General features: G+C 72.6%; 41 protein-coding genes and 1 pseudogene. 16 read left to right on the forward strand and 26 right to left on the reverse strand.

Annotated elements, in window-relative coordinates:
- Positions 1 to 123 precede the first annotated feature (123 nt).
- The 9 genes from ACZ6O2_RS29145 (at position 124) to ACZ6O2_RS29185 (ending at position 12,793) form a co-directional block, all read left to right on the forward strand.
- Positions 124 to 1,332, forward strand: coding sequence for a cytochrome P450 (locus ACZ6O2_RS29145; protein WP_350710709.1), 1,209 nt, complete (start codon positions 124 to 126; stop codon positions 1,330 to 1,332).
- A 41-nt stretch (positions 1,333 to 1,373) separates the two neighbouring features.
- Positions 1,374 to 2,636 (forward strand): NAD(P)/FAD-dependent oxidoreductase, encoded by a 1,263-nt coding sequence (locus tag ACZ6O2_RS29150; protein ID WP_466025084.1) that lies wholly within the window; start codon positions 1,374 to 1,376, stop codon positions 2,634 to 2,636.
- 49 nt (positions 2,637 to 2,685) lie between these two features.
- Positions 2,686 to 3,720 carry a ketoacyl-ACP synthase III family protein gene (locus ACZ6O2_RS29155; RefSeq protein ID WP_466025085.1) on the forward strand — a complete coding sequence of 345 codons (1,035 nt, stop codon included), beginning with the start codon at positions 2,686 to 2,688 and terminating at the stop codon, positions 3,718 to 3,720.
- 49 nt (positions 3,721 to 3,769) lie between these two features.
- Complete coding sequence (locus ACZ6O2_RS29160) at positions 3,770 to 7,585, forward strand: type I polyketide synthase (RefSeq protein ID WP_466025086.1); 3,816 nt, start codon at positions 3,770 to 3,772, stop codon at positions 7,583 to 7,585.
- A 30-nt stretch (positions 7,586 to 7,615) separates the two neighbouring features.
- A complete protein-coding gene (locus ACZ6O2_RS29165) occupies positions 7,616 to 8,686 on the forward strand; it encodes a methyltransferase (protein WP_466025087.1) in 1,071 nt (356 codons plus the stop codon).
- Between the two features lie 4 nt (positions 8,687 to 8,690).
- A complete protein-coding gene (locus tag ACZ6O2_RS29170; RefSeq protein ID WP_466025088.1) occupies positions 8,691 to 9,641 on the forward strand; it encodes a formylglycine-generating enzyme family protein in 951 nt (316 codons plus the stop codon).
- A gap of 2 nt (positions 9,642 to 9,643) precedes the next feature.
- Complete coding sequence (locus ACZ6O2_RS29175; RefSeq protein ID WP_350677252.1) at positions 9,644 to 9,910, forward strand: MoaD/ThiS family protein; 267 nt, start codon at positions 9,644 to 9,646, stop codon at positions 9,908 to 9,910.
- Between the two features lie 85 nt (positions 9,911 to 9,995).
- Positions 9,996 to 11,429, forward strand: a complete 1,434-nt coding sequence (locus ACZ6O2_RS29180) for an NDP-hexose 2,3-dehydratase family protein (RefSeq protein ID WP_466025089.1) — start codon at positions 9,996 to 9,998, stop codon at positions 11,427 to 11,429.
- On the forward strand, positions 11,426 to 12,793 hold the full coding sequence (locus ACZ6O2_RS29185; RefSeq protein ID WP_466025090.1) for a cytochrome P450: 1,368 nt from the start codon (positions 11,426 to 11,428) through the stop codon (positions 12,791 to 12,793). The genes ACZ6O2_RS29180 and ACZ6O2_RS29185 overlap by 4 nt, the downstream gene beginning before the upstream one ends.
- A gap of 40 nt (positions 12,794 to 12,833) precedes the next feature.
- Here the strand turns inward: ACZ6O2_RS29185 and ACZ6O2_RS29190 are convergent, their stop codons facing one another.
- The 5 genes from ACZ6O2_RS29190 to ACZ6O2_RS29210 form a co-directional block, all read right to left on the reverse strand.
- Positions 12,834 to 13,406, reverse strand: coding sequence for an SRPBCC family protein (locus ACZ6O2_RS29190; protein ID WP_466025091.1), 573 nt, complete (start codon positions 13,404 to 13,406; stop codon positions 12,834 to 12,836).
- 461 nt (positions 13,407 to 13,867) lie between these two features.
- Entirely contained in the window at positions 13,868 to 14,428 is a 561-nt protein-coding gene (locus tag ACZ6O2_RS29195; protein WP_466025092.1) for a copper resistance protein CopC, read from the reverse strand.
- A gap of 10 nt (positions 14,429 to 14,438) precedes the next feature.
- On the reverse strand, positions 14,439 to 14,996 hold the full coding sequence (locus tag ACZ6O2_RS29200; RefSeq protein ID WP_466025093.1) for a hypothetical protein: 558 nt from the start codon (positions 14,994 to 14,996) through the stop codon (positions 14,439 to 14,441).
- A gap of 181 nt (positions 14,997 to 15,177) precedes the next feature.
- Positions 15,178 to 16,236 (reverse strand): IS110 family RNA-guided transposase, encoded by a 1,059-nt coding sequence (locus tag ACZ6O2_RS29205; RefSeq protein WP_466025094.1) that lies wholly within the window; start codon positions 16,234 to 16,236, stop codon positions 15,178 to 15,180.
- Positions 16,237 to 16,488: 252 nt separating this feature from the next.
- The gene (locus ACZ6O2_RS29210) at positions 16,489 to 16,719 is read right to left on the reverse strand and encodes a hypothetical protein (RefSeq protein WP_466025116.1); all 231 of its coding nucleotides are present in this window, start codon (positions 16,717 to 16,719) and stop codon (positions 16,489 to 16,491) included.
- Between ACZ6O2_RS29210 and ACZ6O2_RS29215 the strand changes: the two are divergent.
- Positions 16,658 to 16,804 (forward strand): annotated as a pseudogene (locus ACZ6O2_RS29215) (LuxR C-terminal-related transcriptional regulator); the annotation flags it as partial. The gene ACZ6O2_RS29210 and the pseudogene ACZ6O2_RS29215 sit on opposite strands and share 62 nt — an antisense overlap.
- On the opposite strand, the gene ACZ6O2_RS29220 reads toward ACZ6O2_RS29215, so the two are convergent.
- The 5 genes from ACZ6O2_RS29220 to ACZ6O2_RS29240 all read right to left on the reverse strand — a co-directional run bounded on the left by ACZ6O2_RS29220 (position 16,797) and on the right by ACZ6O2_RS29240 (position 22,610).
- Positions 16,797 to 18,299, reverse strand: coding sequence for a B12-binding domain-containing radical SAM protein (locus ACZ6O2_RS29220; protein WP_466025095.1), 1,503 nt, complete (start codon positions 18,297 to 18,299; stop codon positions 16,797 to 16,799). The pseudogene ACZ6O2_RS29215 and the gene ACZ6O2_RS29220 overlap by 8 nt on opposite strands.
- 84 nt (positions 18,300 to 18,383) lie before the next feature.
- On the reverse strand, positions 18,384 to 19,589 hold the full coding sequence (locus ACZ6O2_RS29225) for a macrolide family glycosyltransferase (RefSeq protein ID WP_466025096.1): 1,206 nt from the start codon (positions 19,587 to 19,589) through the stop codon (positions 18,384 to 18,386).
- A gap of 333 nt (positions 19,590 to 19,922) precedes the next feature.
- Positions 19,923 to 20,789 (reverse strand): class II fructose-bisphosphate aldolase, encoded by an 867-nt coding sequence (locus tag ACZ6O2_RS29230; protein WP_466025097.1) that lies wholly within the window; start codon positions 20,787 to 20,789, stop codon positions 19,923 to 19,925.
- Positions 20,767 to 21,714 carry a 1-phosphofructokinase family hexose kinase gene (locus ACZ6O2_RS29235; RefSeq protein WP_466025098.1) on the reverse strand — a complete coding sequence of 316 codons (948 nt, stop codon included), beginning with the start codon at positions 21,712 to 21,714 and terminating at the stop codon, positions 20,767 to 20,769. Before ACZ6O2_RS29235 ends, ACZ6O2_RS29230 begins: the two co-directional genes overlap by 23 nt.
- Positions 21,711 to 22,610 (reverse strand): SIS domain-containing protein, encoded by a 900-nt coding sequence (locus ACZ6O2_RS29240; RefSeq protein WP_466025099.1) that lies wholly within the window; start codon positions 22,608 to 22,610, stop codon positions 21,711 to 21,713. The genes ACZ6O2_RS29235 and ACZ6O2_RS29240 overlap by 4 nt, the downstream gene beginning before the upstream one ends.
- Before the next feature lie 153 nt (positions 22,611 to 22,763).
- Here ACZ6O2_RS29240 and ACZ6O2_RS29245 point away from each other — a divergent pair, with 153 nt between their 5' ends.
- Positions 22,764 to 23,549: a DeoR/GlpR family DNA-binding transcription regulator gene (locus ACZ6O2_RS29245; RefSeq protein WP_350710676.1), complete on the forward strand. Its 786-nt coding sequence runs from the start codon at positions 22,764 to 22,766 to the stop codon at positions 23,547 to 23,549.
- 157 nt (positions 23,550 to 23,706) lie between these two features.
- Here ACZ6O2_RS29245 and ACZ6O2_RS29250 read toward each other — a convergent pair whose 3' ends face one another.
- Positions 23,707 to 24,699 (reverse strand): helix-turn-helix domain-containing protein, encoded by a 993-nt coding sequence (locus ACZ6O2_RS29250; RefSeq protein WP_350710674.1) that lies wholly within the window; start codon positions 24,697 to 24,699, stop codon positions 23,707 to 23,709.
- A gap of 65 nt (positions 24,700 to 24,764) precedes the next feature.
- Between ACZ6O2_RS29250 and ACZ6O2_RS29255 the strand changes: the two genes are divergently transcribed.
- Together ACZ6O2_RS29255 and ACZ6O2_RS29260 are read left to right on the forward strand one after the other, a co-directional pair.
- Positions 24,765 to 25,982, forward strand: a complete 1,218-nt coding sequence (locus tag ACZ6O2_RS29255; RefSeq protein WP_466025100.1) for an MFS transporter — start codon at positions 24,765 to 24,767, stop codon at positions 25,980 to 25,982.
- Between the two features lie 559 nt (positions 25,983 to 26,541).
- Positions 26,542 to 27,777, forward strand: a complete 1,236-nt coding sequence (locus ACZ6O2_RS29260; RefSeq protein ID WP_466025114.1) for a glycoside hydrolase domain-containing protein — start codon at positions 26,542 to 26,544, stop codon at positions 27,775 to 27,777.
- A 145-nt stretch (positions 27,778 to 27,922) separates the two neighbouring features.
- On the opposite strand, the gene ACZ6O2_RS29265 is transcribed toward ACZ6O2_RS29260, so the two are convergent.
- From ACZ6O2_RS29265 to ACZ6O2_RS29280, 4 genes are all read right to left on the reverse strand, one after another.
- Positions 27,923 to 28,813 carry a carbohydrate ABC transporter permease gene (locus tag ACZ6O2_RS29265; RefSeq protein ID WP_350710670.1) on the reverse strand — a complete coding sequence of 297 codons (891 nt, stop codon included), beginning with the start codon at positions 28,811 to 28,813 and terminating at the stop codon, positions 27,923 to 27,925.
- Positions 28,810 to 29,937, reverse strand: coding sequence for a carbohydrate ABC transporter permease (locus tag ACZ6O2_RS29270; protein WP_350710668.1), 1,128 nt, complete (start codon positions 29,935 to 29,937; stop codon positions 28,810 to 28,812). Before ACZ6O2_RS29270 ends, ACZ6O2_RS29265 begins: the two co-directional genes overlap by 4 nt.
- Positions 29,938 to 30,004: 67 nt before the next feature.
- On the reverse strand, positions 30,005 to 31,255 hold the full coding sequence (locus ACZ6O2_RS29275) for a sugar ABC transporter substrate-binding protein (RefSeq protein WP_466025101.1): 1,251 nt from the start codon (positions 31,253 to 31,255) through the stop codon (positions 30,005 to 30,007).
- A gap of 26 nt (positions 31,256 to 31,281) precedes the next feature.
- Positions 31,282 to 32,262 carry a LacI family DNA-binding transcriptional regulator gene (locus tag ACZ6O2_RS29280; protein ID WP_350710664.1) on the reverse strand — a complete coding sequence of 327 codons (981 nt, stop codon included), beginning with the start codon at positions 32,260 to 32,262 and terminating at the stop codon, positions 31,282 to 31,284.
- Positions 32,263 to 32,419: 157 nt separating this feature from the next.
- On the opposite strand from ACZ6O2_RS29280, the gene ACZ6O2_RS29285 reads away from it, so the two are divergent.
- Both ACZ6O2_RS29285 and ACZ6O2_RS29290 read left to right on the forward strand, forming a co-directional pair.
- Positions 32,420 to 34,540, forward strand: coding sequence for an amylo-alpha-1,6-glucosidase (locus ACZ6O2_RS29285; RefSeq protein WP_466025102.1), 2,121 nt, complete (start codon positions 32,420 to 32,422; stop codon positions 34,538 to 34,540).
- An 80-nt stretch (positions 34,541 to 34,620) separates the two neighbouring features.
- On the forward strand, positions 34,621 to 35,652 hold the full coding sequence (locus tag ACZ6O2_RS29290; RefSeq protein WP_466025103.1) for a questin oxidase family protein: 1,032 nt from the start codon (positions 34,621 to 34,623) through the stop codon (positions 35,650 to 35,652).
- Positions 35,653 to 35,752: 100 nt separating this feature from the next.
- Here ACZ6O2_RS29290 and ACZ6O2_RS29295 read toward each other — a convergent pair whose 3' ends face one another.
- Positions 35,753 to 36,508 carry a class I SAM-dependent DNA methyltransferase gene (locus ACZ6O2_RS29295; RefSeq protein ID WP_350710658.1) on the reverse strand — a complete coding sequence of 252 codons (756 nt, stop codon included), beginning with the start codon at positions 36,506 to 36,508 and terminating at the stop codon, positions 35,753 to 35,755.
- 447 nt (positions 36,509 to 36,955) lie between these two features.
- Between ACZ6O2_RS29295 and ACZ6O2_RS29300 the strand changes: the two genes are divergently transcribed.
- On the forward strand, positions 36,956 to 38,437 hold the full coding sequence (locus ACZ6O2_RS29300; protein WP_466025104.1) for a serine hydrolase domain-containing protein: 1,482 nt from the start codon (positions 36,956 to 36,958) through the stop codon (positions 38,435 to 38,437).
- A 67-nt stretch (positions 38,438 to 38,504) separates the two neighbouring features.
- Here the strand turns inward: ACZ6O2_RS29300 and ACZ6O2_RS29305 are convergent, their stop codons facing one another.
- The 10 genes from ACZ6O2_RS29305 to ACZ6O2_RS29350 form a co-directional block, all read right to left on the reverse strand.
- Positions 38,505 to 39,116, reverse strand: coding sequence for a hypothetical protein (locus ACZ6O2_RS29305; protein WP_466025105.1), 612 nt, complete (start codon positions 39,114 to 39,116; stop codon positions 38,505 to 38,507).
- A 185-nt stretch (positions 39,117 to 39,301) separates the two neighbouring features.
- Positions 39,302 to 39,946 (reverse strand): hypothetical protein, encoded by a 645-nt coding sequence (locus ACZ6O2_RS29310; RefSeq protein WP_466025106.1) that lies wholly within the window; start codon positions 39,944 to 39,946, stop codon positions 39,302 to 39,304.
- Entirely contained in the window at positions 39,943 to 42,345 is a 2,403-nt protein-coding gene (locus ACZ6O2_RS29315; protein ID WP_466025107.1) for an FHA domain-containing protein, read from the reverse strand. Before ACZ6O2_RS29315 ends, ACZ6O2_RS29310 begins: the two co-directional genes overlap by 4 nt.
- Positions 42,342 to 44,270 (reverse strand): serine/threonine protein kinase, encoded by a 1,929-nt coding sequence (locus ACZ6O2_RS29320; protein ID WP_466025108.1) that lies wholly within the window; start codon positions 44,268 to 44,270, stop codon positions 42,342 to 42,344. Before ACZ6O2_RS29320 ends, ACZ6O2_RS29315 begins: the two co-directional genes overlap by 4 nt.
- Positions 44,271 to 44,483: 213 nt before the next feature.
- Complete coding sequence (locus tag ACZ6O2_RS29325) at positions 44,484 to 45,146, reverse strand: response regulator (RefSeq protein ID WP_466025109.1); 663 nt, start codon at positions 45,144 to 45,146, stop codon at positions 44,484 to 44,486.
- Positions 45,143 to 46,336, reverse strand: a complete 1,194-nt coding sequence (locus ACZ6O2_RS29330; RefSeq protein WP_466025110.1) for a sensor histidine kinase — start codon at positions 46,334 to 46,336, stop codon at positions 45,143 to 45,145. The genes ACZ6O2_RS29325 and ACZ6O2_RS29330 overlap by 4 nt, the downstream gene beginning before the upstream one ends.
- A gap of 9 nt (positions 46,337 to 46,345) precedes the next feature.
- Positions 46,346 to 47,251, reverse strand: coding sequence for a hypothetical protein (locus ACZ6O2_RS29335; protein WP_466025111.1), 906 nt, complete (start codon positions 47,249 to 47,251; stop codon positions 46,346 to 46,348).
- Between the two features lie 154 nt (positions 47,252 to 47,405).
- Complete coding sequence (locus ACZ6O2_RS29340) at positions 47,406 to 48,296, reverse strand: tetratricopeptide repeat protein (protein WP_466025112.1); 891 nt, start codon at positions 48,294 to 48,296, stop codon at positions 47,406 to 47,408.
- Positions 48,297 to 48,329: 33 nt separating this feature from the next.
- Entirely contained in the window at positions 48,330 to 48,815 is a 486-nt protein-coding gene (locus tag ACZ6O2_RS29345; RefSeq protein ID WP_466025113.1) for a hypothetical protein, read from the reverse strand.
- 228 nt (positions 48,816 to 49,043) lie between these two features.
- Positions 49,044 to 51,917 carry a lantibiotic dehydratase gene (locus tag ACZ6O2_RS29350; RefSeq protein ID WP_466025115.1) on the reverse strand — a complete coding sequence of 958 codons (2,874 nt, stop codon included), beginning with the start codon at positions 51,915 to 51,917 and terminating at the stop codon, positions 49,044 to 49,046.
- Between the last annotated feature and the right edge of the window lie 40 nt (positions 51,918 to 51,957).

Consider the following 51,957-nt stretch of genomic DNA (forward strand, 5'->3'; position numbering starts at 1 on the left):
CACACTCGGGGGAGGGGGTGGGTCCGCTTGTGGGGTTTTCTTTGTTTTCGCCCTTTCCCCCCCCCCCCCCCCCGGGGGGGGGGGGGGGGCCCCCCCCCAGGCAGCCACTGGAAGGGGCACCTCGTGCTGGTCGATGCCGTGACCGCGTTCGATCCCACCGACGCCGACGTCCGGCGTGACCCGTACCCGTCCTACCACTGGCTGCTGCGGCACGACCCGGTCCACCTCGGCGCCCACCGGGTCTGGTACGTCTCCCGCTTCGCCGACGTGCGCGGCGTGCTCGGCGACGAGCGCTTCGCCCGGACCGGCATCCGCCGGTTCTGGACCGACCTCGTCGGGCCCGGGCTGCTCGCCGAGATCGTCGGCGACATCATCCTGTTCCAGGACGAGCCCGACCACGGCCGGCTGCGCGGGGTGGTCGGCCCGGCCTTCTCGCCGTCCGCGCTGCGCCGGCTGGAACCGGTCATCGCCGGCACCGTCGACGACCTGCTGCGGCCCGCCCTGGCCCGGGGCGCGATGGACGTGGTCGACGAGCTGGCGTACCCGCTGGCGCTGCGCGCGGTCCTCGGCCTGCTCGGCCTGCCCGCCGCCGACTGGGAGCCGGTCGGGCGCTGGTCGCGCGACGTGGGGCGGACCCTGGACCGGGGTGCCAGCGCCGAGGACATGCATCGCGGCCACGCGGCGATCGCCGAGTTCGCCGACTACGTGGAGCGGGCCCTCGCGAGGCGGCGGCGCGAGGGCGGCGAGGACCTGCTGGCGCTGATGCTCGACGCCCACGACGGCGGCCTGATGAGCCGCAACGAGATCGTCAGCACGGTGGTCACGTTCATCTTCACCGGCCACGAGACGGTGGCGAGCCAGGTGGGCAACGCCGTGCTGAGCCTGCTGGCGCACCCCGACCAGCTCGACCTGCTCCGACGCCGGCCGGACCTGCTGGCCCAGGCCGTCGAGGAGTGCCTGCGGTACGACCCGTCGGTGCAGTCCAACACCCGGCAGCTCGACGTCGACGTGGAGCTGCACGGCCGGCGGTTGCGCCGCGACGACGTCGTGGTCGTCCTGGCCGGCGCGGCGAACCGGGACCCGCAGCGGTACGACCGGCCCGACGAGTTCGACATCCGGCGGGACCCGGTCCCGTCGCTGTCCTTCGGCGCGGGGATGCGCTACTGCCTCGGGTCCTACCTCGCCCGTACGCAGTTGCGCGCCGCGGTGGCCGCGCTGGCCCGGCTGCCGGGCCTGCGGCTGGGCTGCGCTGCGGACGGCCTGACCTATCAGCCGCGCACCATGTTCCGGGGCCTGGCCAGCCTGCCGATCGCGTTCACGCCGGGCGGTTGAGCGCCGCGTCGTCCCTGTCCGAGCAGGAGGATTTGTCGACCATGAGCCATCCCGAACCCGAGTACGACGTGATCGTCGTGGGCGGCGGCCCGGCCGGATCGAGCACGGCCGGTCTGCTCGCCCAGGAGGGCCACCGGGTCCTGCTGCTGGAGCGCGAGAAGTTCCCCCGCTACCACATCGGCGAGTCCCTGATCAGCGGCGTCACCCTCACCCTGGACGCGCTCGGCGTGCGCGAGCGGATGGCGGAGCTGCGCTTCCAGATCAAGCACGGTGGCAGCCTGCTGTGGGGGGCCGACCAGACCGCCCCGTGGTCGTTCCGGTTCCGGGAGATCCGCGACGCCCGGTTCGACTACTCGTGGCAGGTCCGGCGCGCCGAGTTCGACGCGATGCTGCTGGACCGGGCGCGGGAACTGGGCGTGGTGGTGGTCGAGGGAGCCACCGTCCGGGGGCCGCTGACCGACGGCGACCGGATGGCGGGCGTCAGCTACCAGTTCCGGGGCGAGGCCGACCCGGTCGACGCCCGTGCCGCGATCGTGGTCGACGCGTCGGGGCAGCAGCGCTGGCTCGGCCGGCACTTCGGGCTGGTCTCCTGGCACGACGACCTGCGCAACATGGCGACGTGGAGCTACTACGCCGGGGCGCTGCGCTACCCCGGCGACCACGAGGGCGACCTGCTCGTCGAGAGCCGCTCCCACGGCTGGCTCTGGTACGCGCCGCTGAGCCGCACCCTGACCGGGATCGGGTACGTCACCCCGTCGGACCGGTTCGTCGAGTCCGGCCTGCCCCCGGAGCAGTTGCTGGAGAAACAGATCGCGGAGTCGAACGAGGTCTCCTGGCTCACCAGCGGCGCGCGGCGGGTCGACGTCTACCGCACCGCGCGGGACTGGTCGTACGCGTGCAGCCAGTTCTCCGGGCCGGGCTGGGTGCTGGTCGGCGACGCGGCCGCCTTCATCGACCCCCTGCTGTCCTCTGGCGTGACGCTGGCGATGCGCGGCGCGCTCAGCCTGTCCCGGGCGGTGCACGAGGCGCTGGCCGCGCCGGAGAAGGAGCGTCACCTCATGCAGGGGTACGAGGACCGCTACCGGGACTTCCTCGCCGCCCTGATCGACCTGATCCGGTTCTTCTACGACGGCGCGCACGGCCGCGACGAGCTGCACCTGCGTGCCCAGACCATCGTGGACCCGGACCGGCTGATGCCGCCGAAGATCTCGTTCGTCTCCCTGCTGTCGGGGCTGGCGCGGGGCGACGAGACGCTCGAGATCGCCCCTCGGACGGCCATTGACCGGCCGTCAGGCGCTATATAATCTTAAAGCGAACTGCCTCGATCACGTCGAACGCCGAGGAGAGAAGCCGATGCGCACCGCCGGAACGTACATCCGTGGGATCGGGGCCTACCTTCCTGAGACCGTCACCGTCGAGGACGCCGTCGCCCAGGGCCTGTACCCGCAGGAGGACATCGAGACGCACGGGCTGGGCGGCGCCGCGATCGCCGGCGAGCTGCCCGCGCCGGACATGGCGCTGCGCGCCGCGCAGGACGCCCTCAAGGAGAGCGAGCTGGGCCGCGGCGACATCGACCTGCTGCTCTACGCGGCCACCTGGCACCAGGGCCCCGAGGGCTGGCTGCCGCACGCCTACCTCCAGCACTACCTCCTGGGCGGGGTGCCCCGGGCGACCGAGATCCGGCAGGGTTGCAACGGCATGTTCACCATGCTCGAGATCGCGGCCAGCTACCTCAAGGCCGCGCCGGAACGCAAGGCCGCGATGCTCGTCGCCGCCGACAACTACGGCACCCCGCTGCTGGACCGCTGGCGCACCAACCTCGGCTTCATCCTCGGCGACGCCGCCTCGGCGGTGGTGCTGAGCACCGAGAGCGGCTTCGCCGAGCTGCTGTCGGTCTGCTCCATCACCGTGCCGGAGGCCGAGGAGGTGCACCGCGGCGGCGAGCCGATGTTCCCGCCCGGCATGACCGTCGGCCGGGAGCTCGACTTCGGCGCCCGGCTCTTCTACCACATCACCGAGCAGACCCCCGTGCTCGCCGTGCTCGGCGAGGCGCAGGAGACGATGACCACCGTCGCCGAGCAGGCGCTCGCCGAGGCCGGCATCGGCACGACCGACCTGGCCAAGGTCTCCTTCATGAACTACTCCCGCGAGGTGGTCGAGCAGCGCTGCATGGCGCCCCTGGGGCTGGGGCTGGAGAAGTCCACCTTCGACTTCGGTCGCATGATCGGGCACTGCGGGGCCAGCGACCACCTGCTCGCCCTGCACCACTCGCTGCGGGCCGGCGAGGTCACCGCCGGCGACCACGTGCTCTGGCTCGCGATGGGCCCCGGCGTGGAGTTCACCGCCGCCGTCCTGCGCGTGCTGGACAACCCCTACGTCGACCGCTGACCGCCCCCGCCCCCGCCCGCGCCGCGACCCGACCAACGGAGGTACGACGATGACCCGGGACGATCCCGCCGACAACCCGTACCAGGTGGCCGTCATCGGCATCGGTTGCCGGCTGCCCGGCGACGTCGACACCCCGGACGCCCTCTGGGAGCTGCTGCTCAAGGGTGGCCAGACCGCCGGGGAGATCCCGGCGCAGCGCTGGCGCGCCTACCGGGAGCGCGGCCCCGAGTACGAGGCGGTGCTGCGCGACACCGTCACCGCCGGCAGCTACCTGCGCGACGTCGCGGGCTTCGACCCGGAGTTCTTCGGCCTCTCGCCCCGGGAGGCGGCCGAGATGGACCCGCAGCAGCGGATCCTGCTCGAGGTCGGCTGGGAGGCCCTGGAGCACGCCGGCCTGCCACCCACCCGGCTGGCCGGCACCGACACGGGCGTCTTCGTCGGCGTCAGCACCACCGACTACGGCGACCGGCTGCTGGAGGACCTGCCGACCGTCGAGGCGTACACCGGGATCGGCGCGGCCACCTGCGCCCTGGCCAACCGCATCTCCTACGCGCTGGACCTGCGCGGCCCGAGCGTCGCCGTCGACACGGCCTGCTCGGCGTCGCTGGTCGCGGTGCACCTGGCCTGCCAGAGCCTGCTGCTGCGGGAGAGCACGGTGGCCCTGGCCGGCGGCGTGAACCTGGTGCTCGCCCCCGGGCAGAACGCCTCCCTCCAGGCCGCCGGCACCCTCGCCCCCGACGGCGTGAGCAAGTCGTTCGACCGCGACGCCGACGGGTACGGCCGCGGCGAGGGGTGCGGCGTGCTGGTGCTCAAGCGGCTCGACGAGGCCGAACGGGACGGCGACCGGATCCTGGCGGTGATCCGCGGCAGCGCGGTCAACCAGGACGGTCACACCGACGGCATCATGGCCCCGTCCGGCCCCGCGCAGCAGCACGTCGTCCGCCGCGCCTGCGACCGGGCGGGCGTCGCCCCGGCCAGCGTGGACTACGTGGAGGCGCACGGCACCGGCACCCAGCTCGGCGACCCCGTCGAGGCGACCGCGCTGGCCGCCGTCTACGGCGCCGACCGCCCCGGCGACCGGCCCTGCCTCATCGGCTCGATCAAGTCCAACGTCGGGCACCTGGAAGGCGCCGCCGGTGTCGCGGGGCTGATGAAGGCCGTCCTCGCGCTGCACCACGGCCAGATCCCGGGCACCCCGCTGCGCGGCGAGCCGATCGACGCCGTCGGCGACGGCACCGGGCTGCGCCTGGTGACCGGCACGCTGCCCTGGCCCGAGCGGGACGGTCCGCGGCGCGCGGCGGTCTCCGGGTTCGGCTACGGCGGCACCATCGCCCACGTCGTCCTGGAGGAGGCGCCGCCCGTTCCCGCCGGCGCCGACGCGCCGGCGGCCGACGACGCCGCCCGGCCGCTGTTCCCGCTGTCGGCCCGGTCCGACGCCGCCCTGCGCCAGCAGGCCGCCCGGCTCGCCGACCGGCTCGACGGGGACGACCGGCCGGGCCTGGCCGACGTCGGCCACACGCTCGCGCGCCGCCGGGCCCACCTGACCCACCGGGCGGTGGTCACCGGGCAGGACCGCGACGAGGTGGTCGCCGCCCTGCGCCGGCTCGCCGCCGGCCAACCGGACCCCGACACGGTCTCGGGAGTGGCGCCGGCCGGCCGGCCCGCCCGGCCCGTCTGGGTCTTCTCCGGGCACGGCTCGCACTGGGCCGGCATGGGCCGCGACCTGCTGGCCCACGAACCGGCCTTCGCCGCCGCGATCGACGAGATCGAGCCGGTCGTCGCCGAGGAGGCCGGCTTCTCGCTGCGGCAGGCGCTCGCCGACCCCGAACTGGCCGGGGTGGACCGCATCCAGACGCTGACCTTCGCCATGCACGTCGGCCTGGCCGCGGTCTGGCGGGCGTACGGGGTCCGCCCGGCCGCCGTCATCGGGCACTCGGTCGGCGAGGTCGCCGCCGCCGTGACCGCAGGCATCCTGACCCCGGCCGACGGGGCCCGGCTGATCTGCCGCCGGTCCGCCCTGCTGCGGCGGGCCGCCGGCCGGGGCGCGATGGCCATGGTCACCCTGCCGTTCGCCGACGTCGCCGAGCGGCTCGCCGGCCGCGCCGACCTGGTCGCGGCGATCGCCTCCGCCCCCGCCTCCACCGTGGTCTCCGGCGACATCGCCGCCGTGGACGCCGTGATCGAGCAGTGGCCGGCGGACCGGATCGCGGTCCGGCGGGTGCAGTCCGACGTGGCCTTCCACAGCCCGCACATGGACGCCCTCGCCGACGAGCTACGGGCCGCCGCGGCCGACCTGCGCGCCTCGGCGGGCACCGTGCCGATGTACTCGACGGTGCTCGACGACCCGCGCGCCGCGGCCGCCTGCGACGGGGCGTACTGGGCGGCGAACCTGCGCCGGCCGGTCCGCCTGGTCGACGCGGTCGGCGCCGCCCTGGCCGACGGGCACCGCACGTTCGTCGAGATCTCCGCCCATCCGGTCGTCGCCCACTCGCTGCGCGAGACCCTCGACCACACCGGCATCGAGGACGGGTACGTCGGGACCACGCTGCGCCGCCACGCCCCCGGGCACCGCACGGCCCTCGCCGCCGTGGCGGAGGCGCACTGCCACGGTGTCGAGGTCGACTGGGCCGCGCTGCGGCCTGACGGCGGGCTCACCGACCTGCCCCGGTACGCCTGGCGGCACCAGGAGCTGTGGCGCGAGCCCACTCCCCCGGTGGCCGCCGGCGGGCACGACATCGGCTCGCACACCCTGCTCGGCACGGCGACCACCGTCGCCGGCAGCGAGCTGCGGCTGTGGCACACGGTGCTCAGCGACGCCAGCCGTCCGTACCCGGGCAGCCACACCGTGCAGGGCGCGGAGCTCGTGCCGGCCGCGGTGCTCGCCGCCACCTTCCTCGCCGCCGGCGCCCGCGACGGCGCGCCGGTGGCCCTGCACGACCTGTCGATGCGGGTGCCGCTGGCCACGGCCGGGCGCCAGGAGATCCAGGTGGTGGACGACGGCGGGGAGCTGCTGCTCGCCTCCCGCCCGGCCGGCGCGGACGCCGCGCCGTGGCTGACCCACGCCACCGCGCGCGTGACGCGGGACGACGCCGCCCCGCCGGCGCGGGCCGTCGACGCCCGGGGGCCGGGCGGAGTGGTCGCCGACCCGGGGCTCGTCCGGGACCGGCTGGCCCGGGTCGGCGTGCCCGAGACGGGCTTCCCGTGGCGGGTCGACCGCCTCACCACCGGCAACGGCGGGCTGCGGGCCCGGGTCCGCTTCCCCGAGCCGGCCGAGGACTGGGCGGCGGTCGTCGACGCGGCGGTGTCCATCGCGCCGGCCGCGTTCCCCGGCGAGCCCCGGCTGCGCCTGGTCGACACGATCGAGCGGATCTGGACGACCGGCGCGCCGCCGGCCGTCGCCATCGTCGACGTCGTCCGGGACGAGGGGCGGGAGGACACCGTCGACGTGACGGTCTCCGGGGCGGACGGCACGGTCGCCGCCCGGCTCACGGGCCTGCGCTACCCGGTGGTCCCCGACGCTCCGGCCGCCGACACCGACGGGGCCGGCCCGGCCCGGCAGTCCCTGGCCGACCTCGACCCGGAGGAGCTGCGCGAACGCCTGATCGAGGAGGTGCGCGCGGTGGTCGCCGCCGAGATGAAGCTGGCCGCCGAAGCGCTCGACCCGCGCCTGCCGCTGGTGCAGCAGGGCATGGACTCGGTCATGACGGTCATCGTGCGCCGGCGGCTGGAGAAGACCTACCGCCAGGTGCTGCCCGCCTCGCTGTTCTGGCAGCAGCCCACCGTCACGGCGATCGCGGTGCACCTGGCCGAACTGCTCGCCGCGCCGTCGCCGGACGGGGTCGTTGCCGGCACCTCGGCCCGCTGACCCACCGGACGCGTCGACCCGGAGGAGCGCATGGAACTCACCACGACCGCCGCCCGGCCCGGGCTGCGGCACCGGATGCAACAGCTGATCTACGGGTTCTTCACGGCGCAGACGCTGCACGTGGCGGTCCGGCTGCGGATACCGGACCTGCTCGCCGACGGCGCGCGGGACGTCGGCGACCTCGCGGCGGCCACCGGCGCGGACGCCCCGTCGCTACGCCGGCTGCTGCGGGCGCTGGTCTTCCTGGAGGTGCTCGACGAGCCCGCGCCGGGCACCTTCGCCCTCACCGAACAGGGCGAGGTGCTACGGGCGGACGTGACCGGGTCGATGCGGGAGCTGGTGCTGCTGCTGTCCGGGCCGGAGAGCTGGGCCGCGTGGGGGCAGCTCGAACACAGCGTGCGCACCGGCGAGGTGGCGTGGGAGCACGTGCACGGCCGGAGCTGTTTCGACCACCTGATGGCGGACCCGCAGCGGCAGGCGGCGTTCAACGCGGCCATGGCCGAGGGCTCGCGGGCCTTCGTGCCCACGCTGCTGTCGGCGTACGACTTCGGCGACCTGCGCACGGTGGTGGACGTGGGCGGCGGCAGCGGCGCCCTGCTCGCCGGGGTGCTCGCGGCGCACCCGCACCTGCGCGGCACGGTCTTCGACACCCCGGACGGCGTGGCCGACGCGGCGCGCACCGTCGCCGAGCAGGGCGTCGCCGACCGGTGCGGGGTGGAGGCCGGTGACTTCTTCGTGTCCGTGCCGTCGGGCGCGGACGCCTACGTGCTCAAGAGCGTGCTGCACGACTGGGACGACGAGCAGTGCGTGCAGGTGCTGCGCACCGTCCGCCGGGCGGCCCGGCCCGACAGCCGCGTGGTCCTCGTCGAGTCGCTGATGCCGGCGACGGTCACCACGGCGCCGAGCGTCGCCCAGGTGGTCATGAACGACCTGAACATGATGGTCTGCCACGGCGGCCGGGAGCGCACCGTGGCGGAGTTCCGCGAGCTGCTGCGGGCGGCGGGCTTCCGGCTGGAGTCCGTCACGCCCTGCCCGGCGCCGAGCGTCGTCGGCATCCTGGAGGCCACGCCGACCCCGGTCACCGGGCCGGACGGGAGCTGACGCGATGGCGCGCATCGGCGACCTCGACGCCGCCCGGCCCACGCCGGAGGCGCCCCCCGAGGACATGATCCGCATCCCGGGCGGGACGTTCCTGCAGGGCTCGCCCGAGCGGACGCTGGACTGGCTGGACAGCGAGGGCCAGGCGTTCCCCCGCGACTGGTTCACCGACGAGACGCCGCAGACTCCGGTCACGCTGCCCGACTACCTCATCGACCGGCACCAGGTGACCGTCGCCCAGTTCGCCGCCTTCGTCTCCCGCACCGGCTACGTCACGTCCGCCGAGCGGGCCGGGGGCAGCATGGTCTACGGCGAGCAGTACTGGGAGGTCCTCGAGGGCGCCTGCTGGCACCGCCCCGCCGGGTACGGCAGCGGCGTCCGCAACCGCGACGACCACCCCGTCGTGCACATCTCCTTCGAGGACGCCGAGGCGTACGCGCGCTGGGCGGGCCGGCGGTTGCCCACCGAGTCGGAGTGGGAGCGGGCCGCCACCGGCCCGTCGTACCGGCTGTGGCCCTGGGGAGACACCTGGGACAGCCGGAACGCCAACACCGCGGAGCACACGGCCGGGGCCCTCGGCGACCTGGACGCCTGGCGGACCTGGTGGGGGGCGATCCACGCCGCGCAGGGGCCGATGCCGCAGACCACGCCGGTCGGCGCGTTCTCGCCGCGCGGCGACAGCGTCGACGGGTGCGCCGACATGACCGGCAACGTCTACGAGTGGACGTCCACGCTGGCGCACCTGTACGCGCCCACCACCCGGTGCGACCCGACGATCCACCTGGTGATGGGGCGTTTCCGGGTGATCCGGGGCGGGTCCTGGATGAACTTCCGCTACCAGGTGCGGTGCGCGGAACGGTTGTACGGGGACCCGACCGGATGGTCCAACTTCGCTCTCGGCTTCCGTTGTGCGCGTGACGTCACGGCGGTCCCCGACGTCGACGACAACGGGAGGTAGCGATGGTCACGGTGTTGCTGTCGGCCGGCTGGGCCCACCGGGGGCAGAAGAGTTTCGAGTGCCGCGAGGGCACCGTGCGGGACGTCATCAGGGAGTTCGTCGAGACGTACCCCGTCTACCGCCGCCGGCTGCTCGACGACACGGGCGAGCCGCTGACCTACTACAACGTCTACCTCGACGGGGACCTCGTCGAGAAGGCGGACCGGTCCCGGGTGACCGCCCGGGCCGACAGCACGGTCGCCATCGTCCCGCCGCTGGCCGGGGGCTGACCCACCGGTCGGACGCCCGGGTCCCGACCCGGCCGGCGTCCGGCCACCGGCGTCCCGCCGAGCGCGTCCCCGTCAGGGAGGAAGCATGCTCCTGCCGCACACCGACGCCCGACCCGGCCCCGGCCGGGCCGACCGTGACGACCTCGCTCGCCGGCTGGCGCGGTCGGCCGGGCACCGCCCCCGCTCGGCCGGCCGGCTCGCGGCCTGGCTCGCGCAGCGGCAGCGGGCGAACCCGTTCGAGGTCACCGAGGTGCCGTTCGCCGACCTGACCGGCTGGCACTTCGCGCCCGACTCCGGCGACCTGGTGCACGAGAGCGGCCGGTTCTTCAGCGTCGAGGGCCTGCACGTGCGGACCGACCGCGGGCCGGTCGGCGAGTGGTGGCAGCCGATCATCCACCAGCCCGACCGGGCGATCCTCGGCATCCTGGCCCGGGAGATCGACGGGGTGCTGCACTTCCTCATGCAGGCCAAGATGGAGCCGGGCAACGTCAACGGCGTCCAGTTCTCCCCCACCGTGCAGTCCACCCCGAGCAACTACCAGCGCACGCACCGCGGCGCCCGGTCCCGCTACGTGGAGTACTTCCTGGAACCGGGGCGCGGCCGGGTCCTCGTGGACGTGCTCCAGTCGGAGCAGGGTTCCTGGTTCCGGGGCAAGCGCAACCGGAACATCATCGTCGAGGTCGCCGACGAGGTGGCACCGCACGAGGACTTCGTGTGGCTGACCCTCGGCCAGATCCACGACCTGCTGCACCGGCCGAACCTGGTCAACATGGACGCCCGTACCGTGCTGTCCTGCCTGCCCGGCCACGCGGTCGCCGACGGGGACGGGGACGCCGGGACGATTGGTCGCGCGGTGGCGGCGTCCTCGCTCGCCGACGACGGCGCGTGGCAACCGCTGCTCGAGGTCCGCAACTGGCTGACCGCCAACAAGGCCGGTCCCACCCTGGCGACCCGGCAGGTCCCGCTGCGCGAGGTGCGGGACTGGTACCGCACCGACGACGAGATCCGCCACCGCTCCGGCCGGTTCTTCCGCATCGTCGGCCGGCGGGTGCGGGCCAGCAACCGGGAGGTGGCGCAGTGGTGCCAGCCGTTGCTGGCGCCGTGCGGGACGGGTCTGGTGGCGTTCGTCGTCCGACGCATCGACGGCGTGCTGCACGTGCTCGCCCACGCCGATCTGCGGCCCGGTTACCGGGACACCGTCGAGTTGGGGCCGACCGTGCAGTGCACCCCGGACAACTTCACCGGCCCGGCCCGCGACGGCCGCCCGGAGTACCTCGACCTGGTCCTCTCCGACGAGGTGCGCGTGCACTACGACGTGCTGCAGTCGGAGGAGGGCGGGCGGTTCCACCACGCGGTGACCCGGCACATGGTGGTGGAGGTGGGCGCGGACTTCCCCACCGCGACACCGCCGGACTACACCTGGCTGACCCTGCGCCAACTGACCGCCGTGGCGGCCTTCAGCTACCAGGTCAACATCGAGGCCCGCAGCCTCCTGCTCTGCCTGCGGGCGCTGCGATGACCGGGCGCGGCGACCGGCCCGACGGCGGCCGGCCGGCGGTCCCACCCGGGCCGGCGGTCCCACCCGGGCCGGCGGTCGCGCCCGAGCCGGCGGTCGCGCCCGAGCCGGCGGCGGCCGGGCCGGCTGTGGCGGCCGGGCCGGCCGGGGCCGGGAGCGCGGCCGGGATCGACGCGTTTCCGCTGCCCCGCCGGTGCCCGTTCAGCCCGCCGGCGGAGTACGCCCGGCTGCGGACCGAACAGCCGGTCGCCCGGCTGCCCATGCTCGGCGGCAACACGGCCTGGGTGGTGTCCCGGTACACCGACGTCAAGCAGGTGCTCAGCGACCCGCGGATGAGCGCGGATCGGCGCCGGGCCGGTTTCCCGCGGTTCGCGCCGACCACGGAGAGCCAGCGGCAGGCCTCGTTCGAGAACTTCCGCCCCCCGCTGAACTGGATGGACCCGCCGGAGCACACCGCGGCCCGCCGCCAGATCGTCGACGAGTTCGCCGCGCGGCGGGTGCGACAACTGCGGCCGTTGGTCGAGCGGGTGGTGGACGAGCACCTCGACGCCATGACGGCCGGGCGGTCGAGCGCCGACCTGGTGCCGTCGTTCAGCTATCCGGTGCCGTCGCGGGTGATCTGCGAGATGCTCGGCGTGCCGTACGGCGAACACGCGTTCTTCGAACGCCGGTCCACCCGGATGCTGAGTCGGGGCGCGCCCGCGAACGAGCGGGCCCGGTGCGCCCGCGAGATCCGCGACTTCCTCGACGGCGTGGTGACCGACAAGGAGCGGCACCCCGGGGACGACGTGCTCAGCCGGCTGCTCGCCGCGCAGCGCGCGGCCGGCGCGCCGGACCACGAGGCCGTGGTGAGCATGGCCTTCGTGCTGCTGGTCGCCGGGCACGTCACGACGTCGAACATGATCTCACTGAGCGTGCTGGCCCTGTTGACCCATCCGGAGCGGCTCGCCCGCCTGCGCGCCGAGCCGGGCCGGTTCCCCGCCGCCGTCGAGGAGTTGCTGCGGTACTTCACCGTCGTCGAGGCGGCGACCGCGCGCACCGCCACCGCCGACGTGACGATCGGTGGGGTGACCATCCGGGCCGGGGACGGGGTGGTGGCGCTGGGCCAGGCCGCGAACCGGGACCCGACGGCGTTCGACCGCCCGGACGAGTTCGACCCGGACCGCGACGCCCGCCACCACCTCGCCTTCGGCTACGGACGCCACATCTGCCCCGGCCAGCACCTGGCCCGACTGGAACTGGACGTCGCGTTGAGCCGGCTGGTCCGGCGGCTGCCCGGACTGCGGCTGACCGTGGACGTGGACGACCTGCCACTCAAGGAGGACGGCAACATCTTCGGCCTGTACGCGCTGCCGGTCGCCTGGTGAGCCGACTGCACGGCCGCCAGGGGCGGGACCGCGCCGGGGGTCAGCCCCGCTGGGCGATCACCGTCGTCCACGCCTGGCTGATCCGCTCGGCCGACTCGGACGCGGCCGCCAGGTCCTCGGGACCCGCCGTGGCGATCCAGTCGACCGCACGGCCCTCGGGCAGCGTGCCGGCGAGGTAGTCGTCCAGCGCGACCAGGCTCATCTCCCAGCCGGCGCCGATGCCCCACGCCCCCGGCGCCGCGTTCGGGATGATGTCGGCCGGCACCGGCGCGTGCTCCAACTCCAGGACGGTGGCGTCCCCCGCCGGCGTGAGCCGCAGCTCGACCTCGCTGCTGCCGTCACTCGACTCCCAGGTCAGGCCGATCGTGTTCGGCCGCTCGCACCGCAGGATCTCGCCGCTGGCGTTGCCCTCCAGTTGGAAGCGCCCGCCGACCCGCAGGTCACCGGAGATCGGCAGGAACCAGCGCACCAGGCGCTCGGGATCGGTGATGGCGTCCCACAGCTCCTCCGGTGAGGCGTCGTAGCTGCGCCGGACCACCAGGGCGTTCATGCCGCTGGGGTGATCGCGCAGCTCGCGCTCGGTGTCCCTGACGACGTCGGACGTCTTGTTCATGCCACATGGCCTTCCTGCTGGTGCGTGGTGCCAGCGGAGCCGGTCCGGCCCGCACGTCGAGGACTTTAGCAGCCATGACTTACGTAACGTCCGATTTGTGCCCACCGCGCCGTCGCCCCACGTCCGCACCACACGAGCGGGTGACATGAAGGCGGCGCGACGGGGCGGTGATCGACGATGTGTTGCCCCGAACGGCGAGCGACCGTCCGGGCCGGCCCGATCGGCGACCCGGGCGACGACCGGGCGGCGACCCGGGCGGCGGGGCCTCGGGAAGAAAGCCGCGACGCGAGCCGGGCGCACGGCGGGCGGACGCGCGGCGGGCGGACGCGCGGCGGGCGGACGCGCGGCGGGCGGACGCGCGGCGGGCGGACGGGCGGGCCCTGGAAATGGTCCGAGGCGGGTGCCACCGGAGCGGACCGGCGCCGGCGGGCCACCGGGCGGGCCGGGACGGGGTCGCGGGGTCAGTCGATGTCGCGGTCGGCGCGGGAGCGGCGCCGGGCGAGCAGCACGAGCACGGCGAGGAGCGCGAGGCCGTCGACGGCGAGCAGGGCGGCGCCGACCGGGTCGACCCCGTGGGCGTGGGCCGGCGCCGGGGGCTCCGGCTGCGGGGCCGCCGCCCCGCCCGCCGCGCCCACCGTGAACCGGGCGATGCCGGAGGCGTCCCGACCGTCGTCGGTGACCACGTGGTACGCGACGGCGACCGCACCGGACCCGGTTACCCGCACCGCCTGGGCCAGGCCGTCGCGGCCGACGGCCGTCAACGCCCCCTGGTTGAGCAGGGACCGGTCCGCGTCGTAGACGGAGATGTGGGATCCGGCGAGGACCGGCCGGCCGTCGACCCGGATCCGTACCGCGGTCGGCGCGCCCGACAGGACGGCGCCGTCGGCCGGCTCGACCGAGACCACCTCGACCTTCGACCCGGCGGTGGACGTGGAGTCGATCCTGCCGGCGAGGGCGAGGACGGCCACCAGCGCCGCCACGGTGAGGGCGGCGCCGGCGTAGATCCGTCTCGTGCTCGACATGACGGCCGGGTCAGTCGGTGGCGGCCACGGGCTGGCGCCACGTCGGCGCACCGGCCCGGTGCACGCAGGAGCACGTCGCGGCGGCCCGCTCCGCGGCGTTCGGGCGCAGGTGCAGGTACATGGCGATCAGCATCGGGAGGAAGACCACCGAGTTGTAGAACAGATGCAGCTCCACCCGGGGCACGATCAGCTGGAGCAGGCTGGTCGGCTCGGCCGCGCCCGGCAGCCGGAAGGTGGTGTGGGCCTGCACGAGCAGCAGCGCGTGCTCGATGTGGTGCCAGAACTGCAGGGCCAGGGCCACCATCCACCAGGCCCGGGAGCGGCCGGTGAACCCGGACCGCAGCATGAACAGACCGATCAGCATCACGATGGCGTAGCCGTAGTGCATCCACTCGGAACTGACCAGCCAGGGGAACGGCATCCCCAGCACGCCGCGCGCCTCCGGCCGCGGCCAGCCGAGCACCCAGATCTGGTACGCCTGCACCAGGTGCTCCGCCCAGTGCGCGACGACGACCGCCATGTACAGGGCAAGCGCCGTGCGGTGGAACCTGCCGTTGAGTGACGCCATCAGGCCGGGTGACGCATTTCTCGCAGCGGTTGCCATGGATCCTCCAGACTCCACACCGGAAGGTGTCCCCTCAACGCTAGAGGCGTGACGACCGCAGCGTGACTCTGAGCTTGCGCTGAGTACGCCGGCAGAGGTGAGGGCGTCGTGGATCGGGCCGGGATCCGGCGGCGGACCGACGCTCCTATGCCGCGTCAAGCGGTTGGGGTGGGTTTTCGAGGCGTCGGTAGATTTCGCGGGCGACGTAGCGTTTGAGGCAGCGTTTGATCTCGCGGTCGGTTTTGCCTTGGGCGCGGCGGCGGTCGGCGTAGGCGCGGGTGGGCTCGTCGCGTTGCAGGCGGGTCAGGACGATGGTGTGCAGGGCGCGGTTGAGTTGACGGTCGCCGGAGCGGTTGAGGCGGTAGCGGACGGTCTTGCCGGATGATGCGGGGATCGGGGCAGCGCCGGCAAGCATGGCGAACGCGGCGTCGTTGCGGCAGCGTCCGGGGTGGGACCAGGCGGTGAGCACGGTGGCCGCGACGATGGGTCCGACGCCGGTGAGGGTGAGCAGGTCCGGTCGCCAGTTGCGGACGATCGCGCGGATCGCCTTCTCGTGTTCGGTGGCTTCGGCTTCGAGGAAGCGGACGCGGCGGGCGAGGTCCCGCAGCACGGTCAGGCAGGTGAACACGTCGACGTCTGCGGTGGTGGTGGGGCGTAGTCGGGTGGCGGTGGTGAGCATGATCCGGGTGCTCTGGCCGCGGAAGCGGGCCCGCACCACCTCGGGAGCGGTGATCACCAGCGCGTGCAGCTGCCGCTGGGCGACGGCACTGGCTTCCACGGCCGCTCGGCGGGCGGTCAGCCGCACCTGCAGGGCTGCTCGTTGCGCGCCGGTCTTGGGCTGCGCCAGCCGCGTGCGGGCCAGGGCGTCGCGGGCGGCGCGTTCGGCGTCGATCGGGTCGGACTTCGCCCCGGCGCGGCGGGCCGGGCGCAGCGGACGGTCCAGTTCGACGACCAGTTCACCGGCGTCGGCCAGGTGCCGGGCCAGGCCGGCGCCGTAGCCGCCGGAGCCTTCCAGCGCCCACGCCCGCAGTCCCGAGTGTTGCTCGGCCAGGGCCACCAGTTGCGCGTAGCCGTCCGGGTCAGTGCTCACCGTGGTCCGGGCCAGCACCCCGCCGGTGCGGGTATCCAGCAGCGCGGCGGTGTGGGTGTCTTTGTGCGTGTCGACGCCGATGACGACCTCGACCAGATCTGCCAGCATGGACATGCGTTCTCTCCTCACCGTGGGGACGCAAGGGTCCGGTCCGGTGCGGAGATGGCAGGACTGTGATGAGACACGCCAGCCGCTAACTGGCGGTCAAGCTCCTGATCAGGCCAAACGTCTCCCGCCGGGCCGGCACCGGCAGCAGCGGGCGGACAAGTCGCGCCAAAGGCACAAACGCCAGTCAGAGCAAGAGTCACGCCCGCCACCACCAGCTGTCAGCTCACCACTGCTGAGCCGACCCTGCCACCCTCACAGTCAGCGCAGCCGCGCGGTCACCGCGGCGAGCAGGCGTTCCCGCTCCGGCACCAGGTAGAAGTGGTCACCGGGGACGGTCTCCAGCGCGAAGCCGCCGGTGGTCCGCTCGGCCCAGGCGTCCACCGTCGCGGTGGCGCGGGTCGGGTCGCCGGTGCCCAGGTAGGCGGTGATCGCCGAGCGGCTGCGCCTGTCGCCCCGTACGGTCGAGCGGCACGTCTCCAGTCTGATCACCAGGACCGGGCTGCCGAACCGGATCGCGCTGAGCGACTTCGCCGCCGGCGCTCAGGAGGAGTGGACGGTGCGGCCGGTCAGCTGACGGTCGCCGCCCACGCCTTCTTGGCGTTCTTCCAGGTCGGAGAGTTGACCTCGTCCCAGGCGCGGTGGCGCAGCTCCTCCAGGACCTCCGCCGGCACCAGGGTGCCCGTCATGTTGGCCCGGTAGATGTTCATCGTGTCCGGGTCGAAGTCGGGGCTGATGTGGCCGCCCGCGATCGCCATGTCGAACAACGGCGCGCCGGGCAGCGGTACGACGAGGAAGAAGTTGGCGGCGTCCAGCCCGTAGGAGACGTGCTCCTTGGCGAGCTGGATCGTCGTCTCGATCTCCTCCAGCGTCTCGTCCGGGTAGCCCATCATGTAGTTGCCGTAGATCTGGAAGCCGTACTCCTTCATGGCGACGATCAGCCCGGGCAGGTCGGCCTTCTCGATGTTGAGCTTGTTGCTCGCGTACTTGCGGATGATCCGCAGGTTGCCCGACTCGAAGGGCATGTTGATCTGCGTGAAGCCCGCGTCGGCCATCGCCTCCAGGACCTCGTGGTCGGGCTTCCAGCGCTTGAGCAGGTGGATGAGGTTGATGCCGTTGAGGTCGCAGATCGTCACGCCCGCGCCCTGGATCTTCTTGAGCAGCCGGAGGCCGCGCCGCTTGTCGCCCAGGAGCGAGTCGTCCTCGACGAACACGTTGTCGACGCCCAGGTTCTTCAGCGTCTCGATCTCCGCCAGCACCCGGTCGTCCGACTTGACGCGGAACTTGCCGATCGGGCCGCTGGGGCTCCCCTCCTGCTCGCCGGCGATGTGGCAGTACGCGCAGTGGAACGGGCAGCCGAGCGAGGTCATCATGGTCGCGTAGCGCAGCTCGGCGCCGGGCTCGAAGAGGCCGGAGTGCGGCCGGGCGATGGTCCAGTACCGCTCGTTGGGCAGCAGGTCCCAGGCCGGCATGGGCAGGGTGTCCAGGTCCCACACGACGTCCTGCGCCCGCGCGGGGTTCATCCGGATCCGGCCGTCGTCGAGGAAGGCGACGCCGTGGATGTCGGCGAAGCTCGGGTGCGCCGACCGTCGTACGGCCTCGACGATGTCGATGATCGTGTGCTCGGCCTCGGACAGGCAGACCACGTCGAAGCCCGCCCCGAAGAACTGCGGCAGCCGCGACCGCGCGTTGACCCCGCCGGTGACGAGGAGCTTCTCCGGGTAGGCCGCCCGGATGAGCCGCGCGCAGTGCAGGACCATCGTCTCCTGGTCGGTGAAGATCGAGGTGATGCCGACGATATCGTGGTCCTTCACCACCTCGAGGATCCGCTCGTCGCTGACGCCGGTGCGGAGGAAACCGCTGGGCAGCGGCGTGGGGTTGGCGAAGATCTCGTCGAGCGGGTCGGCGCCCTCGCCGACGCAGGCGTCGAAGACGCGGACGTGCACGCCGTGCTCCCGCAGGGCTCCGCCCAGGTTCGGGTACGCGAGCGATCCGTTCGGCTTGCACACCGTGCCGGGGGCGGTCTGGTTCGGCGGGTACAGCAGCAGCACGCTGACGTCACGAAGACCCATGGCGAAATACTACCTAGTTTTGAAGTGGAAACAAGGACTGCGGCGGTGCGGACCGAATCCGGAATCGATATGTCAAGTGGACGGTCAGGGCGCGACCCGCTCCAGGTACGCCTCGACCTCGTCCGCCGCCCGGGCCGGCCCACCGGCGGAGAGGATGTCGCGCTGCATCTCGCGGACGCGCTCCCGGACGGCGGAGTCGGCCGCGAGCCGCTCCACGGCCTCGCGGATGCTGGCCGGCTCGAGCTGGTCCGGTCGCAGCACGGAGCCCAGGCCCAATTCGATGACGCGCTCCGCGGACGGGGCGGCCTCGGTCGCGAAGTGCGGCACGAGCACCAGGGGGACGCCCGCGGCGAAGGCCTCCAGCACGGCTCCGGTGGTGCCGTGGGTCAGGCACGCCGTCGCGTGCGCGAGCACGGAGTGGAAGGGGATCCACTGGTGTGCCTCGACGTTGGGCGGCAGGGGGCCCAGCACCGCCGGGTCGAGGAAGCCGCCGATCGCCATGACCACGTGCCAGGGGGTGTCGGCGAAGGCCTGCGCGCAGGCGCGGAAGAACTCCGGGTGCTCGTTGAACTGGTTGCCGAGCGAGACGAGCAGCACCGGCGCGTCCGGCCGCGGCGGCTGCCAGCCGGGCTGGCCGTCCCGGCCGGTGAGGGTGGGCCCGACGAACACGAACCGCTCGTCGAAGGTCTCGGCGAAGGGCTGGAACAACTTCGGCAGGAAAACGATGGTGAGGCCCTCGATCTCGTCCCAGTACTCCTTGACCGGGGTGTCGACGCCGTACTGCCCGAGCAGGTCGACCAGCACCGAGTGCACGGCCTCCACGTCGGCCGGGTGGCGTTGGCCGTTGCTCTTCCACAGCTCCTCGAACAGCGAGTAGTGCTCGTTCGCGGCGAAGCCGCCGGTGAGGCGTACGGCCGGCCGGTTCCACCGGGTGGCCAAGAGCCGCCCCGCGATGAACGGGAACACGTCGTAGACGACGAGGTCGGGCGGGTTGTCCCCCAACGCCTCCTCGGCGGCCCGCAGGATGGCCACGTTCTCCCGGACGTACACCAGGTGCAGTTGCGTCTCGGCGTCCTCCTGCTTGACGACCTCGGGCACGTGGAAGGTGTCGAACTCGGACTTGTACAGCGCGACCTCGGCGCCGGCGGCCTTGACCTCGTCGGCGAACAGCGGGGTCGTCACGTACGTGATGCGGTGCCCCCGCCGGGCCAGCTCGCTGACGAGGCCGAGCGACGGGTAGACGTGACCGTGCCCCTGGACGTTGGCGAAAAGGATGTGACGCTGGCGCATGGGCTCACTCCCGGCTGGTCGTCTCGGCGTTGGCAACGCGGCGCGTGCGCGCGGAGCGGTGGCTCCACTGGGGCCTGGCCGCGCCCGCCGACAAGGGCGACGACGACACGACGAGGGCCAAGGCTTTAAACATATATAGCACAATTGATCGAGGTATCGCTATGCCGGAAGATCCGGCGACGGCCGCGGCGGCGTGTCGTCGGCCCGTCTCTCGCTGCCGGGAAGGGCGCCGCCGGGTGGAGCGGCGGGGCGTCGGAGGTGGGCAGGACGGGCGGTGGAGCGCCGGAGCCCGTCGGCGGTGGGGCCGGCCGCCGTGGCGGCCGGCCCGGTGGTTCAGCCGAGGGCGGGCGCCCCGGACGGCTCCGGAAGCACGGCGAGCAGCTCCGCGACGGCGGCGGTCATGGCCTCCCGGCCGGCCCTCAGGTAGCGCCGGGGGTCGACCGAGCTGTCCGTGGCGAGCGCGGCCCGGACCGCGCCGGTGAACGCCACGTTGAGGGCGGTCCCGACGTTGACCTTGACGATGCCGTTGCCGACCCCGGCCCGCAGCTCCGCGAAGGGCACGCCGGACGACCCGTGCAGGACCAGCGGCACCCGCACGGCCTCGCGCAGCGCCACGATCAGCTCCTGGTCCAGCGTCGCCGCCCGGGTGGTCATCGCGTGGGAGCTGCCGACGGCGACGGCGAGCGCGTCGACGCCCGTCTCCGCCACGTAGCGGGCCGCCTCCTCCGGGTCGGTGCGGACTCCGGCGAGGTGGGCGCTGGCCGGCGCTCCCGGCTTGCCGCCGACGTAACCCAGCTCCGCCTCCAGCCACAGGCCCTGCTCGCGGGCCCAGTCCGCCGCGGCGCGGGTGGCCGCGACGTTCTGCTCGTACGGCAGCGCGCCGGCGTCGAACATCACCGAGCTGAATCCGGCGTCCGCCGCCTGGCGCAGCAGCGTGACGTCCTCCACGTGGTCGAGGTGCAGGCCGAGCGGGACCGGGCAGAGGCGCGCGACCTCGGCCGCCGCGGCGGCGATCGGCAGCACACCGGCGTGGTAGCGCACCGCGTTCTGGCTGATCTGGAGGATCGCCGGGCGGTCGGCGGCGGCGGCGCCGGCGGCGATCGCCTGGGCGTGTTCGAGCGTGATGACGTTGAAGGCCAGCACGGCGGTGCCGGCGGCGCGGGCGGCGGCGACCAGTTCAGCGGTGGCGGCGAGCGGCATCGGTGACCTCCTCGACGGTGACGTGGGTGAGCAGCCGGTCCGCCGTGGGGGCGTCGAAGTCCCCGGCGTACGGCGAGACGACGGCCGCGGCCGAGATCGCGGCGGCCCGGGCGAGGGTCCGCGGCCACGGCTGCCCGGTGGCGAGTCCCTGGGCGAGGACAGCGGCCAGGGCGTCGCCCGCGCCGGTGGGGTTGCCGAGCACGGTCTCCGGCGCGCGCACCTCGTACGCGGTCCCGCCGGCAACCGCGACGAAGCCCTGGGCGCCGCGGGAGATTACCGAGGCCCCGGCTCCCAGGTCGCCCAGCCGGTACGCGGCGGCGACCGCCTCCGCCCGGGTGCGGGGCGCGGCCCCGACGATGTCGGCGATCTCGTCCACGTTGGGCTTGACCATGTCGGGGCGTGCGGTGAGCGCGTGGTGCAGCGTGGCCCCCGCCGCGTCGACCAGCACGACCGCCCCCGCCGAGTGGGCCGCGACGGTGAGGTCGCGGTACGCGGTGACCGGCACGCCGGGCGGGCAGCTCCCCGAGAGCACCACGACCGCCGCGGACGCGACGGCGTCGTCGAAGCGTTCGGTGAAGGCGCCCCACTCGGTCGCCGTGACGACGGGGCCCGGTTCGTTCAGGACGGTCGCCGTTTTCGGGGACACCACGGTGACCGTGCGCCGGGACTCGCCGCCGACGGTGGTGAGGTCGGCCGGGATGCCGGCGTCGCGCAGCTCCTCCCGGATGGTCTCGCCGGTCGTGCCGCCGGCCAGGCCCAGCAGTCGGGTCCGGGCGCCGAGCAGGGACAGCACGCGCGCCACGTTCACCCCCTTGCCCCCGGCCCGGCACCGCGTCGTGGTGACCCGGTGCGAGGTGCCGGGAACGAGATCGGGCACCGTGTAGGTGACGTCGATCGCCGGGTTGGGACACACCGCGAGGATCACGGTCGGCTCGCGGTCGCCGGCAGCACGACGGACCGGGTGAGGTGGCGCGGCCGGTCCGGGTCGAGGCCCTTGCGGCTGGCGACCGCGACGGCGAGCCGCTGCGCGGCGACCAGCTGCGCCATCGGGTCCGCCGGGGACTGGACCACCATGGCGCCGGTGGCAGCGACGTCCTCCCGCAGGCCGTCCGGCGCCGGCCCGAGGATCCACACCGCCGACTGCGCGTCGGCGACGCTGATGGGGCCGTGCCGGTACTCCATCGCGGGGTACGACTCCGCCCAGGCCTGCGCGGCCTCGCGCAGCTTCAGGGCCGCCTCGTGCGCCAGCCCGACCGACCAGCCGGTGCCGAGGAAGGTGAACTGCCGGCGGTCGAGCAGCGCCGGGTCGACGGGGGCGGCCAGGACCGCGCGGGCGTCGTCGACCGCGGTGCCCAGCCCGGCGCCGACGGCGCAGCGCCACAGCGCGAGCGCCGTCGTGGCGAACCGGGTCTGCACGACCGACCGCTCGTCGGCGAAGTCCAGCACCACGGACCGGTCGGCCAGCCGCGTGGCCGCCTCGTCGGGGACGGCGGTGACGACGGTGGACCGCTGACCGGCGGGGAGGTCGGCGAGCAGGCGGAGCACCTCGGTGGTGGTCCCGGAGCGGGTCAGGGCGACGACCCGGTCGTAGCGGCGGTGGTGCGGGAACTGCGAAGCCGCGAAGGCGTCGGTCTCGCCGCCGGCGGACTCCCGCAGCGCGGCGAAGCACTGCGCCATGAACAGCGACGTGCCGCACCCGACGACGGCGACCCGCTCACCGGGTGCGGGCAGCGCCGCGGTCACGGCCGACGACCGGGCCAGGCTCGCGGCTCGCGACCACAACTCCGGCTGCGACGTGATCTCCTCGGTGATGTACACCATCGACTGTCACCTCATGCAATAAAAGTGTCGTAAATTTGCAACTTGTTGCAGGACGCTACGACGACGGGCGGCACCGGTCAAGGTGGGCCGGGCACGGCGGGCGAGCCGATAGGGTTGTCCGCCGGATGCGTCCAGGGACCGGAGTGCGCGACGATGAACCGCTACGAACGGTGGAACAGGCTGCTCGAGATGCTGGCCGAGCAGGGCCAGCTGGACATCGAGACGACCGCCGCAGCGCTGCGGGTCAGTGGCGCGACGGTGCGCCGCGACTTCGACGAGCTCGCCGCCCAGCAGCTGGTCACGCGGACCAGGGGCGGCGCCGCCGCGAGCAACGTCACCTACGATCTGCCGCTGCGCTACAAAGCGGGCCGGCACGCACCGGAGAAGCAGCGCATCGGCGAGGCCGCCGCGGCCATGATCGCCCCGCACTCCACCGTCGGCATCAACGGCGGCACCACCGCGACGGAGGTCGCCCGCGCCCTGGCGCTGCGCGTCGACCTGGCCGCCGACAGCCGCGCACCGGCGCTGACGGTGGTCACCAACGCGCTCAACATCGCCAACGAGCTCATCGTCCGCCCGCACATCCGGGTGGTCCTCACGGGAGGGACGGCCCGGCCCCACTCGTACGAGCTGGTCGGTCCCATCGCCGCGACGATGCTCGACGGGGTGGCGCTGGACGTCGCGGTGATCGGGGTGGACGCGATCGACCACCGGCACGGGGCGAGCGCGCACCACGACGGCGAGGCGGCCGTCAACCACACCATGCTGGCCACCGCGGCCCGCGCGATCGTGGTGGCGGACGGCTCGAAGCTGGGCCGGCGCGCGTTCGCGCGCATCTGCACCGTCGGCGAGATCGACACCCTGGTCACCGACACCGGCGCGGACGACGAGCAGGCGGCGCTCCTGGCCCAGGCCGGAGTGACCGTGGTGCGGGCCTGACCCGCCACGTCACCGGGGTCGGCCGACACCACGGCGCCCTCCGGCGGCCCGGCCGCGGTCTGTCGCCTCCCGGCGCGCCCGGCGGCCGGTGGCGCGGCCGAGGTGTCGCCGCACGGGCAGGGACGACGGCCGGGGCAGCCAGGTGCGCCGGCCCTGTTCACCCACGCCCCGCGAGCGCCTCACCAAGCGGGGTGCGCCGGTAGAGCACCGTGCGGCCGGTGCGGGCACGGGCCACCAGCCCGGCGTCGCGCAGCACCGCCAGATGGCCGCCCACCCCGCCCAGGCTGGCCCCGAGCTGGGCGGCGAGCTGGCTGGTGGTGGCGGGCGCGGCCAGCGCCCGCAGCACCGCCGCCCGCCCCTGTCCGACCAGCCGGTCCAGCGCGTCCTCCGGCCGGGCCGGGTCGGGCGGCCCCAGCAGTTCCGCCACCCCCGAGGCCCGGTAGACGACGGCGAACGGCCACGGCGGGTCGACGTAGGTGATCATGGTGCCGAAGACCGTGGGGACGAAGAGCAGGCCCCGGCCGTCGAGTCGGCGGACGCCCGGGTCGCCGTCGGCGACCTCGATCGCCCCGACGGCCCCGCCGGGCGCCCACCGCAGCCGGGGGTCCAGGTCGGCGACGGCCGCCCCCCAGCCGTACGCGAGGAGCCGGCCGGCCCGGTGCAGCAGGTCCCGTTCGAGGACTGCGCGCAGGCGGGGCCAGTCCGGCTCGACCAGGGTCGCCCAGGCGGCCTCGATCGCGTCCGCGAGCAGGTCCACCACGTGGGGCGAGTCGTAGATCCGGCGAGCGTACGCCGGTGGGGTGCCGCGTGGACCGGCGAGGTTGCGGGCCAGTTCGCCGCGGGCCTGCGCGAGCGGGGTCGCCCGCACCACGGCCAGTTCGTCGGCGAAGTCCCGCCCGGTGCCGTCCGGTGGTGGCTGGATGAAATCCGCGTTGTAGCCGCCGCGGCGCAGCAACGCCAGCAGCGCACCCACTGCCGGCAACTCCCGCCGCAGCCGCTGGTACCCCGGTCGCGCCCGGGCCACCCACGGCGCCAGCACGGAGGCGGGGTTCTGCCCGGCGCAGAGCCGCAGTGCCGCCACCGCCTCGCCCAGCGGGGAGATGGCGTAGCGGCTCGCCGCCACGTCGGCCAGGGTCACCTCGATCCGCACACCGCACCTTTCGTCCGACAGCGAAAGGATAGGCCGGCCACCGGAACAGCCCGCACGATGCCCGGGTGACCACCACCTCCGCCAGAACCGGCGCCGGGCGACCCGCCGCCTACCGCGACGCCTTCGCCGTCGCCGAGTTCCGGGTGCTCCTCGGCAGCTTCGGCGTGTTCATGATCGGCGAGACGGTGAAGATGCTCGCCCTGTCCGTGCTCGTCTACGAGCGCACCGGCTCGGGGCTGCTCGCCGCCCTGGCGTACGTGACCGGGTTCCTGCCCCACGCGCTGGGTGGGCTGTTCATGCTCGCGCTCGCCGACCGGTGGCCTCCGCGCGCGGTGATCGTCGGGTACGACCTGCTCCGGCTCGCCCTGGTGGTGGTCCTCGCCCTCGGGGCGCTCTCCCCGGCAGGCATGCTGGTCCTGGCCGCGGCCGTCGGCCTGCTGGCCCCGGTCGGCAGCGCCGCGCGCTCGGCGCTGCTGCCGGAGGTGCTGCCGGGCGACACGTACGTGCTCGGGCGGTCCCTGCTCACCGTCGCGGCGGGCGGCACCCAGGTGGCCGGGTTCGCCCTCGGCGGGCTCCTGCTCGGCTGGATCGGCCCGTACGGCGCGCTGTGGGTGGCCGCCGCGACGTGTGCCGTCTCGGCCCTGCTCGCCCGCGCCGGGCTCGCGGCGCGACCGCCCCGCGCACGGCGGGACGGTTCCGGGGCGGTCCGGGAGACCTGGCGGGTCAACCGGGCGCTGCTCGCCGACCGGCGGATCCGCGGGCTGCTGCTGGCGCAGTGGCTGCCCGGCTCGCTGCTGGTCGGGGCGGAGGGCGTCGCCGTGCCGTACGCCGCCGGTCTCGGGCCGGACGCCAGCGCGGGCGTGCTGTTGATGGCCGCCGCGTCCGGGATGCTCATCGGGAACCTGCTGGTCGGGCGGTTCGTCGCCCCCGCCCGCCGGGAGGCGTGGACACCCTGGCTCGCGCTGCTGCTCGGCGTACCCATGCTGGTCTTCGCCGCCCGGCCGGGCCTGTGGCCGGCGGCGGCCCTCTTCGCGGTAGCCACCGCGGGCTTCGCCTACCAGCTCGGACTGGCCCAGCGGTTCCTCGACGCCGTTCCGGAGGCCCGTCGAGGTCAGGCCTTCGGGCTGCTCAGCGCCGGCCTGATGGCGACCCAGGGCCTGGCCGCCGCGGCCGGCGGCGCCCTGAGCGACGTGCTCCCTCCCGGCGCGGTGATGGCGCTGGCCGGCGGCGCGTCGCTCGCGGCGACGCTGGCGCTGTGGCGTGTCCTCTCCCCGCCACGCTGAAGGTCGAGCATCGAGATTGGTCTCTGGCTATACCCGCCCGCGACTGGTAGAAATTTTGCAAGGCCGTTCACCTGCCGGCAAAATTCTTCCCCACAGTGAGGCTTCGATGACGATAAGAAGGATCATGGCGAGCCTCACGGTCGCCATCGTCGGTTCGGTGGGGGCGGTGACCCCGACCTGGGCGGCCCCCACCGAGGACCGGACCGTCAGCTACCGCGGCTACCGGGTGGCGGTACCCGCCGGCTGGCAGGTCGTCGACCTGGCCGAGGACCCCCACGCCTGCGTCCGGTTCGACCGGCCCACCGTATACCTGGGCCACCCCGGCGACGAGCCCTGGTGCCCCTCCGGCCTGGTCGGGCGCACGGCGGGACTCGTCATCGAACCGATCGACGCCGTCACCGCCGACCGCCTCACGGCGGACACCGCCGTCACGACGACGGGCCGGGCGACCGTGGACGCCCCACTGTCGCGCGACGGCACCATCCAGGTCGCGGTGCGCGACGCCGGCGTCCTCGTCACGGCCGCCCACACGCCGGACACCGAGTCGACGGTCCGCCGCATCCTGGCCTCCGCCAGCCTCGGTCGGGGCGCCACGCCGGTGCCCCTGGACCTCGCACGCACGGCCGCCGGGCCGACCTCGGTGGCGCCGCTGGCGGCGGCCGGTCCGCAGCCGGGCACCTACACCGGCAAGGGCTTCGACACGTGCACCGCCCCGGCCCAGTCGACCATGGACGCGTGGCGCAACAGCTCGCCGTACCGTGCGGTCGGCATCTACATCAGCGGCGCCAGCCGGTCCTGCACCCAGGCCAACCTGACGGCGACCTGGGTGACCAACCAGACCAACAAGGGCTGGCACCTGATCCCCATCGAGCTGGACTACCAGGCCCCGTGCGGCACCCGCACGCCGAAGATGTCGTACGACCCGGCCACGGCCCGGTCGCAGGGCGCCACCCGGGCGACCAGCGCGGTGAACGCGGCCAGCGCGCTGGGCATCCCCGCCGGAAGCGTGATCTACAACGACATCGAGCACTACCCGTCGAGCGAGTCGTGCAAGGCGGCGGTGCTCTCGTACCTGTCCGGCTGGACCGAACGGCTCCACGCGCTCGGCTACCTCTCGGGCATGTACTCCAGCGGCTCCTCCGGTGTCCGGGACCTGTGCGCCGCCTACGACGACCCCCGGTACACCCGCGTCGACCACCTCTTCTTCGCCTGGTGGAACGGCGTGGCGGACACCGACGCCGGCAGCTACTGCCCGGACGGGCACTACGCCAACCGTCAGCGGATCCACCAGTACACCGGGGACAGCTACGAGACCTGGGGCGGGGTGCGGATCTACATCGACCGCGACTACCTCGACGTCTCGGCCGATACCACGCCGCCGCAGGAGTTCAGCGTCACGGTCGACAACACCACCGCGGGTCGGTTCACGGCGAGCGCGAACTGGGGGACCTCGACCTATTCCAGCCAGCGGATCGGTCCCGACTACCGGTTCGCCGACCCGGTCTCCGCCAGCGACGTGGCCTGGTACAAGGCGAACCTGCCCGAGACCGGCGCGTACGAGGTCTCGGTCTGGTACCCCGCCGCCTCCGGCTACAACGACTCGACCCCGTACATCGTGGCCACCACCAGCGGCAACCAGTCGGTACGGGTCAACCAGCGCCTCAACGGCGGCCGGTGGGTGTCGCTCGGCGTGTTCACGCTGGCCGCCGGCGACGGCGACAAGGTCGGCGTGAGCCGGTGGACCAGCGGCACGGGCTACGTCGTCGCCGACGCGGTCCGCATCACCCGCGCCTGAGCAGTTCGCGGCCACCACCGGTCCACCGGCACCGTGCCGGTGGACCGGTGAGGGGCCAGCAGGAGCACCGGCATGGCATCGGCAGTCACTTGTCCTGTCCGGGTGACGACCCGCTCCACCACCCCGTCGCGTGGTCCCGCTCGCGTCAGACCTTGTCGGCCCCCTCGTTGGCGTCGCGCACGAAGTACCGCTGGAAGACGACGAAGATGATCGCCACCGGGATGGTGGCCAGCAGCGCCGCTCCCAGCTTGAGCGGGTACTGCGTGCCCTTGCCGAGCGAGCCGCTGACGAGGTCGGCCAGGCCGCGCGGCAGGGTGAACAGGTCAGGATCCTGCACGGCGACCAGGCTGTGCGGGAACTCGTTCCAGGAGCCCTGGAACGACAGGATCGTCAGCGTGATCAGGGCCGGCTTCGCCATCGGCAGCACCACGGACCAGAAGGTCCGGAAGACGCTCGCACCGTCGATGCGGGCCGCCTCCTCCACACTCACGGGGATGGACTCGAAGAACTGCTTCATGATGAACACGCCGGCCGCGTCGGCGAGCAGCGGCACGATCAGCCCGGCGTAGCTGTTGTACATGCCCAGTTGGTTGAGCACCAGGAACTTCGGGATCAGCAGGACGACGGAGGGCACCGCCATCACGGCGATGATCGCGGCGAAGAGGCCGCCGCGGCCGCGGAAACGCAGCCGGGCCAGCGCGTACCCGGCGAGCGAGGCGAAGAAGACCCTGCCGAGGGTGACCAGCACGGTGACCAACAGCGAGTTGCCGAGCCAGAGCGGGAAGTTGGTGCCGGCGAAGATCCGTTCGAAGCCGGCCAGCGTCAGCGGATCCGGGACCGGCGAGAGCGGGTTGGCCGCCGCGTCGGGCTCGGTCTTGAGCGAGTTGCCGATCTGGATCACGAACGGGTAGAGGAAGACCAGCCCGAAGAAGACCAGGGTGGCGTACCCCAGGAAACGGGTGGCCAGGGTGCGGGCGGCGGGGCCGCCGCGACGGGCGGGCGCCGCGACCGGCGGCCGGTCGGTCAGCGCGGTCATCTGCGGCCCCCTTCCGGTACGCGGCGACGCCGCCAGCCGCGCCGGCGGCCCTCGGCGTCCCGGTCGGCCATCACCCGGCGCTGGACCAGGGTGAGCACGATGATGATCAGGAACAGCACGAACGAGATCGCCGCGCCGGAGCCGTACTCGAAGTCCCGGAACGCCGTCCGGTACGACAGGTACGCCGGAGTGAGCGTGGTCTTCGCCGGCTCGCCCTGGCTCATCACGTACACCTGGTCGAAGACCTGCCAGGAGCCGATCAGGCCGAGGGTGAGCACCAGGAACGTGGTGGGCTTGATCAGCGGCAGGGTGACGTGCCGGAACCGCTGCCAGCGGGTCGCGCCGTCGAGGATGCTCGCCTCGTCGAGCGCCACCGGGACGCCCTGCAGCGCGGCGAGGAACATCAGCATGAACGTCCCAGAGGTCGTCCAGACCACCAGCGCGATGATCGACACCATCGCGACGCTCGGCCCGGAGAGCCACTCCCACCAACTCAACCCGAGGGGGCCGCCGCCGGTCAGGGCGGCGGGCGCGGCATCCACGCCGACCGCGCCGAAGAGCAGGTGCAGCACCCCGCGCGAGTCGGCGAACCACTGCGGCCCGTCGACGCCGAAGACGCCCAGCAGGTTGTTGACCGCGCCGGAGTTGGCGAACAGGAACAGGAAGACCACGCTGATCGCGACCGAACTGGTCACCGACGGGAAGTAGAACGCGGTCCGGAAGAATGCCTTCCCCTTCAGCATCCGGTTGTCGACCACCAGCGCGAGCCCGAGGGCGAGCAGCGTCTGCGCCGGCACGACGATCGCCACGTAGTAGATGTTGTTCCGGATGCTGGTCATCAGGTCCCGGCGGGCGAGCCCGTCCTCGGTGAACAGCCGGGTGTAGTTCTCCGTGCCGACGAACGGGACGTCGGCGGTGAACGGGCTGCCCTGGCCGTTCCAGTCGGTCAGGCTCACCCAGAGCGCCATCAGGATCGGCAGCAGCAGGAACAGCCCGAGGATGACGACGACCGGCGCCACGAAGAGCCAGCCGGCGAGATTCTCCCCGCTCCGGACGCCGCGGCCCGGGCGGCGGGGCGGGCCGGCGGTCGCGGCGGCGGGCGCCGCCAGTGCTTCGGTTGCCAACTCCCCTCCTTCGACTCGTGGCTGACCGCGGGGGCGCCGCCGGCGGGCGGCGCCCCCGCGGTGCACCTCAGTTGCCGCCGAGCGCCGCCTTGGCGTTCTTGTCGAAGTTGGCCAGCACGGCCTTCGGGTCCCCGGCGGCCAGGCCCTGGAGGCCGGCCTCGAGGTCGGTGAGGACGCTGTCCATCTTGGGGGCGTTCACCGGGCCCTGGGCGTACGCGGCACCGTCGATGAAGGGCTTGTCCGCCGGGAAGGCGCTGGTGTACTGGTCGCGCACGGACTGGCGGGACGGCATGACGCCGAACGCCTTGGCGAAGGCCATCTGCTGTTCGCCGGCGGTCATCGCCTCGACGAACCTGATCGCCTGCTCCTTGTGCTTCGACTTGGCCGCGACGCCCCAGCACTGGGTGAAGGAGAGCGTGCCCTTCCCCTTCGGGCCGGCGGGCAGCTCCACGACCTTGTACTTCACGTTCGGGAAGTCGTTCTGCAAGGCGCCCTTGAGCCAGTTGCCCTCGATGGTCATGACGGCCTTGCCCTTGCCGAACGCCTCACCCGACCAGCCGGCGTCGAGCTGCTTCGGGTAGCGGGCGAGGCCGTCGGTGAGCATCTTCTTGACGTACTGGAGGGCGGCCAGGTTCTCCGGGGTGTCGGCGGTGGCCTGCTTGCCGTCCTTGCTCATCAGCCAGCCGCCGTTCTGCACCATGAACGCGCCGATGCGGTCCCGCGTGTCACCGAGGGCGAGCGGGACGAGGCCCTTGGCCTTGATCTTCTGGGCGGTGGCGGTGAGCTGGTCCCAGGTGGTGGGCACGTCCGAGTCGGTGAGGCCGGCCCTGGCCCACAGGTCGGTGTTGATCTGGAGGGCGAGGGTGGAGAAGTCCTTCGGCGCGCAGTAGAGCCTGCCGTCGTAGGTGAAGGTGGTGCGGAGGCTCTCGTGGAAGTCGTCCGGGTTGCTGATCTTGTCGCCGTACGGCTCCAGGGCACCGACACTGGCGTAGTCGGCGAACCGGGCGGCGTCGACGTAGAAGATGTCCGGCGGGGTGCCGCCGGCGAGGGCCTGGCCGAGTTGTTGGGTGAGGTCCTGGGCCGGGGTGACCGTGGCCTGGTTGCCCGACGACGACGCCCACTTCGCCGCGGCCTCCTGGACGGCCTTGGTCTCGGCGTCGCCGGAGGACCCGATCAGGATCTGCAGGTTGGCCGGGCCGCTGGACTGTGGGGTGTCGCCGGAGGAGTCGTCGAAGCCGCTGCCACAGGCGGCGGAGGCGAGGAGGGTGACGGCGGCGATGCCGGCCACTGCCACCCGGGTGAGGGATCGGGTTGCCATCTGGTTCTCCTGGTGGGGGACGGGGGTCAGGCGGTGTGTCGCAGGACCAGTGAGGGCTGGAGCAACACGTGGTCGGGGGTGCGGTGGGGCCCGTCGAGGACGGCGGTGAGCAGGTCCACGCAGCGGGCCGCGGCCTCGCCGAGGGGTTGGCTGACGCTGCTCAGCCCGATCGCGGCGGCGACCGGGGTGTCGTCGAAGCCGATCACCGGCACGGCCGGTTCGGCGGCCCGGACTGCCTGAAGGGCGCCCAGGGCGAGGGAGTCGCTGGCACAGACCAGGGCGGTCGGCGGTGCGGCGCCGCCGAGCAGGTCCCGGGCGACCTGCCCACCCTCGGCGATGCCGTCCACGGTCTCCCGGTCCAGCCCGCCCGGGTCGACCCCTGCGGCGGCCAGCGTCGCGTGCCAACCGGCGCGGCGGTCGTCGCCCACGCCGGAGCCGGCCGGCCAACCGACGAAGGCGATCCGCCGGTGACCGGCCGCCAGCAGGTAGGCGGTGGCCTGTGCGGTACCGGCCGCGCCGTCGACGTCGACCCAGGGGTGCGCGTCGGGAGCGTCCCAGGGCCGGCCGAAGGTCACGAAGGGCACGCCACGTCCGGCGAGCCAGGCCGTCCGCGGGTCGCCGTGGTCGGTGCCGGTCAGGACGAAGGCGTCGAGGTCGTACGCGCCGAGCAGGTCGTCGTAGGCGACGATCTCGCGGTCGACGTCGGTGGCGGTGTAGAGCATGATCCGGTAGCCGGCGGTCTCGGCGGTCTCGGTGAGGCCGTGCAGGAACCGGTCGAGCACGGAGCCGTTGATCCCGTCCCGGGTGGGTTCGATGCGGACCGCGATCAGCCGGGACCGGCCGGTGCGCATCTGCCGGGCGGCCTGGTTGGCCCGGTAGCCCAGGGCGTCAATCGCCTCCTGCACCCGCCGCCGGGTTTCCTCGCGCACGATGTGCGGGGCGTTGAGCACGTTGGACACGGTCTGCCGGCTGACCCGGGCGCGCCGGGCAACGGTCGCGATGGTCACTTTTTCGGCCACTTCATGCCTCTCGCCGTCTTGAACGATCCAAGGCCCGTACGGCAAGATTTGATCGTTCAAGTTCCAGGAATGTTTCGCACTTTGCACCGCCCGAGGACCGCCTGTCAAGACATCGGTCCGTCCGAGAAGGATCTGGAGTCGAGTCGTGATCGAACGCCACCTGCAACCCCTGCTGCACGACCTGGTGGCGGTGGTCCTCGCCCCCACCAGCGCGCTGGGGGACGCGGCCGGGCAGATCCGCCCGGCCGGCGTCCAGGGTGTCTTCCACGCCGACGCCCGGGTGCTCTCCCGGGCCGAGTTGCGGGTCGACGACCGCGAGCCGGAGGCGGTGGCCCGCGGCGCGGTCGAGCCGCACGGCGCCCGCTTCGTCGGCCTGGCCCGCTGGCTCGGCGACCCCACCCCCGATCCGACCGTCCGGCTCGACCGGACACGGCGGCTCGACCCGCGCGGGCTCAGCGAGGAGGTGCGCATCGTCTCGACCGCCACGGTCGCGGTCAAGGCCGTCGTCAGCGTCGACCTCGGCTGCGACCTCGCCCCGATCGAGCTGGTCAAGTCCGGCGCGACGACGCAGCCGCTGGCGGCCCGGACCGGGCGGCCCGGCGAGCTGACGTGGGCGGCGGACGGCATCGTGGTGACGGTCGTCGGCGAGGGCGCCGACGTCGTCGCCGACCGGGCCACCGCGCCACGGCTGTCCTGGCCGGTGGAACTGGCTCCCGGCGACACCGTCACGCTGCGCTGGCGACTGACCGTCGAGGACCCGCGCGCGGTGGTGGTCTGCCCGCCCGGCAAACCCAACTGGTCCGAGCCCGACGTCCACGCCGACGACCGCCGACTGACCCGGCTCCTGCGCCGGAGCCTGGACGATCTGCGCGGGCTGCGCCTCGCCGACCCGGGCGCGCCGCAGGACGTCTTCCTCGGCGCCGGGGTGCCCTGGTTCCTCACCCTCTTCGGGCGGGACAGCCTCTGGGCCGCCCGGATGATGCTGCCGCTCGGCACCGACCTGGCCGCCGGCACGCTGCGGGTGCTCGCCCGCCGGCAGGGCACCCGGGTCGACCCGGGCACCGGCGAGGCCCCCGGCAAGATCCTGCACGAGCTGCGCCGGCACGAGTTCGCCCTGCCCGACCACCGGCTGCGGCTGCCGCCGGCGTACTACGGCACCGTCGACGCCACCCTGCTGTGGGTCAACCTGCTGCACGACGCCTGGCGCTGGGGCCTGGCCGACGACCAGGTCGAGCCGCTGCTGCCGCACCTGGAGGCGGCCCTGGGCTGGCTCGGCGAGCACGCCGACGCCGACGGCGACGGCCTGGTCGAATACGTGGACAGCACCGGTCACGGGCTGTCCAACCAGGGCTGGAAGGATTCCGGCGACGCGGTCCGGTTCCGTGACGGCCGGCTGGCGACGGCACCCATCGTGCTGGCCGAGGTGCAGGGGTACGCGCACGAGGCGGCGGTCAACGGGGCGGCCCTGCTGGATGCCTTCGGCCGCCCGGGGGCGGACCGCTGGCGGGGCCACGCACAGCGGCTGGCCGACCGCTTCCGCGCCGCCTTCTGGGTCGACGGCGGCCCACAGGGCCCCCGACCGGCGCTGGCACTGGACCGGGACAAGCGCCCCGTCGACTCACTGACCAGCAACATCGGCCACCTGCTCGGCACCGGCCTGCTCGACGCCGCCGAGGAGGCGCAGGTCGCCCGCCTGCTCACCGGCAACGCGATGGCCGGCGGGTTCGGGCTGCGCACCATGTCCACCGACGACGCCGGATTCAGCCCGCTGTCGTACCACTGCGGGTCTGTCTGGTCCCACGACACGGCGATCGTGCTCGCGGGGCTGGCCCGGGCCGGCTTCACGGAAACCGCGCGCGGCCTCGCCGAAGGGCTGCTCGGGGCCGCCGAGGCGTTCGACTACCGGCTACCGGAGCTGTACGGCGGTGACGACCGGTCGGTACTCGGCCGGCCGGTCCCCTACCCCGCCGCCTGCCACCCGCAGGCATGGTCGGCGGCGAGCGCGGTGCTGCTGCTCCAGGCCGCCCTGGGCCTCTACCCGGACGTTCCGGCCGGCACGGTCCGACTCGCCCCGCTGGCCGGGCCCGAACTCGGCGCACTGTCGGTCACCGGCCTCCGCCTCGCCAACCACGCGGTCACCGTCGCCGTCGACGGCACCGGACGGACGACCGTCGTCGACCTCCCTCGTGCCCTCACCGTGATCCCCGCCCGCGTCCCGCAGCCGCGCCCGTCCGACGGCTCGCGGACCCGTGCGGCTTCCCGCTGACCCGTTTCCGCCTACCTCCGGCCTGCGCAGCGAGCGGCGGGCTTGACCTCAAGCGCGGTTCAGGTCGCAGCATCGTGGACATGGCAGACGGGATCCTCGACGAGGCGTTCGCACGACTCCAACGCACCGGCCCGGAGCGCGACGGCTGGTTGTCCAACCACGCGCCGATGGTCGCCGAAGTCCTGGTCCGTCACGGGCACGGGGATCTCGTCCACCGGTGGCTGGACGCCCACCTGGGCCGCCTGGAGCCGCGGCCGAGAGGAATCGCCCCCATCGCCGCCGACGAGTGGCGTGACCCCCTCGGTGATCCCAGCCGCACCGGGGACTGGCTCGACTACTTCGACCGCGAGCTGACCCTCGGCCCGTGGCGCGAGGTGCTGGCCCGCTGGTGGCCCCGCCTGCTTCCCGGCATCGCCGCCGGCGCCACCCACGGCGTGATCCGGGTCGGCCATGCCGTCCGCGCCCTGCTCGACGCGCAGACCGGCGCACGTGTCGCCGAGTTGGGCCACGGCCTCGCCTACTGGGCCGCCCGATGGCAGCCGCTCGCCCCGCCGGGCGTCGGCCCCTACCCATCGACCGATCCGCGCTCGGCGCTGGATGCCGTCCCGAGGGTCCCCGACCAACGGTTCGGCATCCGCGCCCGTCTCGCCCAGCTCGCCGACCTGCCCGAGTGGCCGGCCGCTGCCGGCGCCGTACCCGGGCGTGCCGAGGATCAGGTTCTCGCACGGCTGGCAGCCGTCGTCGAGGCCGCCGTCACCCGCCATGCCCACCACGGATACGCCAACCCCGTCATGCTCGTACACGCGGCGACCGCTCCCCACGCGGTCCTGCGGACCCTGCCCGCTCTGCCACCGGCGCTGTGGAGGCCGAGCCTGGCAGCTGCGTGGGCGGCGGCAGCCGCCGTCACCGCCGCGTACTCCCCCGCCGTGGCACGCCCTCCTGATGCAACGCCGGCGACGCAGGCTGCCGAGCTGATGTCCCTGGCCGCCGCTACCGGCGACGCCCACGCGATCAAGTTCGCCGACACGGCCATCGACACGCACGCCCGCACCGGCAACCCCGCGACGATCGGCCTGGCGATCCACTCCGTCCGCCAGATCGCCGCCGACTGAGGACTCCCGGCGCGCGTGCCGCCGCGACCTGGCTCCGCGCCCACGCCTGGGCCACTGGATTCGATACGCTCACTGCCTCCCGGAAGCCGCCGGGGCTCGGCTAGCCCTCCTCAGCGGCGTCGAGTGGCTTGCGCCAGACCGACACGTGGCTCTCGCTGTCGGACGTGAAGGGAGCGCCGTTCCAGTCCGCCACCCGCTGCTCCAGCGTCAAGCCGGCCAGCCGCGCCATGAGGTCGCACTCGGCAGGCCAGATGTAGCGGAAGTTGCTGTGGCCGTAGCGAATGCTCCCGTCGTCCAGCCGCCGGTAGTGGTGAGAGGTCCCCTGCTGCGTGACCATGTCGTAGGTGTCGAAGCCGACATGCCGGTCGGTCACCTCGAACGGCACCGCCGCCTGCCCGGGCGGGAACCGCCGGATACCCGGCACCCACAGCTCGACAACGAAGCGACCACCCGGCGACAGGTGCCGGGCAGCGTTACGGAAGCACCGCACCTGCTCGTCCTGGGTGCGCAGGTTGCCGATGCTGTTCCACACCACGTACACGAGCGAGAACCGGCCGGGGGCGGTCGTCGTGGCCATGTCACCGACGACGACCGGCAACTCCTCCGCGGGCACCTTGCGCCGCAGCCGGTCAACCATCGGCTGCGACAGCTCGATCCCGGTCACCGAGACGCCTCGGGCGGAGAGCGGGATCGCCACCCGCCCCGTGCCGATCGCGAACTCCAACGCGGGGCCGGAACCCGCCAACCGGGCGAGGAAGTCCACAGCGGGGTCGAGCACCTGGGGGGCGAACATCTCGGCCGCGAGGTCGTCGTACCGCTCCGCGGTGTCCTCGTCCCACAGGTCGCTGCTCGTCACGGGCGCAAGCCTGCCCGCCTTCCTCTGGTCATGCCACCCATTTTCGAAGGGGCCACGACCGCCTCCCGGCGGCTGAAGCCGCCACCACACCTCATCCCCGATCGGCCCCGTCGCCCGATGTCCACTGTGCACTGTTTCGTGTCCCGACGGTCGTCAAGACCGCCTTCCCCGCAGATGCTGTCCGGATTCGCTGAGTCGGTCCTCGCGATCGCACGGTCTGTCGCACAACGAATGAGGGCGGTGAGAGCGCCCGCGCCGACAGCCCGTTGCCGTCCGGCGCGTGCCCAGGCCCTGACGAAAGTCAGGGGTGGTTGCTGTCGATCGGATCCTGTGCTGGCAGGGCGCGGTTCGTAGCGTGGCCGACGTCAATCGAGATGATCGGAGCACGCGGTGAGGGCGGACAGTTTCTGCTGGTGGCGGGGAACCGTTCTGGCGGCGGCCACGGGCTTGGCGGTTTCTGTGGGCTCCGGCCCCGCGCTGGCCGCTGATGCGGGCGGCGACGACGCCGTGGATGCCGCAGCGGTGGAGCGGGTCGTGGAGGACTTCGCGAGCAGGGCCGGGTATCCGGGGATCGCCGTGGCGATCACCAGGGGAGATCGGGTGCTGCATGTCGGCGGTCATGGTCACGACGCGTCCGGCGCGGCGGTGACCGCGACGACGCCGATGCCGGTCGCGTCCGTCAGCAAGTCGTTCACTGCCCTGGCGGTAATGCAGCTGGTGGAGGCGGGGAAGGTGGAGCTGGACGCGCCCGTTCGCCGGTATCTACCGGACTTCCAGATCGACGACGCCCGCGGGGCACGAGTCACGGTGCGGGCGTTGCTGAATCAGACCTCCGGGATCACCGACCGCACGCTACGGGAGAAGAGCCTGTGGCAGCCGGACTCGCTCGCGGCCGCGCAGCAGCGGGCGCGCGCGGCCACCCTGGCGGCCGATCCCGGCACCAGGTACGCGTACACGAACACGAACTACCACCTCGCGGCGCGGCTGGTCGAGGTGGTCTCCGGGAAGCCGTTCGCGGACTACCTGCGCGATCGGGTGTTCGAGCCAGTGGGTATGCGGTCCACCGTCAGCATTGATCAGACCCCGGGTGACCTGCCGGAGCAGGTGCGTGAGGGTCACGTGTACGCGTACGGGGCGACGGTCCCGGCGGCCGAGCCGAAGCGGTTCGTGGCGGGCTCTGACGGGGTGATCGCCACCGCGGCGGACATGGCCCAATGGCTGATCATGCAGAACAGCGGCGGTGTTGCGGCCAGCGGTGCGCGCCTGGTTTCCGCATCGAGCATCACCGCCATGCACACGTCGTCCGGCTCGGGCTCGACCTACGGCCTGGGCTGGGATCGTGACGACAACGGCTGGGTCCGCCACAACGGCGTGTGGTTCACCTTCACCGCCAGCCAGCTGCTGCTGCCGTCCGGCTATGGCGTCGCGGTGCTGGGCAACAGCGGCATCGGCCTGGGCAACGAGGGCACCGATCAGCTGGCGGACGCCATCGCGGAGCTGGTGAGCGGCGACAGCCCGCAGGAGCCTGCGGCCCTGCGGCTGATCATCGACCTTGTGCTGGCCGGCTTCACGTTGGTCAGCTCGGCGTTGGGCGTGCGCAACCTTCGCCGCAGCGGCGAGTGGGCGCGCCGCTTCGCCGTCAGGCCACTCTGGCAGCCGGTCATGCGGCTGGTGCCACGGCTGGTGCCGATGGCGTTGCTGGTGATGCTGCCCGACCTGCTCGGTCAGGTCGTGGGCGGCGGACGGGACGTCACATTCGTGCAGTTGGCGTACTACACGCTGCCGCTGGTCGTCTGGACGGCGGTCGCTGCGATCACCAATGTGAGCGTCATGATGACCCGGGTCTGGGCTCTGGTTCGGGCCCGCCGCGCTGCCGGCGGGCACGCCGCACCCGTTGGGGTCGTCCCGGCCGAGATGCTCGCCGGGTAACGCCGACGATCGTGACGAGCACGGATGGGCGGGTGGCCGATGCGGCTGTCCGCCCCATCCCATGACCTCAGGCGACCGGGTGCTCGATCTGGGATCGTGCCCGCACAAACATGTCGTCCGGATCGCCTGTCTGCGGAAAGCCGATGAAGGCCACCATGCCGATGCTGTAGTCGTCCGCCCAGGCGCAGGTGTTGACCCAGACGCCCTGATCCTCTCCCTTGCCGCAGCGCGCTTCACCGCCCATCGGGCCGGGCCGCGTGGGCTTGACCTCGGACAACCTCGGCAGTGTCGCGAAGATGCGGTCGAGTGCCGCAGTCGGGTTCGGCACCCTGCCGGACACTCCGCTCACGACAATCGTGTACTTGTCATCCGCAGTGGTGTAAGCAGTTGCGACCGCGCTGGTGGCGTCGCCGTCAAGAAGCGTCTTCAAGGCGCCCACGCTCTGCTGCGCCGCATTCCGCCACTTTCGGTTCTTCGACTCCGGCCAGCCACTCAGGAACTTTTCGGGCTTGTCGAGACGCATGGCTACCGCCTGCGACGGGGAGGGTTGAGCGTTCCCCGTCCGCTGCGCCGTGTCCGCAGGCCGCGCCAACACGCCCACGATCAGCAGACCCCCGACAACCAACGCACCCAACACCATCGCGCGCCGGCGTTTGGCTGCCATGTTGTTTTCCAGCACCTGTCACATCCTCGAAGCTCTCGTCGTGGCCCAGCACGTACTGCAACGCGCCGAAGGTCATGCTGCCGACGTCGCCGATGCCTTTCTGCAACACGCTGCGCCGGTTGATGCTCGGAATCCCCTGATGGGAACGGGCGATGACGGTCACCAACCCTGCGACGTCGAACCACGGTGTCAGCGGGTGACTAGACCTGGTCAGGCACGACCTCGCCGGTGATGGCGCGGGAACGCTGCGCGACGGCTGCGCTTATCGGTGCGAGTGCCGGAAGGTGCATGCCCTGCGGGCCGAAGATCAGCCATGCGATCGCGACCGCGTACCACGGCGCCGCCGGGCCGTGCAGCATCAGCGGATTGCCCTCCTGGTAGCGGAGGATGAACGACCACTGGGTCAGGTCGGCGGTGAGTTCCAGTACGCCGTTGTGCCAGAAGCTCAGTATGTTGCCCTGGTAGTCCCCGAGCAGCCGCTGGTTGGTCAGGATCATCCGCACCTGCGCCTGGTCCCGCCACTGGACCGCCGCCATCGCCTGGGCGCGGCTACGGGCACTGGCGTTGCTGATGGCGTCACCGGCCATGCCGGCGAGCACGAAGCTCGTCGAGCCGAACCAGAAGTGGCTGCTCTCCCGATACTGCACGGCGGTGCCGTAGAAGCGTGCGTAACCCAGCACCGTGTCGCCGAAGATCGTTTCGTTCTGGCTCAGCCGCAGTCCGCTGGGCGGGAGCGCGACCAACTGGCCACCGCGTGCCAGGTGCTCGTACAGTCGGCACGCACTGCTCCAGCCGTCGCGCAGAACGGCTTCGAGGGCGGCGGCAGAATCCTTGCGGCGGCTCACGTGCGGTTCCTCCGGCTCTCCAGTACGGGCTCGTGGCGGCGTAGCGCCCACCGCACCACTGCGGCCAGCAGTACGGTCTGGCCCGCCAGAACGGCCATCGCCCAGCTCCACGCGCCGATGGTGTGCGCCCAGAGTGCGTCCGGCGCGGGCTTCAGCATTATGGCGCGCAGGTCCACCGTGGCGGCTGCGGCGGCGTAGCCCCAGCGAGCCGGGGCAAGCCAGGAGAGCTGTTCGATGCCGGCGCGCTCGACCACGGCGAACAGCCCGCCGCAGAGCACGAGCTGCGCCATCACGAGCCCGACCAGCACCGGCATCGTCTGCTCGCTGGTGGACACGTAGACACTGACCAGCAGCCCGAGCACGGTGGCTGCCAGCGTGGTCAGCCAGACCACCGCGATCAACTCGACCAGCGGCACGCCCAGCACGAGCGCCTCGGGTGGCGCCGGCCGGCCCACCATGCCGAGCAGGACGAACAATGCCGCCTGGAACGCGTTCAGTACGGCGAACACGGCCAGCTTCGCGCTCAGGTAGGCGCCGGGCGCCATGCCCACCGCCCGTTCCCGGCGGTAGATCGCACCCTCCCCGACGAACTCCCGGATGCCCCCGGCCAGCCCGATGAAGACCGCGCCGATGGTCAGGATGACCAGCAGTTGGGCGGCCTCGGTGCTGCGCCCGGGCGGCTGTGCGGGCAGCCCGAGCCCGTCGGAGCCGGGAACCACGTGCAGCAGGGCGGCGAGGCCCACCGGCAGGCCGAGGGAGAGCGCCGCGTACAGCCGGTCGGCGAGGGTGACGGCGACCGTGCGACGGGCGAGGATCGCCGTCTGCCGCCACCATCCCTGGCGCGGCGGTGACGCGGTGGCCGCCGTTCGCTCGGTCGGCGGTGCGGTCTTGGCCGGCGGGCGGGTGGCCGCGAACTTGGCGGCCCAGACGTCCGGGTCGGCGGCGACCGCGGTGAACACGTCGGCGTACTCGGCCGCCCCGAAGAAGTCGAGCAGCTCGTCCGGCGGGCCGAAGTAGGCGACCTTGCCGCCACGGGCGAGCACCAGCACCCGGTCGCACACGCTCAGGTGCAGCGGGCTGTGCGTCACCACCACGACGGTTCGGCCGCGATCGGCCAGCTCGCGCAGGCCGTGCATCACGTCGCGGTCCAGCGCCGGGTCGAGCCCGGAGGTCGGCTCGTCGAGGAAGAGGAGCGAGGGCTCGGTGAGCAGTTCCAGGGCCACCGAGGTGCGCTTGCGCTGTCCACCTGAGAGCGTGTCGATGCGCTGGTCGGCGTGTGCCGTGAGGGCGAGCTGGGCGAGTACCTCGTCGATGCGCTGGTCCCGCTCCGCAGGCGTCACGTCGGCGCCGAAGCGCAGCCCGGCCGCGTAGCGCAACGCGCGGCGTACGGTCAGCTGGCGGTGCAGGATGTCGTCCTGCGGCACCAGGCCGATGCGGTGCCGCAGGTCGGCGTACTCGGCGTAGAGGTCGCGGTCCTGGTAGCGCACCGTGCCGGCCTGCGCCGGGCGGTTGCCGGTCAGCGCCCCCAGCAGCGTCGACTTGCCGGCACCGCTCGGGCCGACCACCGCGAGCAGACTGCACTCGTCCAGCTCGAACGAGACCCCGGAGAGCAGGTTCCGCGTGCCGACTGTGACGCCGAGCCCTTCGGCGCGCAGCGACACCCGGCCGGCGTCGACGTAGTCGTGCAGCGCGGTGCCGTCGAACACCATCTGGTGGTGCCCGAACGAGAGGAGGTCCCCGGGATTCAGCACCGCCTGCTCGACCTGCCGCCCGTTGACGTACGTGCCGTTGCGCGTACCCAGGTCGATCAGGCGGAATCCGGCGCCATCCCGGACAAGGTCGGCGTGGTAGCGGGAGACCAGCAGGTCGTCGAGGACGATGTCGTTTTCCGGTGCCCGCCCGATCAGGATCCGATCCGTGGTCGGGTAGCTGGCCGAGGGAGTCCGGCCCAGCGCGAATCGTGCACCGGGTGATGGCTCGGCCGCGGATACGGGCCCGCTCGGCCGTACCTCGGTAGAAAGGCGCGGCTGCGCGGAATCGGTCACCGGCGGCGGTGCGGCGGGAAGCCCTTCCGGGCGGAAGGTGAGCACCGGACCGTCGACGGCGTTGCCGAGCCGCACCGCGCAGGCGACCCTGATCTCCAGCTCGTGCACCGGACGGCCGTCGAGGAACGTGCCGTTCCGGCTGGCGAGGTCACGCAGGTGCCACCGTCCGGCCCGGTAGGTGACTTCCAGGTGCTCGCGGGAGGCCCGCGAGTCGTCCAGGACGATCGGACAGAGGGGATCACGGCCGATCCGCAGCGGCCCGCCGGCCGCGGTGACCCGTCGCTCCCCGTCCTCACCGGGTACGCCGACCAGCAAGGTGGTGCTCGCGCCGCCACCTGCCTCGGGGACGGTCATCGGTTCGCCCTGGGTTTCGGCAACCGCTTGGCCATCGACGTCGCCATCTTGATCAGGTCGCTCTGGTGACTGCCACCTTCGTAGTCGTTCTGGATCGCGACCTGGAAGAGCACCTGGCCCGAGCGGACGAAGATCATCGCGTAGACGCCGTTGGAGCCGCTGACGGTGATCCCGAATGACTCCTCACCCAACTTCGGCACCGTGAACGGCCGCCATCCGCACCGCTCGGCCGTCTTGCGGGTGGCATCGAGGAACGGGGCGGCCGCGGTCCCGTAGAAGCCGGCGACCGCCGAGCCGAGGTACGGGTACTGGCCGGTGGTCACCCAGTAGCCGTTGCTGCTGTGCGCCCCGATCGCGCCACTGGGAACGTTGCCGTCCGAGCAGAGCGCAAGCCTGGTCAGGCCGTTGTGCAGCGCGTCGTTGGAGGGGCTCGACTTGACCGGGTCACGGTCTTCGAGCTTCATCGCGGACACGACGTCGGCCACCGACAGCAGCACAGGCTCCAGTGCGGTCACTGCCGGCGGCGGGGAGGCACGGTCGATGCTGGGGGTCGGACTCGCACCGAGGTTGCCGGGCAGGTTGCCCCGGCTGAGGCTCCACAGCGACGGTACGCAGCAGGCGGCCAAGAGGACCGTTGCCACGATTCCGATGATCATCGGGGCTTTGGACTTCTTCCGGGGCTGGCCGGGCGCCCCGGGAAAGCCGGACGGCCCGGGGCCGGGCGGCAGCGGGTAGTCCGGCGGCCCGGGAGCCGGCCGTGGGCCGGGCGGCAGCGGATAGTCCGACGGCCCCGGAGCCCCCGACGGCCGTGGGCCGGGCGGCAGCGGGTAGCCCGGCGACGCAGGGTTGCCCGACGGCGGGAAGCCGGGCGGCCCGGAGGTGGGCGGCAACGGGTAGTTCGACGGCCCGGGGGTGGGCGGCAACGGAGAGCCCGGCGGCCCAGAGGTGGGCGGCAGCGGGGACGGCCGTGGTGCCCCGCCGATCACGGTCTCCAGCGGTGCGGCGTGCAGGGCGTTGACCCAGGCCGCCGCGGCGGCCGGCCGACGCTCGGCGGTCACCGCGACCATCGACAGGATCCCGCGGATCACCCGGTCCTGTCCTGGGCCGAGTGCCGCGGTGAGCCGCTGGGTCATGCCGTCGACGTCGCCGGGCACCGGCATCTCGCTGGTCACCGCGTAGTAGACGGTCGCGCCGAGGGCGTAGCGGTCCGTGGCCGGGTTGTACTCCCCCCGGGCCAGGGACTCCGGTGCCATGAACGGTGCCGTGCCGTACACCCGGGCGGTGCCGCTGGTGCTACGCAGCCGGACCAGGCCGAAATCGACCAGATAGGCCCGTCCGCTGCCGGAGACCAGGATGTTGGCCGGTTTGATGTCCCGATGCAAAACCGGTATGCCGTCGGTGTCCTGGCCGCTGTGCAGGTAGTCGATGGCCTCGGCGATCGGCTCAAGCGGCTTGAGGATGTCCAGTCCGCGTACCCCGCCGGTTTCCAGCATTTCCTGGAGGCTGCGGCCTTCGATCCACTTCATCACGAAGTACAGCCGTGGTGACGTGTCCGCAGTGGATCTTCCAGCCGGATGAGGCGCCGGGCCGACGAAGACCTCTTTGACCTTCACCAGCGCCGGGTGTTCGAGTTGGGTCGCCAACGCCGCCTGTAGCCGAAGGCCCTCCAAGCCGCGGTCGGTCTGGTCCTCCGCCGGCACCCGGAGGATTTTCACCGCGTATGAGAACGCCACATCTCCGTGGTGCTCGCGAGCGCGCCAGACCTCCCCCTCGCCACCAGCGGCGCGCCGCTCGATCAGCTCATACCGGTCCGGCGCGTCCGGCGGTCCCACGTAGCTGTGCTGCGCAACCGACACGAAGGTCATCGTGCCAAACCGTAGTGACGAATCAAAATTTGTTCCTATGGCAAGCCTTCGCCCTTGCACCGCTTGGAAAGTCCATCGCGGCACGCGGCAAATCCGGCGGAGCCGACCGCATGCCGAGATACCGACGGGACGTGCGCGCTCGCCGCGAGTCTCCGCTCCGGACGCGGCTGTTCTCGCCGCCGCAGCGGATCGTGTTCGCGGATCAGACGATCGATCAGCTACCGCTCAGGCGCGGACGGCTGGTTCGGTGGGCTTCGTGGCAGGGCTGTCGGGTCACGCGTCGGGGTGGACGAGCCGGTGCTCGTATGCCCAGATGACCAGGTGCACCCGGTCGCGCAGGCCGAGCTTGGCCAGGATCCGACTCACGTGGATCTTCACTGTCCCCGCACTCAGGAACAGCCGGGACGCGATCTCGGCGTTCGAAGATCCTCGCGCGACGTGGAGCAACACTTCATGCTCCCGTGGGGTGAGGGTCGCCGCCGGGTCCGGCCCGCACGGCGAGGCGGGTAGGTGCACGCTGACGCGGTCGAGCAACCGCCGGGTGGTCGAGGGCGCGATGACCGCGTCTCCGTTGTGGACCGCGCGGATGCCGGCGAGCATCTCGGCCGCCGGGGCATCCTTGAGCAGGAAACCGCTGGCGCCGGCGCGCAGCGCCGCGAAGGCGTACTCGTCCAGGTCGAACGTGGTGAGGACAATGACCTTGGGCCTCGGCCCGGCACCGGCGAGGAGTTGACGGGTTGCCGCCACGCCGTCGACGCGGGGCATCCGGACGTCCATCAGCACGATGTCGGCGGCGGTGACGGCGAGCGCCTGGAGCGCCTGCGCCCCGTCGGCCGCCTGGCCGACCACGGTCATGTCGTCCTGCGCGTCGATCATCATCGCTGCGCCGGCGCGTACCAGGTCCTGGTCGTCGACGAGGAACATCCGGATGGTCATGCGACTGCCTCGTCCGCCGGCGCCGCGTACGGCAGTCGGGCGATCACCAGGAAGCCGCCGTCAGCCGGACCCGCCGAGATCGACCCCCCTGCTGCGGCGATCCGTTCCCGCATGCCGATCAGGCCGTGGCCGGTCCCGGCCGCAGCGTCGTCCCGGTTGCCCCGGTCGCGGACCGTCACGGAGAGGCCGTCGACTGTCCAGCTCACCGTAACCACCGCCCGGCTGTCCGAGCCGGCGTGTTTGACGGTGTTGGTGAGCGCCTCCTGCACGGTACGGAAGATCGCCAGTTCGGCGCCGGGGGTGACGGGCCGCGCGGCGCCGTGTTCGTGGTGGCTGACCGGCAGGCCCGCGGCCCGTACACGGTCAAGAAGCTGCGGCAGATCCCGCAGCCCCGGCTGGGGCTCCCGGCTTTCGCTGTCCGACTCGGCGGACCTCAGTACGCCGAGCAGCCCGCGCATGTCCGTCAGGGCGAGCCGGCCCGCGTTCTCGATGGTCGCCAGTATCTCCGCCGCCCGCTCTGGCTGGCTGCGGACCAGGAACTGTCCACCCTTCGCCTGACTCATAATGACGGAGAGTGAGTGCGCGACAACGTCGTGCATGTCCCGGGCGATCCGGTTCCGCTCCTCGATGACCGCCCGCCGGGCGCGCTCTTTCTGTTCGGCTGCGGCCTGCCGAGTCCGCTCCTCGAGCAACGAGAGGTAGGCCAGTTGGGTGCGGCGGTAAAGGCCGAGGATCCACGCCGCGACGACGACCGCGACCAACAAGCCGCATACCAGGAACGGGTTCGGTCGGAGTCCAGCCGCCGTCACGCTGGGATCGTTGACGAGGCGCAGAGCGGCCAGAACCGCGGCGACGGCCGCCACGGCCAGGCCAGCTGCGGCAAAGCGTCGACTCGCGTAGACCCCCAGGGAGTAGATGGCGAACGGGAAGACCAGCACCGAGGGCATGATCAGGAACAGTCCGCTGACGGCGGCCTGCACCGCCAACGCGACACACACCACACCAAATGCGGCCCGCGGCGCTGCCCGCCGGGCCAGCAGCGCCGTATGCGCGCCCAGCACCCCCAACCCGAGCGGTACGGCCGGGCCGACCGGCAGCGACACGAACGCCATGACCAGCGACAAGGCCGCAACCGGGACGCTGACCAGCACCGACAGCAGCGGGCCCTCTCGCCCCGTCCAGCGCGCCATGCCCCCAGCCTAGGCAGCCGTCGACAGGGGGGCGGACGGCGCGGGTGCCGGCTGGGCGCGCCACTGGTATCCGAGCGTGGCGGCGCCGAAAGCGAGACCGAGCAGCAGCCAGGTTCCGTACACGAAGGCCACAATCCACCCGCCGTCGGTGAACCGTACCGGGCCGTCGACCACGCCCATCGCCTGCGCCAGGGCGCCGAGCCCGGCCAGCGCCCCCATGCTGAGCAGCACACCGGTCGCGGTCCAGCCGGCGGCAAGCAGCATCCAGCGTGGCAGGAACCGACCCCACGGCTGTACCAGCGCAAGGGCGATCCCGCCGGCTACCCCGAAGACGACCAGCTCCATGACGGGGAAGCCCTCGAGAGAAACCGAGCCCACCGCCTGCCGCGCCAACTCGCCACCCATCGCCCAGTAGACCTTCAGGGCCGGGTACGGCAGGACCAGTGCGGCTGCCGCATAGCCGGGCCAGACCTTCGGGGCGCGGTTTGCGCCGGTGGCCCTGGCATGGCGGAGGGCGGCTGCGGCCAGCAGTGCCCCGGCCGCGAGCGCTGCGGCGCGAGCCATGAACCCCGGCCAGTCGACGACCGGTGGCAGCCCTGGCACACCGAGTACTGCCAGCGCCCGCAGCGCGTCGAAGACAATGCCGCCGGCCGACCAGATCAGCAGGACGAGTGCCGACCACGCGGTGGCCAGCACCGCCAGGCGTGGTATCCGGACCGAACCGGGCCGCCGCCGCATGGCCAGCGCGGCACCGACGCCGAACAGGGCGCCGACCGCGGGAACCCACCAGGGGGCGAAACCCTTCGTGTAGCCGTCAGCTGCCGGCAGGGCGGCCCGAGTGAGTGCGATCGCCAGGGCGGCGACGCAGGCAAGGCCAGCAGCGTCAGGCAGGCGGGACCGGGTGTACGTGGGCATGGCATCTCCGTCGGGTCGTCGAAACGGTCGGCTCCGACGATCGCCCACCAGCGGTCGAGTCGACATCTGCCGCGGGGCCAGGACATGTATGCCGCTGGTGATACGGCACGTCCCCGCTCGTCCACGTCCCGCCCGGCTCAGGGCCCGCCGCACCTCATCCCCGCGTCCCTGGGAGGTGTCGCACCACCCGGGTGCTGCCCTTGCAGTCGGCTGGACAGTTCTCGTGGTAGTTCGCGGACTGCTTGGCGCCGGCGAGAAGATACGACAGCCCTACCATGTTGTCGTCCTTGAGCAGCAGTGCCTCGGCCTCGATTTCCTCGAAGCGCCGCTGTTCGGTCAACAGCCAGCCAAGCTGCCGGTACGAAGAGTTGTGACCCGGCTCGGCCAGCGTGTCGCGGACGAGCTGAGTCGCCTCCTCCAAGCGGCCCTGGGCCGCCAGCAGCCGCACGCGAACGTGCCCCTCGCCCGCGTCAACGGCAGCCTGGTAAGCGGCTACCGCCTCGTCGGCGCGGCCCAGCTTCTCCAACAGCGCGCCCAGCGGCCATCGAGAAACACCCTCCCCGCCGATCGCTGACCGATAGGCGCGGACCGCCTCGTCCAGCTGGCCCGCCCGGGCATACACCTTGGCCAGCCGGACGCCCGCCGCCGCGTCACCAGCCGCGATCGCCGTCTGGTACTCGCCGATGGCCTCGTCGATCCGGCCGGTCCTGGCGAGCAACGCGGCGAGACGGGCCCGGGCTTCTGGCTCACCCGCCTCCACCGCCGCCCGCCACCCGGCGATTGCCTCGTCGGTCCGGCCCGCATCCGCCAGCAGGTTCGCGAGGCCGCCGTACGCCCGAGGCAGACCGGCCTCGATGGCCGCCCGCCAACGCGCCTCCGCCTCCTCGACGCGGCCATGCTCCATCAGCAGATCGGTCAGGCGTTCCACGTCCAGCCAGTCCCCGCCGCTGGCCCGGGCTTCGAGAACCGTGATCGCCTCGTCCACCCGCCCCTGCTCGACCAGCCACTCGGGGCGATCGTCCGGATCAATCGGCTCGTCGATCATGCCGGCACGATACGACAGCGGATGCTCTGCGAATCAGTCGATTTCCTCGGCGTCGCTCAGGTCTTCCAGCCGTACCGGCCGGTGCTGATCGAATATCACAGCCAGGCCGTAGGGGTCGCAGACGGCAAAGCGCCCCTCCTGGAAGTGCAGGATCCATTCGCTGTCGGTGTAGAAGTTGAGCTGCGGGTTGTCCAGCGGAAGCTCCTCGGCAGGGACTTCCCGGTAGGGATCGAGCTCGTCCTCGGCCAAGCCGAACCAGGCCGGATCGGTCAGCATCGTGGCGTGCACGAAGCGAAGCCCTGCCACCAGGTAGTGATCGATGTCGTCGAGCACGCGGGCGATCATTGGCAGATCGACGTGGTCGAGGTCGTCGACGCCGTCGAGCAGGATGTTGACCGCGATCGGGGCGCGGTAGGCCGAGCTCGTGACCGGCTGTTGGGGTCGCCATACGGAGAGATCGCCGGGCCCGCGTTCGAGGGTCAGTAGGCCGATGCCAGGACGAGACACGGTCGTGGTCATGTCGACATCCTCCACCCGCCCACCAACGCCTGACCTGACTGGCTGGGCAGCGCGATGCTCCCCGGCAGCGACGCGGCGGGTCCGGGCTGAACAGATAGCCACACTCTCATCGGCTTTTCAAGAACGGAGCCGGCCTGGACCAGTACCAGGTGCGCGACTGGCAGCCCTGGTACGCCCACATCAGCCTGTCCAATACCGAGCCCGCACCTGCCACTACCGACGGCGCGGCTACCCGTGACCAACTGCCGTTGCAGTACTGTCCGCGACAGCACCGGGCCGCGGCACCGCAGGAGTCAGAGGCGCCCGCACGAGGCCGGCATGGGTGCGGCGGAGCAACTCCAGGGCCATTGCCTCGCCCGAGGTGTCCGTCCCGAGGAGGCGGTTCACGTGCAGGTGCACGTAGCTGTGGCACAGTGCCTCTCGGGACCGCCACAGATTGCCGTCGCGGTGCAGGGCGGTGAGCTGGGCGATGGCGGACTCGAGTGCTGGCCGTCGGGCGTTGAGCAGCCGGGACACTTCGTCGTCGGTGGGTGGGGCGGCTCCTAGCGCCTGGCGCAGGGCACGTTGCCGTCTGCGGTATTCGAAGCCGCCGGGGTGGGAGGAAGGTGGACCGCCGTAGGAGAAGGTGGCTCGTTCTTCCCGGGACAGGCCCAGGCAGGCCAGGAGGTCATCAATGCTGACCACGGCCAGCTCCAGCAGGTCTGTGCCGAGCCGGCCTTCGACGTGGGCCTGCAGCATCTCGGCGACGCCCGGGCTGTCGGCCATGAACAGACGCTCTGCCGCCGCCATCCCGGCCTCGCCCCCGTACCTCTCGATTTCACGCTCGTACGTCTCGAACGAGAACTTCCCGCAGATGCCTTCGGCCGTCAGTCCGCCGGCCCAGGCACAGACCTGCTCCATCAGCGGGCCGGTGAGCGCAGCTGGATCTCCATGGAAGCGGAGGCGGACGTGGCACTCCGGGTCCGCGTAGCGGACGAAGAACCAGCCGTCCGCGAGGCCGGACCGGGTGGCGTGCTCGGCGAAGGTGCGTACGGGTCCACCGATTAGGTCCTCCTCTCGATGCGGGTCGCAGTAGAGCTTCAGGTACAGCCAGTCGCTGCCCGGTGGGCGCAGCCGTTCCACCGGGTCGACGACCTTGGTGACGGACAGTGTGTCGCCACCTGGGCGCCCCCCGCCACGGCGGACGAGAGGGGCCACCACCTCGCACATGTGGCCGCCGTCGGTTCCCGGCAGCCAGGCGTGCTCCGGTCCGGGCAGCGCTTCCTGGAGCATCGCGGACCCACCGGGGACACCCGCCCTGAGTTCCTCTCGAAGCAGCTCGACGTCCCGTACGTCGTCGAGGTCGAGAAGCAGCCGGTTGTCGGCCACCGTCAGGTAGACGTGGCGGGGTACATCCCATGTGGTCCGCCATGTCGAGAGCGCTGGCCCGAAGTCGTCGTCGGGGCCGGACCCGTTGGCGGTGGCCGGGTCGAGCCGCCACTGGGCGGGAGCCAGGACGATCCGGTGGCGCTGGACCCTTGGCAGGTAGGCCAGTCCAGCCGCCGGTCCCCAGGAGAAGGCGGTCAACTGGCAGCGGCCGTCGTGGGCGACATCGACCAGGAACCGGACTGCGGCCGACGCCCGCCGGGTGTTGAGCATGTGCCCTTGGACCCCGACGACCTCGGCTCCCCCCGCAGGCCAACCGACCACGAAGCGCCCGTCCCTCAGGCCGACGACCAGCTCGCGCACTGGTATCACGCCCTCGGCCGGAACGCCGGGCCATGCATCGACGAGGATCTCGTGTCGCCGGACAGCGGGCCTCAGCGCCACGTTCGCGGAGCGTGGGGGATCGGGCGAATAGACGACCTCTGCAATGAGCGTGCTGGGGTCGTACGCCTGCTCGATGCGCGCGAGTTCAGCCAGCGCCTCCCCAGCGGGGGGCCCGAGAAGACCGGCGAACCTGCCCAGGCCGCGGCCAGCGGCGGACGCGCCGACGCTGGGGCCGACGACGATCTGGAAGTCCCCACGGTCGATGGCGGCCGACGAGGCGGCGGCGACGAAGAAGGACAACTCGAGTGACGGCGGAATGTGCTCGGGGCCAGGATCAGACGTGGCCAGACGGGCAAGGAGCTCGTCGTCCAGCTCCACCACTCGGCGGCCCTCCCGGTTGGCTGACACGGCGAGGTCGAGGAGGAGCTGGTCACGCGGACCGCGCCTGGGCCTGCCCGCGCCGCCGTGGGAGGACGGCGGTCCGAGCCCGGTCGCGGGGTCGAGAAGCTCTAGCAGCGGGACTCGGCGGTGCGGCCCGTACCGGCCCTCGAACCTTCGCCGGTACTCCCCCAGGTGTGGCATTCCCTCCGGCAGGTGACCCAGGCGTAGGAGCAGGCCAGCGGCCTCGGCCGCTTCGGCTGCCACCGAGGCGTGCAGTCCGGTGGACCGGAACGAGAGGGCGGTGTCGGTCTGTAGGAGCTTCCGCGCCCCACCACCGTTGACGCCGCCCCTTCCCGTGCCGGCGCCCACAGCGGTCACGGCAGGGTCCACATCGACCATCCGGTGCTGCAGAGGCTGCAGGTGGTCCGCCTTCCGGTCGAGGGGCAACTCGTCCCACCTGGCCAGCTCGTCGACCAGCCCGGCCAGTTGCCGGGCGACGGCGTGTGCCCGTTCCGAAGGGGTTGCCTCCAGGGACCTGCGCAACCGCGTCATCGGATCGCCGCAGGTCGGTGCCGGGCTCAACTCGGAGATGAGGAATCCCTGCGCCAACAGGTCTTCGACCAACCGACCAGCCTTGTCCGGCGTAGCACCGGGTATCTCCCGGACCGCCTGCACCAGTTCGGTTCTTGAGGTGGCCACCCGTGCCGCACTCAGCACGAGGCGTACGGCCGCTGTAGCGCGTACGGAGCTGCCTGCCCCCGGCCCCACCGCAAGGATGGCGCGGCCACCGTACAGCAGCACAGCGGGACTGGCCATCAGGCGCAGGTGCGGACGGATGTCCGGGTCGTCGCGTAGCCGCTCGGTCAGCTTCTGCAGCCAACCCATGTCGGCCCGCGTGTGGGTGCGTGACGCGGCCGCCCTGTCTGTCAGGGTGAGTTGAGGCCAGCGGCTCATAGCAAGTCCGCCGGACAGGGCGAGTTCAGGATCGAGAAGCGTTGAATGCTGCTGTTGA

It is taken from the genome of Micromonospora sp. NPDC048040 (genome assembly GCF_055587185.1).

Bases quoted from the DNA above. Each gene is read 5' to 3' on its own strand.
- ACZ6O2_RS29205 (WP_466025094.1), bottom strand. From the start codon at position 16,236: ATGTCCATGCTGGCAGATCTGGTCGAGGTCGTCATCGGCGTCGACACG.
- ACZ6O2_RS29195 (WP_466025092.1), bottom strand. From the start codon at position 14,428: ATGTCGAGCACGAGACGGATCTACGCCGGCGCCGCCCTCACCGTGGCG.
- ACZ6O2_RS29340 (WP_466025112.1), bottom strand. From the start codon at position 48,296: ATGATCGACGAGCCGATTGATCCGGACGATCGCCCCGAGTGGCTGGTC.
- ACZ6O2_RS29155 (WP_466025085.1), top strand. From the start codon at position 2,686: ATGCGCACCGCCGGAACGTACATCCGTGGGATCGGGGCCTACCTTCCT.
- ACZ6O2_RS29335 (WP_466025111.1), bottom strand. From the start codon at position 47,251: ATGCCCACGTACACCCGGTCCCGCCTGCCTGACGCTGCTGGCCTTGCC.
- ACZ6O2_RS29330 (WP_466025110.1), bottom strand. From the start codon at position 46,336: ATGGCGCGCTGGACGGGGCGAGAGGGCCCGCTGCTGTCGGTGCTGGTC.
- ACZ6O2_RS29230 (WP_466025097.1), bottom strand. From the start codon at position 20,789: ATGCCGCTCGCCGCCACCGCTGAACTGGTCGCCGCCGCCCGCGCCGCC.
- ACZ6O2_RS29240 (WP_466025099.1), bottom strand. From the start codon at position 22,610: ATGGTGTACATCACCGAGGAGATCACGTCGCAGCCGGAGTTGTGGTCG.
- ACZ6O2_RS29315 (WP_466025107.1), bottom strand. From the start codon at position 42,345: ATGACCGTCCCCGAGGCAGGTGGCGGCGCGAGCACCACCTTGCTGGTC.
- ACZ6O2_RS29200 (WP_466025093.1), bottom strand. From the start codon at position 14,996: ATGGCGTCACTCAACGGCAGGTTCCACCGCACGGCGCTTGCCCTGTAC.
- ACZ6O2_RS29190 (WP_466025091.1), bottom strand. From the start codon at position 13,406: ATGAACAAGACGTCCGACGTCGTCAGGGACACCGAGCGCGAGCTGCGC.
- ACZ6O2_RS29245 (WP_350710676.1), top strand. From the start codon at position 22,764: ATGAACCGCTACGAACGGTGGAACAGGCTGCTCGAGATGCTGGCCGAG.
- ACZ6O2_RS29165 (WP_466025087.1), top strand. From the start codon at position 7,616: ATGGAACTCACCACGACCGCCGCCCGGCCCGGGCTGCGGCACCGGATG.
- ACZ6O2_RS29150 (WP_466025084.1), top strand. From the start codon at position 1,374: ATGAGCCATCCCGAACCCGAGTACGACGTGATCGTCGTGGGCGGCGGC.
- ACZ6O2_RS29220 (WP_466025095.1), bottom strand. From the start codon at position 18,299: ATGGGTCTTCGTGACGTCAGCGTGCTGCTGCTGTACCCGCCGAACCAG.
- ACZ6O2_RS29290 (WP_466025103.1), top strand. From the start codon at position 34,621: ATGGCAGACGGGATCCTCGACGAGGCGTTCGCACGACTCCAACGCACC.
- ACZ6O2_RS29325 (WP_466025109.1), bottom strand. From the start codon at position 45,146: ATGACCATCCGGATGTTCCTCGTCGACGACCAGGACCTGGTACGCGCC.
- ACZ6O2_RS29160 (WP_466025086.1), top strand. From the start codon at position 3,770: ATGACCCGGGACGATCCCGCCGACAACCCGTACCAGGTGGCCGTCATC.
- ACZ6O2_RS29185 (WP_466025090.1), top strand. From the start codon at position 11,426: ATGACCGGGCGCGGCGACCGGCCCGACGGCGGCCGGCCGGCGGTCCCA.
- ACZ6O2_RS29275 (WP_466025101.1), bottom strand. From the start codon at position 31,255: ATGGCAACCCGATCCCTCACCCGGGTGGCAGTGGCCGGCATCGCCGCC.
- ACZ6O2_RS29170 (WP_466025088.1), top strand. From the start codon at position 8,691: ATGGCGCGCATCGGCGACCTCGACGCCGCCCGGCCCACGCCGGAGGCG.
- ACZ6O2_RS29175 (WP_350677252.1), top strand. From the start codon at position 9,644: ATGGTCACGGTGTTGCTGTCGGCCGGCTGGGCCCACCGGGGGCAGAAG.
- ACZ6O2_RS29225 (WP_466025096.1), bottom strand. From the start codon at position 19,589: ATGCGCCAGCGTCACATCCTTTTCGCCAACGTCCAGGGGCACGGTCAC.
- ACZ6O2_RS29345 (WP_466025113.1), bottom strand. From the start codon at position 48,815: ATGACCACGACCGTGTCTCGTCCTGGCATCGGCCTACTGACCCTCGAA.
- ACZ6O2_RS29180 (WP_466025089.1), top strand. From the start codon at position 9,996: ATGCTCCTGCCGCACACCGACGCCCGACCCGGCCCCGGCCGGGCCGAC.
- ACZ6O2_RS29265 (WP_350710670.1), bottom strand. From the start codon at position 28,813: ATGACCGCGCTGACCGACCGGCCGCCGGTCGCGGCGCCCGCCCGTCGC.